This window comes from Nocardia alba NBRC 108234, from assembly GCF_001612665.1.
GTDB classification, from domain to species: Bacteria; Actinomycetota; Actinomycetes; order Mycobacteriales; family Mycobacteriaceae; genus Nocardia; species Nocardia alba.
On sequence record NZ_BDAX01000034.1, the window covers coordinates 57672 to 114938 of the forward strand.

A 57267-nucleotide genomic window follows, 5' to 3' on the forward strand; every position below is an offset into this window, starting at 1 on the left:
GAACCGTCTCGCAGCGCTGCGAGCAGGACGCTCGCGGCGAATCCGAACGCCGGTGACGGCGTTGTTCTGGCGGATCTGCCTGCTCAACGGCGTGATCTTCACCCTCGGCACGCTGATCCTGGCCTTCTCCCCCGCCACAGTGTCGGCCCGGCTGCGCCTGACCGAGGTGCCGGTGCTGGTGATCGGTCTCGCGGTGATCCTCACCGCGAACGCGGTGGCACTGCGCACCTCACTGGCACCGCTCGACGAGCTGGTCGCCTCCATGCGCCGCGTCGATCCGCCCCGGCGCGCGGTCCGCCTCGAGCGCGGCGCGAGCGGCGACTTCCATCAGCTGATCGAGACCTTCAACGCGATGCTCGACCGGCTCGAGGCCGAACGCTCGGTCGCCGGTGGGACCGCGCTGGCCGCCCAGGAAGGTGAACGGCGGCGCATCGCCCGCGAACTGCACGACGAGATCGGCCAGAGCCTGACCGTGGCGCTACTACGACTCAAACGCGTCGTCGACCGGGCACCCGCCGAACTACGCGAGGAGGTCGAAGCGGCGCAGGAGACGGTGCGCGGTTGTCTGGACGAGGTCCGCGGGATCGCCTCGCGACTACGCCCCGATGTGCTCGAAGAACTCGGCCTGCACAGCGCGATCACAGCGCTGTGTCACGAATTCGGCCGCACGGCGGGCATTTCCGTGCGTCGCGAGGTCGACCCGGCGATCAGCCGCCTCGACCCCGATATCGAACTCGTCTGCTATCGGATCGCGCAGGAGAGCTTGACGAACGTGTTGCGGCACGCCGGCGCCGACGAGGTGACCCTGCTGATCGCGGCACGCGAGGACACCGTGATCCTGGAGGTCACCGACAACGGTCGCGGCGGCGCGGTCGAAGACGGCGCGGGCATCCGCGGCATGCGCGAACGGGCCATGCTGATCGAGGCGACCCTGACCATCACCTCCCCGACCGCGGGCGGTACCTCGGTCGTGCTGGTCGTTCCGGTCCGGGTCCGCGACGAGGTGCCGGCATGACCGTCGCCGCCCGGGCGCCCGAGCCCACCGAAGGGAAACACCGATGAGCGCCCCGACCCGAATTCTGCTGGCCGACGATCACGCGCTGGTGCGCAGCGGCTTGCGGATGATCCTGGACAACGAACCGGACCTGCTCGTGGTCGCCGAGGCCGCCAACGGGTTCGACGCGGTGAGCGCCCTCGCCGACGACAACATCGACCTGGTGATCCTCGATATCGCCATGCCCCGGATGACCGGCATCCAGGCCGCCCGCGAGATCACCAGGAACAACCATCCGGTCCGCATTCTCATGCTCTCGATGTACGACAACGAGCAATACTTCTTCGAATCGCTCAAGGCGGGCGCCTCCGGCTACGTGCTCAAATCGGTGGCCGACCGCGATCTCATCGAGGCGTGCCGGGCCACGATGCGCGGGGAGTCCTTCCTCTATCCGGGCGCGGTGACCGCGCTGGTGCGCGACTATCTGCAGCTGGCGCGACAGGGCTCCACCCTGCCCGAAACGATTCTCACCCCGCGCGAGGAGGAAGTGCTCAAGCTGATCGCCGAGGGGAACTCCGCGCGCGAGATCGCCGCCGAGTTGGTGATCAGCGCGAAGACCGTCGACCGGCATCGCGCCAACATCCTGCAGAAACTCGGCCTGCGCGACCGGCTCGACCTGACCAGATACGCCATCCGTGCGGGACTGATCGAGCCGTGAGAACGTCGAAGGGCCCCCGCGCCGAACGAATCACGCGGGGGCCCTCGGTCGCGCGGGGGCCCTCGGTCGTCATTCCGCGTGCGGGTCGACCTGCACACGCTGCTTGCGACCGACCACCAACCGCATCACCGGTTCCACGACGCGGGCGCCGATCGGACCGATGATGGCCATCAACAGCACATACGTCGTGGCCAGCGCGGCGAATTCGTCGGGCACCGCGCCCGCGGCCACCGCGAGGCCCGCGATGACGATCGAGAACTCACCACGCGCGACCAGCGCGGTGCCTGCCCGCGCCCGGCCCAGTTGCGAGGCCCCCGCCTGTTTGGCCGCCCACCACCCGGTGGCGATCTTGGTGGCCGTGGTGACCACCGCCAGCAGCACCGCCCAGCCGAGCACCGGCGGAATACTGGCCGGATCGGTGCTCAACCCGAACAGCACGAAGAACATCGCCGCGAACAGATCGCGCAGCGGTTCGAGGATCTTGGTGGCATCGTGGGCCGTCGAGTCCGAGATCGCGATGCCGAGCAGGAACGCGCCGACCGCCGCCGACACCTGCACCGCCGAGGCGATACCGGCCACCAGCAGCGCCGAACCGAGCAGCTTGAGCAGGAAGATCTCGCGATCCTCGCTCGCTACGATCGCCGAAACGTATCTGCCGTATTTCAGCGCGACGATGAGTACCACGGTCACCGCGACCAGCGCGATGCCCACGGTCGTCATCCCCGCCACGAATCCGACACCGGCCAGTACCGCGGTGAGCACCGGCAGATACACCGCCATCGCCAGATCCTCGAACACCAGGATCGACAGCACTGTCGGCGTCTCCCGGTTCCCGAGGCGGCCCAGGTCGTTGAGCACCTTCGCGACGATCCCGGACGAGGAGATGTAGGTGACACCCGCCATCGCGATCGCGCCCGTCGGCCCGAGGCCGAGCATCAGCGCCACGATCACACCGGGAGTCGCGTTGAGTACCAGGTCGAGCAGACCGGCCGGCCACGATTTGCGCATGCCGGTGACCAATTCACCGGCGGTGTATTCCAAACCGAGCAGCAACAGCAGCAGCACGACGCCGATCTCGCTGGCGATGTGGATGAAGTCCTCCACCTCGTGCAGCTCGATCAGACCGCCGGTGCCGAAGACCAACCCCCCGAGCAGGTAGAGCGGAATGGGTGAGAGGCCGATGCGGGCGGCGATCCGCCCGAGCACCCCCAGCCCGAAGAAAACTGCCCCCAACTGGATCAATGCCAGTGCGGTTCCACTGATCTCCACCGGCTCAGCCGTCGGTGAGAATCGTAGCGGCGGCGTCGAGTCCGACGTTCGTGCCGACCACGACGACCATGTCGCCGTCGGCGAAGACGAACTCCGGTCCGGGCGAGGCCAGCACCTGGCCCGCGCGCAGGACCGCCACGATCGAAGCGCGGGTTCTGGTCCGCAACTCGGTGTCGCCCAGCCGCCGTGCGGCGTAGGGCGAGTTCGGCGGTATCAGCATCGACCGGGTACTCACCCCGTCGAGTTCGCGATGTTCCTCACGCAGTTGCGCGACCAACTGTGGTGCGCCGAGCAGACTCGCCAGCGTGCGCGCTTCGACAGCGGACAGGGGAATCTGGACGGTGGAATCCGGGTCGCCGACCTTCGTGAAGATCAGGTCGGTACCACCGTCGCGGTGGTCGACGATGCCGATCCGGCGGTCCACCTTCGACAGTGAAAACTCTTTGCGGACACCGATTCCCGGCAGGGACGTGACTTCTACATTCATGGGATCACCTAACCTCAGCTAGGGATACCTTACCTGCCCTTTACTATCCGCATGGATTGTCAACCGGCGTCGAGCAGCCGTCCCGCCGCGTCGAGGCCCTCGTCGGTACCGATCACCACGACCAGATCACCGGGGATGAAGGTGAAATCGGTTCCCGGCGACGGCGTCACCTCGCCCGCGCGCACCACCGCGACGACCGAGGCCTTGGTGCGGGTACGCATCTCGGTGTCGCGCAACGGCCGACCGTCGAACGGACTGCCGCGATCGATCGCGAACTGCCTGGTCGACAGCTCGCCCGCACTGTGGGTCTCGCGCGTCTTCTGCACCACCTGCGGTGCGCCGAGCAGGCCGGCCAGCACGCCGATCTCGGTGTCGGACAGGGGAATCGAGGTGGTCGAGTCGTAGTCGCCCGCTCGCGAGACGACCAGGTCGACGGAGCCGTCGCGATGTTCGATCACGCCGATCCGGCGGCGCGCCTCCGCCAGCGGAAAGTCCTTGCACACGCCGATTCCCGGTAAAGGCGTCACATCGATGTTCACGCCCTCACAGTACGACCAGATGGGAATAACACCACCCCCTACCCTGCGCACCGGGCATACCAGCCGAAACCCCGACCTCACGCATAGTTAAGGTTGTCGACTGCCGGACTTCCGGCCACTAGTGGAACGGAGTTCGGGATGGCCGTGTCGGCACCTCGATCACCTCGCGACGACACCTCGGTTCTCGCGGCACTGCGCAGCCCGAAGCGGTTGCGGATCGAAGTGCTCGGCGGCCTGGTGGTCGCGCTCGCGCTGATTCCCGAGGCCATCTCGTTCTCGATCATCGCCGGGGTGGATCCGCGGGTCGGGCTGTTCGCCTCGTTCACGATGGCGGTGACCATCGCGTTCACCGGCGGCAGGCCCGCCATGATCTCGGCGGCGACCGGCGCGGTGGCCCTGGTGATCGCGCCGGTGGTGCGCGAATACGGGATCGACTATCTGATCGCGACCGTGCTGCTGGCCGGGGTGTTCCAGGTGGTGTTGAGCGCGGTCGGCGTGGCCAGGCTGCTGCGGTTCATCCCGCGCAGCGTGATGGTCGGGTTCGTCAACGCGCTGGCCATCTTGATCTTTCTGACGCAGCTGCCGCATCTGATCGCGGTGCCGTGGCTGGTGTATCCGATGCTGGTGGCGAGCCTGGCGATCCTGATCTTGCTGCCCAAACTCACCACCGTGGCGCCCGCGCCGCTCGTCGCGATCGTGGTGCTCACCGCCGTAACGATCGTGTTCTCGCTCGAGGTGCCCGATGTCGGCGACGAGGGCGCGCTGCCGACGAGTCTGCCCGCGCTGGGACTCCCCCAGATGCCGTGGAACCTCGAGACACTGCGGATCATCGCGCCTTTCGCGCTGGCGATGGCGCTGGTCGGGCTGCTCGAATCGTTGATGACGGCCAAGCTCGTCGACGACATCACCGATTCGCATTCGGACAAGACCCGGGAGGGTTGGGGTCAGGGCGTGGCCAATCTCGTCACCGGGTTCTTCGGCGGGATGGGCGGGTGCGCGATGATCGGCCAGACCATGATCAACGTCAAGGTCTCCGGCGCGCGGACCCGGATCTCCACCTTCCTGGCCGGGGTCTTCCTGCTCGGGCTGGTCGTCGGGCTCGGCGGGCTCGTGGCGCGGATCCCGATGGCGGTGCTGGTGGCGGTGATGATCATGGTGGCGGCGGGAACCGTGGATTGGCACTCCCTCGCACCGAAGACATTGCGGCGCATGCCGATCGCCGAGACCACAGTGATGCTGGTGACGGTGGTCGTCACCGTCGCCACGCACAATCTGGCCTACGGCGTGATCGTGGGGGTGCTGGCCGCGATGGTGGCATTCGCGCACCGGGTCGCGCACTTCACCGAGGTCGTGCCGGTCGGCACCACCGACGACACCCGCGTGTACAAGGTGCGCGGCGAGCTGTTCTTCGCCTCCAGCAACGATCTCGTCTACCAGTTCGACTACGTCGACGATCCGGCCAACATCGTGATCGACCTCTCCGACAGCCACATCTGGGATGCCTCCACCGTCGCCGCGCTCGACGCCATCACCACCAAATACGCGAGTAAGGGCAAGAAGGTCGACATCATCGGGCTCAACGCCGCATCCGAAGCGCGGCACGAGCGCCTGTCGAGCCTCGGCGGCGAACAGACCTAGCCGCTCGCGCCCGGCTCCCAGCATGACGATCTCTGGTGAGCACCCGCTGTGGCTTGCGTATTCGGGCAAAGTTGTGTGTTGTTGAACAGTGACCAACTCTTCCGGAGACGCGTATCCACTCACGGACACGATGACCACCACGACGGCGGTACACGACGGCGTCACGGTGCTGACGGTGACCGGCGAGGTCGATCTGGCGACCGCGCCCGCGCTCGATGCCACCATCGAGGCCATCCTGGCCGTGAAACCGGCGACGCTGGTGATCGACCTGACCGCGGTCGGATTCCTGGCGTCGGCGGGCATGGCGACGCTGGTCGCCGCGCATCAGCGGGCAGGCGAGACCACCTCGATCGCGGTCGTGGCGGACGGACCCGCCACCAGCCGTCAGCTGAAGATGACGAGCCTGGACCAGGTGTTCGCCATGCACACCACCCTCGAGGCCGCCCTGGCGTCGTTCACGTCCTGACCTGACACGACGAACGCGCCGCCGCCCGGATCAACTCCGGACGGCGGCGCGCTCGTTGTCAGGGGGCGTCAGTAGAGCGAACGCAGCTGCTCGATCAGCTTCACGCGAGCGGCCGCGTTCTCGGCGATCGGCGTGACGTTGAGCGTGGTCACGCCCGCCTCGGTCATCGCGGCGATGCGCTCCTTCACGAAGCCTTCCGGGCCGATCAGCGACACATCGCGCACCAGCTCGTCGGGCACGGCTTGCGTGGCGGCCTGCTTGTCGCCCGCCAGGTACAGCTCCTGGATGCGGTCGGCGGCCTCGCCGTAGCCGTACTTGGTGGCGAGGGTGTGATAGAAGTTCTTGCCCTTGGCGCCCATGCCGCCGATGTAGAGCGCCAGGTGCGGCTTCACGAACTCGAGCAGCCCGGTGACGTTCTCCCCGATCGCCAGTGCCGGACCGGCGAAGATCTCGAGCTCGCCCAGCGCGGGATCACGCTTGGCCTTGCCCGTGGCGAGCGCCTCGCCCCACACGTCCTTCGCCTTCTCCGGCAGGAAGAAGATGGGCTGCCAGCCGTTGGCGACCTCGGCGGCCAGCTCCACATTCTTCGGGCCGAGCGCGGCCAGCAGCACCGGAATATCCGCGCGCACCGGGTGATTGATCAGCTTGAGCTCTTTGCCGAGGCCGGTGCCGCGCTCGGCGGGCAGCGGGATCTGGTAGTACTTGCCCTGGTAGTTGAGCTTCTCGCGGCGCCACACCGAGCGACAGATCTCGAGGAGTTCGCGCGTACGCCCGATCGGGGCGTCGTAGGCGACGCCGTGGAAGCCCTCGATGACCTGGGGCCCCGAGGCGCCGATGCCGAGGATGAACCGGCCGTCGGAGACGTAGTCCAGGCCCGCCGCGGTCATCGCGGTGAGGCTGGGGGTGCGGGTGTAGAGCTGCAGGATGCCGGAGGCGAGCTGCACCCGCTCGGTGCGGGCGGCCAGGAACCCCAGCGCGCTCACCGCGTCGAACGAGTACGCCTCCGGCACGAAGACGATGTCGAGGCCGGCGCGTTCCAGGTCGGCGACCTCGGCCGCCGTCTCCTTGAAACCGTCCGTGTAGTTGATGCTCAATCCGATCCGCATGGTCCCAACATAGCCCCGGGCAACGCGCCGACCCCGACCGGTCGGTCTGTCGACCCAGGCGCTGGTCGAGCGGGGTGCGTGGGCGGGCACGCGGTAGCGTTGGGAGAAGATTCCACGTAGTTCTCGCCGCATCGAAAGGCCACCCCGTCGTGTCGCAGCCCACCGTGTCGCCGCAGCAGATCGCCCCCTCCTTCGGTTCGGTGACCTTGGAGCACTACCTGTCGGAACTGGCCGCGAAGGTGCCCGCTCCCGGCGGCGGTGCCGTGGCCGCGCTGCACGCCGCGCAGGCCGCCGCGCTGGTGGCGATGGTGGCGCGCTACACCACCCGCGCCAAGGACGCCGAGAACCGGCCGGTGATCGACCGGATCATCGTGGCCGCCGACGCCGCGCTGGCGCGCTCGCTCGTGCTCGCCGATGCCGACGCGGCCGCGTTCACCGCCGTCGGCGCGGCCTACAAACTGCCGAAGGACACCGACGCCGAGCGTGACGCCCGCACCGCCGCGATCAACGCGGCACTCGTCGAGGCCGCGCGGGTGCCCGCCGCCGTGGTCGACGAGGCCGACGAAATCCTGTCGCTGGCCGCCGAACTGCTGCCGATCGGCAACCCGAACGTGGTCACCGATATCGGCGCCGCCGCCGACGCCGCCCGCGCCGCGGCGATGAGCTCGCAGCTCAATATCGAGATCAATGTCGGCTCGCTGCCCGCCGACCTCGGCGACCCCTTCGCCGCCGCGCTGTTGCGCGTGGACACCATCGCCGCCCGCGCCGACGCCCTGCACGGCGACGTGCTGCACGCCGTGCGCGGCTGAGTCAGCGTTGCGCGGTGAGCACGATCTTGCCGCGGACCCGGCCGGATTCACTGCGTCGATGGGCGGCGGCGAGTTCGGTGATCGGCAGGATCTGGGCGATGTCGACGGTCAGCTCCCCGCGGTCGACCGCCGACGCGAGCTCGTCGAGCGCGGCCGTGGTCGGATCGACATGGAGTCGGCGAACGCGCGAATCCGAGTGCGTCGCCGGGCCTTCGGCCGCGACAACCTGTCCGGTCGCGCTCAGGACGGTCAGTGATCGATCCGTGTAGTCGCCGCCGATCAGATCCACCACGAGGTCGACGTCGCGCACGGCGGTGGTGAAATCGGTGGTCCGATAGTCGATCGGTTCGGTGACGCCGAGCTCGCGCAGATAGGTGTGATTGCCCGAGCGCGCGGTAGCGGCGATCCACGCGCCGCGCCGCGCGGCGATCTGCACCGCCAGATGCCCGACACCACCGGCCGCCGCGTGGATCAGGACCCGCTCGCCCCGACGCACCGAGGCCAGTGCCTGCCAGGCGGTGAGCCCGGCGACCGGCAGCGCGGCCGCGTGTACCGGGTCGATCGAGCGGGGAGCGCGCGCCAGTCGATTCTCCTGCGCCACCACGTATTCCGCGTTGGCCCCACCGAACACCATGCCGTACACCGTGTCTCCCGGCGCGAAGCGCGTCACCGCGCCGCCCACCTCCGCCACGACCCCGGACACATCGAGGCCGAGGACCAACGGCGGCTCACCCAGTTGCCGGATCAGGCCGCTGCGCACCTTCCAATCGGCGGCGTTGACGCTGGTCGCCACCACCCGCACCAACACCTCCCCCGGACCCGGTGTCGGCCGCGCCACCTCAGCCCGCTCGAAAACGTCCGGTCCGCCGAAAGATCTCTGCACCATCTGCCACATACCCCCGAGTTTGCGTGCAACAGTGTCCCAGCGGTAGTAGGCACCTTTCGGATACCGTGGTATCCCATGGATACCGTGAGTGACGATCAGCGTTCGGTCGAAGCGTTCCTGCGGGACTGCCCCGCGCGGCAACTGCTCACGGTGCTCGCCGACAAATGGGTCCTGCTGGTGCTCGGCAGCCTGCGCGAGGCGGGCGAGCCGGTGCGTTTCAACGCCTTGCGCAGGCGCCTGGACGGCATCACCCAGAAGGTCCTCACCCGAACGCTGCGTGATCTGGAACGCGACGGACTGGTCCGGCGTGAGGTGTTTCCCACGATGCCGCCCCGGGTGGAGTACAGCATCACCGCGCTCGGGGCCGATCTGGGGCGGATCAGTCAGGCGATGGGCGCCTGGGTGGTCGAACATCACGCGCAGATCACCGCCGCCAGGACCGCATTCGACGCCGCGCGCGCCGCCGAACCGGCCCCGCTGGCGCAACCGGGGCGAGCACCGTCACCGGTCTCGAAGTGAGAACCTTCTTTCGGGGCCTCGACCTGCGCTGACGCAAGACGACACACCGGTGACCCCGGCGGCCGTTACCACTTCGATAGGCCGAGTTGATCATGGCGGCCTAGACTTGGAATCCGCCTACGAGTGAGTGAGGGGTGGCGTTTATGAGGAACGCATTTCGTTTCCTGTTCGTCGCGATCATGGCGGCGGTACTGGCCGCGGCGTGGTCGGGAGCCGCGTCCGCGGATCTGATCGGAGGCCAGCGCACCCAATACGGCGGTGGCACCTACGCCGAGGCGAATCTGTCGACCCATACCTTCACCGTCAGCCAGGGTGGACGAGTTGTGCGGGTGATGCCCGCGTCGATGGGCAAGCCCGGTTTCGAGACACCCACCGGCACCTTCAGCGTGCTCGAGAAGGATCGGTCGGTGGTGTTCGACTCGCGGACCATCGGCATCCCGCTCAGCGATCCAGAGGGCTACATCATCGACGGTGAATACGCCGTGCGACTGACCTGGGGTGGCGTGATGGTGCACTCGGCACCGTGGTCGGTGGACTCGCAGGGCAACGCCAATGTGAGCCACGGTTGCATCAACCTCGCACCCGACGACGCCGCCTGGTACTTCGACAATGTGGGCGTCGGCGATGAGGTCTATATCCACTGGTAAACATTTTCCCTCGTGGCATTCGGCGAACGCGCCGTCAGGGCAGTATCGTGCCCGTAACGAAATCGTTGCGGGACATACCCTGACGGCGACGAGCCTGATGAAGGTGGGGCGATGGATCGACCGGATGCGCACAGACCGATCGGGGCTCGACAGCATGACCCGGGATCGGCCGGTGCTCCACTCGCGGCGGTGACCCCGATCCGGCGGTCCCGTGATATCGGCGCGCCACGGCCCCATCGGCGCAGCGATCAGCCCGCCGGCGGCGCTCGTCATCGGATCGAAGGTGGACCGACGACCCCCGCCGGTATTCCGGTTATCTCCGCGGCTCGTCTGCGCGAGGCCGGATATGACGAGCTCGCTCCGATCGTTCCGGCGGACGCCACTGTCACCGACCGACTCCCCGTGGTCGGCGGCAAATTCGATCCCGGTGCGCGCCACCGCCTCTCGGACACCGCGTTCTCGATCCACGACAACGGGCCCGACACCGACGAACTGCCGATCATCACCGCTCCGGGCCCGGCGTGGGCGAACCTCGAACACCCCACGCCCGGCTACGACGCTCCGGCGACTCGGCATCCGCTTCCCACACCCGAGCACCGCGGCGCGGATACCTTTCCGCCGCGCCCCGCGCCCGATCACCACGGTGCGGACAGCTTCCCGCGCTCCACACCCGATTACCCGGACACCGACACCTTTTCGGCTCTCGCCGTACCCGGCTCCGACGGCACCGACAGCGCGTCGTCGCGTCCCGCGCCCGACTACCACGGTAACGACGAGGTCTTCGCCCGGATGATCGATCGATCCAGGCGACGGCGGGTGCCCAGATGGTTCGCACCGCTGGTCGCCTCGGTGGCGGGCGCCGTGCTCATCGGTGGCACCTACGTCCAGCTCCGCGGGCCCGCACCGACGTCCACGGCGTCGAGCACTGCCCTCGTACCGAGCTCGGTGAGCCCGGTGACGGCCGAGTGCCCCACCGAACAGATCGGCGCCATGGTGCGGGGCAACAACGCGGGCGGCACCGAGTCCGGTATCGCGGCGATCATGGCCTTCCAGTACGCGTACTACGTCGCGCGCTCCGGTGACCAGGCACGAACCCTGGTGGCATCGGGCGCGGTGGCACCGTCGGCAGCGGCCATCCAGGCCGGGATCGACTCCACGCCGGTGGGGACCACGCACTGTGTCGAGATCACCCCGGGCGCCTACGTCGACCAGTACCTGGTCAAAGTCACCGCGTTCCGACCGGATTCAGCGCCGAGCACCTACACACCGCAGCTCGTGGAAACCGCGCAGGTCGGCAGCAAAACGCTGATCACGTCGTTCGGAGCGGCACCCCGCTGACCCGGATCGCGGGCCCCCTCTACACGACGGCCTCGGCACGCACCGGGTTCCAGGCTGATCAGCGGGTGCCCGCGAGACATCGGCCCGGCCGGTAGACGGTCTCGACACACCGTCGCGTCGAGACCGCACAGCATCCGCTCGCGGCCGCGGGAAATCGTACGGCTCGAATCGCGAAAGCTGTTCAGGCGCGGGATTTCTCGGCCGCGACGACCACGTGACGCATGAGCAGCGCGGTGGTCACCGGACCGACGCCACCGGGGACGGGGCTCAGCGCCGCGGCCTTGCCGATGACCGACGTCGCCTCGACATCGCCCACGATCCCCCCGTCGGCGGCCTCGTTGGTGCCCACGTCGATCACCACCGCGCCGTCACCGATGTGCTTGCCGGTGACCAGACCGATCCGGCCCGCCGCGGCGACCACGATATCGGCGGGAGTCGTGACCGCGGCGAGGTCTGCGGTGCGGGAGTGCGCGACGGTGACGGTCGCGTTCTCGGCGAGCAGCAGCTGGGCGAGGGGCTTGCCGACGATGTTGGAGCGGCCGACCACGGTGACCAGTCGGCCCTGCAGCGCGACGCCGTGATGCTTGAGCAGTTCGACGACCGCTTCGGAGGTGGCGGGGACGAAACCGTCCAGGCCGGAGGCGAGCAGGCCCAGCGACAGTGGGCTGACGCCGTCGACGTCCTTGGCCGCGGCGATCGCGGAACTCACGTCGTCGAGGTTCACGCCCGCGGGCAGCGGGGTCTGCAACATGATCGCGTCGGTGGCCGGGTCGGCGCTGCGCGCGCTCAGTTCCGCCCGGATCGTCTCGGCGCTCGCGTCGGCGCCGAGATCGATGCGCTCGCAGGCGATTCCGAGTCGCTCGGCCGCCTTGCGCAACGAGTTCACGTACCAGGCGCTCGCCGGGTCGTCGTTGGCCACGATCAGCGCCAGCGTCGGCGCGGTGCCCGCGGCGGTGAGCGCGGCCGCGCGCTCCTTCGAGTCGGCGTTGATGGCGGCGGCGAGTTCCTTGCCGGTCAGCGAAGCGGTATCCACGATGTGACACCTTATCCGCCGCCGGACCGACGACGCGGCGCCGGGCCGCGACGCGCGCAAGCTGGTCGGGGTCCACCGCGGTCCGAACGGGCGGTCATAGGGTGTCGACAGCTCTGCTCTGCCAGCACGTACCGAATCGTTCGCGCCGAAGGGATATGGGTTGTCGTGAAGGTCTCGAGGCACTGGAAACACCTGGCCGCCGCCGTAGTGGCGGCGGCCGCGCTGACCGGCACCACCGTCGGTCCGGCCGCCGCGGAAGCCGATGTGGCGGCCCTCTACAACTCGGCCCAGCGGCACTTCACCGACGGTGACGACGCCGCGGGACGCGCCGACCTGCGTGCGCTCATCGCCGCCGATCCGCAGGATGTCGACGCGCTCGCGCTGCAGGCGATCTGGTCGCACTACGCGGGCGACGCGGCGGCGGTCGGTGACGCCCTCGCCCGGCTCGGTGGGATCGACGCGGGCATGGCGGCGGGTACCAACCACGTACTGCACGCGGTGACCGCGGCCGCCGCCACCCTGCCCAACCCGCTACCCGCGCTGGTCGGTCCGCAGACCGGCATCGTGGTCCTCGGCTACGGGCTGCTGCCCGACGGCGCGCTGCGGCCCGAGCTGGAGAACCGGCTCTCCGCGGCGTGGTTGCAGGCGATCGCCGCCCCGTTCTCACCGGTCGTCGTGACCGGCGGCAATCCACAGAACGGCATCTCCGAGGCCGAGGCGATGCGGCGCTGGCTGGTGGCGCGAGGGCTGCCGGGCGATCGCGTCCACGTGGAGGATCGGGCCGGGTCGACAGTGCAGAACGCACTGTTCAGCACGCGACTGCTGCGCGATCTCGGCGCGACCAGCGCGGTGGTGGTGACCTCACCGAATCACATCCGGCGCGCGGTCGCCGACTTCATCGTCGCGGGGACGACCGTGGTCGGCGCGATGACCTCGCTCGAACAGCTGGTTTCCCAGTTGCCCCCGCCCCCGCGCAACGCCCAGCGCGGGATCTATCTCGACGCGACCCGCACCTTCGAACTCGATACCGCGCGCTGAGTCGTCGCGCCACCACCGGCAGCATTAATTCGGTTGCCCGGTCAGGAACAATCGGCGCATGAGTGGTTCCGGTTTTCCCGACGTGGTCGTCGAGTTGCGGCGCGCGGGATGTGTGTTCGCCGAAGACGAGGCCGCGCTGTTGATCGAGGCGGCGGGCAGCGACCCTGCGCGTCTGGACGCACTGGTCGGACAGCGGGTTTCGGGTACTCCGCTCGAATACCTGCTCGGCTGGGTGGAATTCCGGGGGCTGCGGGTGGGGGTGCGTCCCGGTGTTTTCGTGCCGCGCCGGCGCACGGCGTTCCTGGTGGATCAGGCGGTCGACGGCGTCGCGCCGGGCACGACGCGGCTCTGCGTGGTCGACCTGTGTTGTGGCTGTGGGGCACTCGGGCTCAGCGCGGCGACCGAGCTCACCGCGCGCGGGTGCGAGGTCGAGCTCGTCGCCGCCGATATCGACCCCGTCGCCGTCGCGTGCGCGCGCGAGAATCTCACGCCGCTGAGCGCACCGGTGTTCGCCGGTGATCTGTTCGACGCGCTACCGGGTGACCTGCGCGGGCGCATCGACCTGTTGCTCGCGAACACACCGTATGTGCCGAGTGCCCGCGTCGCGGATCTGCCGCCGGAGGCGCGCGAGCACGAGCCGCTCACCGCGCTCGACGGTGGCGCGGATGGGCTCGATGTGTTCCGCCGGGTCGCGCAGGGAGCGGCCGTGTGGCTGGCGCCCGGCGGCACGGTCGTGGTGGAAACCGGTGCGGGGCAGATAGATACGGCGTGTTCGGTGCTGTCCGCGCACGGTCTCGAACCTCGCGTCGCGGAGTCCGAGGAGCACTACGCCACGGTGGTTCTCGGCACCCGGGATCCGCGCTGATCGTTCGGCCGCCACCCACCGAGCGAGCGCCCGCGCGGACCTCGCACCGAATGCCTACTTGCGGCCGGTGAACTGATCCATCGAGTGGTACACGCCCACCGCGTTGAGGTACAGGTCGCGCACCTTGATCGGCAGCAGACCGGTGAGCGCCCGGTTCATCCGTGAGGTCCACGGCAGCACCACCAGGGCGCCGCCCTTCTTCATCTCCGACCACGAGGTATCCACGACATCGTGCTGCTCGAGCATCGGTGTGAACAGAATGCCCTTCGCGCCCTCGAACATGCCGGTGTTGATGTAGGTGGGGCAGACCGTGGTGACCTTCACGTGATCGTGGCCCGCCTGCTCGAGCTCTAGGCGTACCGAATCCGACCACCCGAGCGCGGCCCACTTCGACCCCGCGTACACGGCCATGCGCGGGTTGGCGACCAGTCCGGCCGACGACGCGATATTGAGCACACGCGCCTGGCTCGTACCGGCGACCATGCCCGCGAGGAACTCCAGGGTGACATACATCGGGGCCAACGAGTTGATCGCCATCGTCTTGTCGATATCGGCGCGGTTCTCGGTTTCCCAGAAGTAGGTGTTGCCGCGCACGATGCCCGCGTTGTTGACGAGGATGTCGATGCCGCCGACTTCCTTGCGCACCGCCTCGCCCGCCTCGCGGATCGAGTCCTGCGAGGACACATCCACCACGTAGTGGTGCACCTTGCCGCCCGCGGCGGTCAGCTGCGTCGCGGTCTCGCGCAGCGCCAGCTCGTTGATATCCCACAGGACCACCGCGTCGGCGCCTTCGGCAACGGCCTTCTCGGCGAACAACTTTCCGAGTCCCATCGCCGCGCCGGTGATGAGGACCCGCTTGCCTGCGACCGTTTCCAACTTCATTTCGCTACCTACCCCTGCTCGTTCCGCTACTTCTGGCCCACTACTTCTGACGCAGTGTCTTCATGACACCGAAGACCACCGTCATCGTCTTGGCCCACATCTGCTCGGACATGCCGGGCAGCGGGGCGATCGGCAGCAGCCGCTGCACCGCGATGGTCTGGGTGTCGATGTACTTCAGCAGGCCTTCGGGCCCGTGGCGACGCCCCTGACCGGAGATGCCGAGACCACCCGAGGGCGCGTCGACGCTGCCCCAGGCGGCGCTGAAGCCCTCGTTCACATTCACCGAACCGGCCTTGATCCGGGCGGCGATCTCCTTGCCCCGGTTCGCGTCCCGGCTCCACACACTGGCGTTGAGGCCGTAGGCGGTATCGTTGGCCGCCTCGACGGCGGCATCGTCGGAGGCCACCTTGTACACCGAGACGACCGGGCCGAAGGTCTCCTCGCGGTAGACCGTCATGCCGGGCGCCACGTCGGCGAGCACTGTGGGCTCGTAGAAGTACGGGCCCAGATCGGGGCGGGCACGGCCACCGGCGAGTACCTTGGCGCCCTTGGCGACCGCGTCGTCGACGTGCCCGCTGACGGTGTCGAGCTGGCGCTGGAAGGTCAGCGAACCCATGTCCCGGCTGTAGTCGAGTTCCCCGCCGAGCGACATGTTCTTGACGTTGCCGACGAATTCCGCGACGAACTGGTCGTAGACCGTGGCGTCGACGTAGATGCGTTCCATCGACTCGCACAGCTGACCGGCCGACGAGAAGCACGCGCGCACAGCCAGTTTCGCGGCCTTGGAGACGTCGGCGTCGGCCAGCACGAGCAGCGGGTTCTTGCCACCGAGCTCGAGGGAGTAGCCGATCAGGCGCTCACCGGCCTGCTGGGCGATGGTCCGGCCGGTGGCGCTGGAACCGGTGTAGTCGACGTAGTCGGCGCGCGCGATCACCTCGCCACCGATCTCGCGGCCGCGGCCGAGCACCGCCTGCCACAGACCCCGCGGCAGCCCGGCCCGCTCGGCGGCGTCGATGGCCCACAGGGCGGTGAGCGCCGTCTGGTTGTCGGGGCGCGCGATGACCGCGTTGCCCGCGAGCAGGGCGGGCAGCGCGTCGGAGGCCGCCAGGGCCAGGGGGTAGTTCCACGGCGAGATGACCGCGACGACGCCCTTGGGACGGTGGCGCACCTCGACCGAGGTGAGCACCGGCAGCACGCCGCGCGGCTTGCGGTCGGCGAGCAGCTTGGGTGCGACGGTGGCGTAGTAGCGCGCGTTGAGCGCCACGTCGGCGATCTCGTCGAAGGCGTGCGGACGGGACTTGCCGGTCTCGGTCTGCACGATGTCGAGGATGGTGTCCTGCTCGGCGAGCACGATGTCGTGGAAGCGGCGCACGATCTCGGCGCGCTGCTTCACCCCGACCTTGGCCCAGTCGCGCTGCGCGTGCCGGGCGACGGCGAAGGCACGCTCGATGTCGGCGACCGAGGACTGCGGCAGGTCGCCGATCTTGTGGCCGGTCGCCGGGGCGAAGACCGCGACCGACGGCGCGCCGCCGGCGACGCCGCGATCGAACAGGGGCTTGACCAACGCGGTGGGCAGCGCGGTGGGTTCGGCGGTCAGCTCGGGGGCTGTCGTCATTGTCGGCCCTTCTCCTCAACAGGATGGATCGCGCGGAACGGACCACGCACGTTCAGATTATTTACTGAACACTAGTGTTAGATTAATGCTGACGCCCGGGTTCGTGTCAAGCTTTCCCGGTGCGATCACCGACGGTGCGGGAGGTGCGATGACCGAGGAATCGACGGCGGTCCGTCGTGGACGCCCGCCGCAGACCCAGGAGCAAGCCGAGGAGGTCAGGGCCAGGATCGTCGAGGCGACCGCCGCGGTGTTCGCCCGCACCGGCTCGCGCGGGTTGAGCGTCGCCCAGATCATCGAAGAGGCCGGGCTGGCCAGGCCCACGTTCTACCGCTATTTCGGCAATGCGTCCGAGCCGCTGCACGCGGTTCTCGACGCATCCAACGACGGGCTCGTCGGCGGCATCCGCGAGGCGCTCGCGGGCACCGACGAACCGGTCCAGCTGGGCATCCGGCTGATCGACGCGTACGTGGACTGGGCGCGCGGGCACGGCCCGATGCTGCGGCCCCTGTTCGCCGAGCTGCACGATCCCGGCTCGGTCGTCTCGGGCTATCGCGAACGCGCACTCGACGACATTCGCGACCTGGTGCGCAAAACCTTCGGCGAACTCGGACGCCCGATCCCCGCGCCACTGGACCTGGACGCGGCGCTGCACGTGTGCGAGTACATCGTCTACCGGCTCAGCGCGGGCAGCGAGCCGGGCAGCGATCCCGATCCGGCGCTGGCGTCCGAGGCCAGGGTGACCATGATCCGCGTCCTGCTGGTCACCCTCGGCACCCGCGACGATCTCGCCTACGCGATGGAACTACCCGGCCTGTTCGCCGACCCGTAGCGATTCGCGAGTCCACACAGAATCTCCACATGTGGCGCCGCAACCCTCCACACCCGCTCGCTAGGGTTCCCACCATGGACAACAGTGGGGGCGGAACAGGACCGGCGGCCCGCCGGATCCTGGTGGTCGACGACGAGGTGACGATCGCCGAGTCCGTGGCCGCGCGGTTGCGGGCCGAAGGGTTCACCGTCGACCTGGCACACGACGGTCCCGCCGCGGTGGCGGCGGCGCTGGCGACCGAACCCGATCTGGTGGTTCTCGACGTCATGTTGCCCGGGTTCGACGGGCTGGAGGTGTGCCGTCGGATCCAAGCCGAGCGCCACATACCGGTCCTCATGCTCACCGCGCGCACCGACGAGACAGACCAGCTCGTCGGGCTCGGCGTCGGCGCCGACGACTATCTCACCAAGCCGTTCTCGATGCGGGTGCTCGCCGCGCGGGTGCACGCGCTGTTGCGGCGGGTGGATCGGGCCGCCGAGCGTGGGGACTCCAGCATCGTCGTCGGTGATCTGCGGATAGATCTCGCCGAGCGGCGGGTGTGGCGGGGTGACACCGAAGCACGGCTCACCCCACTGGAATTCGACCTGCTGACCCGGCTCGCACAACGTCCGAGGGCGGTGCTGGCCAGGGAGCGCCTGCTCGAGGACATCTGGGACTGGTCCGACGCGGCGGGCACGCGCGCGGTGGATTCGCATGTGAAAGCGTTGCGGCGCAAGCTCGGCGCCGATCTCATCCGCACCGTGCACGGTGTCGGGTACGCCTTGGACGCCCGATGACGGCCCCCGACCGCTCGACGGAGTGGATGGATCGAATCGCCGATGTGCTGCCGCGGCCGTTGGACCGGCTGCGGTCGATCAAGCTCAAGCTGGCCGTCTTGATGTTGTGTTCGGGCGGTGTGGCATTCGGGTACTTCCGGCTGAAGATCGGCTGGCTGCCGCCGCGTACCACAGTGGCCGCGTTCGGGATCGCGTTGCTCACCTCGCAGTTCCTGGCCCACGGCATCACCCGGCCACTGCGCGAGATGACGGCGGCGGCGCGACGAATGGCCCACGGCGACTACAGCTTCCGGGTGCGGGCGTCCTCGCGCGACGAAGTGGGTCAGCTCGCGACCGCCTTCAATCAGATGGCCGCCGACCTGGCGGCTGCCGACCGGCAGCGCCGTGACCTGATCGCCAATGTGTCCCACGAGCTGCGCACGCCGGTGACCGCGCTGCACGCCGTGCTGGAGAACCTGGTCGACGGGGTGAGCGAGCCCGACCCGGCGACGCTGCGCACCGCGCTGGCCCAGACCGAACGGCTCGGCCTGCTCGTCTCGGAACTGCTCGACCTGTCCAGCATCGAAGCGGGCGCCTTCACCCTCGATCGCGAAAACCTCCCGCTGGCACCGCTGTTGGCGGAGGTGATCGCCGAGGCCGAGGTGATGACCGCCGCGCTCGGTCGCGGTGTCCGGTTCACCACCTCGATCGAATCCGCCACCGCGACCGTGTTCGCCGACCGGGCCCGCCTGCACCAGGTGCTGTTCAACCTGGTCGACAACGCCGCCAGGCACGGCCCCTCCGGGGGCGAGGTCCGCATCTCGGCGGCGGCCCGCCCCGAGGGGACCGTGCTCGAGATCCAGGACGACGGCCCCGGCATCCCGGAATCCGAACGCGCCACCGTCTTCGACCGTTTCACCCGTGGTGGCCGCACCGACGGCGGCGGCACGGGTCTGGGCCTGGCCATCGCCCGCTGGGTGATCGACCTGCACGGCGGCACCATCGCCGTCGCCGACCCCGGCTCTCGCATGCGGGTCGTGCTCCCCCCGAACTGATCCACCGACCGACTCACCCTCCCGGCCCCTTCGGTGCCGGGACGACTCCGCACACCTCCAGGAGGGGAAACCCATGTCCGACAAGCCGACACCCGAGCCACCGACGCCGGACCCAGACGCTGCCGAGAGCCGGGACTCCGCCACACCGGCCACCACCGATCCGAGTGGTACAGCGACCGGTTCGCCTATCGCCGCCGCCGTCGCGAGCGAGCCTGCGACGGGTGACACCGCCACGGAATCCGGTACCGCGGAACCCGGCGCCCGCTCGGCGAACGCGGTAGCAACGACGATCGAGTCCGACTTCGGCGGCGCGGGCGCGAGCGAGCCCGGGGTGGGCGGTGGCGCGTCAGGTGCCCGGTCGACCGCGGTGCTCACCGAGACCGCACCCGAGACGACATCGTCTGCCACGCAGGGCTCGGCCGACTCGGCGCCGTTCGCCGCTTTGCTCACCGCGAGCCGCGCCGCCGCCGACTCCGGGCCCGGCGACTCGCGACCGGCCGCCTGGAGCGTGCCGCCGCCCATCCCACGTGTCCCCCCGAACTGGCAGCGGGTGGCGCGCCCACCCGGCGTCCTCCCGGCCGCGGCCATCGCCGGAATCGTCGGCGCCACGGTGATCCCGCTCGACCGTCCCGGCATCGGCTGGCTGATCGCGGGCGCCGCCGTCACCGCGACGTTGTGCGTGGTCGACCATCGGGCCCGTTCGCGGAGTACCTCAGCGCGGAGCGCACCGGCCTCCGGGTCGGCGGGCGACCTCGACAAAGGTTCCACGACAGCGTCCACCACCGTCGACGCCGCCGAACCCGCGCAACCGAAGGCCACGCCCGCCGACACGGGTTCGACGGCGAAGACACCGGTGGGCGCCGGCCTGCGCGCCGACGCGACCGCCGGCAAGACGCCGCCGAACAAGGCTGTTTTCCCCGCTGTTTCGTTCGGCGACCGGGCCTGGTGGGCGGCAGCGGCGATCGTGCTGCTGGGGGTCGGGACGGTTCGGGCGGCGGAATGGCTGTTCGCGCTGTGTGTGATCGCGGCGTGTGTCGCCGGGTCGTTGGCGGTGTCGGGACGACGGACGGTGCGAGGCACCGCACACGACCTGTTCGCGGTGCCGTTGGCGGCGTTCGGGGCGGTGCCGTGGGCATTCTCGGGGTTGCGCGAGTCGCGGTCGGTGGGGACTGCGAGCGTCAGTCGATACGGGATCTCCGTGGCGGCGACAGCGGTGTTGCTGGTGGTGTTCGTGCCGCTGCTCGGTGGGGCCGACGCGACCTTCGCGCGGTTGTTGAACGGGCTCGTTCCGACCGTGGACGGTCCGGCGGCGTGGCGGTGGACCTTCCTGTTCGTGGTCGTCGCGGTGGGCGTGCTGGGGGCGCTGTATCTGCTCGCCGGGCCTCCCGCGGGTGCGGCGGATTCGGCTCGGCCGCAACGACTGTGGGCGCGCGGTGAGTGGATGTTGCCGGTCGGGGCGCTGACCGTGTTGTTCGCGGTGTTCCTCGGCGCGCAGTTCGTCGCGCTGTTCGGTGGCGACGACTACGTGCAGCGCACCGCCGGGCTGACCTACGCCGAATACGCGCGCAGCGGGTTCTGGCAGCTGTCGGCGGTGAGCATTCTGACGCTGGCCGTGATCCTCGCGGTGCTGCACTGGTCGGCACAGGACACCGCTGCCGACCGCCGGTGGCTCCGCGTGCTGCTGAGCGTGGTGAGCGTGCTGGCGCTGGTCATCGTGTGCTCGGCGCTGGGCCGGATGTGGACCTACCAGCAGGCCTACGGATTCACCGTGCTGCGTCTGCTGGTCACCACCTGTGAGCTCTGGGTGGGCCTGGTATACCTGCTCGTGCTGCTCGCCATCGCACGGCTGCGCTGGAGCTGGGTGCCGCGCGCCGCGATCGGCACCGCGCTGGGCACTCTCATCGCCCTGGCGCTGATCAACCCGGAACACCTTGTCGCCGAACGGAATATCGACCGGTGGCACACCAGCGGCCGCCTGGACGCGACCTATCTCAACGATCTGTCCACCGACATCCTGCCCGCCCTCGACCCGCTGCCCGCGCACCTGCGGACCCAGATCGAAACCCCCATCCTCGACGACCTCGACGACGACCACTGGTGGTCGTGGAACTTCTCGCGCAGCTCGGCCCGTTGATCCCGCGCGCGCCTCGCTCACCACGAGCGAGGCGCGCGTCACTTCTCTTGCGGCGCACCGGTTCTGGACAGGCCGCTGGCGCGCAGGACCCGGCGGCCGATCGCGGCGCGGATGGAGTCCTCGGTGCCGATGACGCGGACGTGGGTGCGCGCCCTGGTGATGGCCGTGTAGAGCAGTTCCCTGGTGAGCAGGGTGGATTCGGGTTCGGGCAGGACCACCGACACCGTGTCGTACTGGCTGCCCTGACTGCGATGGATGGTCATGGCGAACACCGTGACCACCGCCGGGAATTGCGTCGGGTGGACCAGATAGGGCTCGCTGCCGCGCTGCAGGGCCGCGCGCAGGGAGCCGTCGGGGCGACGGATGATGACGCCGGTGTCACCGTTGTAGATGCGGGCCTCGTGGTCGTTGGCGGTGACCAGCAGCGGCTGACCGGGGTACCAGACCGCTTGCGGCCCTTCGGGTCCCGCGCCGCCCGCGGCAGCCCATTCGGCGGCCATCCGGTCCCAGCGTTCCACACCGAAGGGCCCCTGCCGGTGGGCACAGAGCAGGCGATGCGACTCGAGCGCGGTCAGTGCGCCGATCGCGTCGCCTGCCTCGGCGGCGGCGGTGACAGCGAGGGCACCGGCCGTGACGTCGGCCCGCACCGCGCGGATGTCGTCGGGGCCGCACAGCGACACATCGTCGCCGCCCGCACGCAGGATCGCCAGCGCAGCATCGGCATCGCCCGCACGCACGGCGATCGCGAGATCGGCGATGTGACCGCCGAATCGCCGCCCCCTGGTCAACCGGACGATCCCGCCCTGCAAGCGCCGCTGCTCGAGCGCCGTCAGCGAATGCGCCTGCGCCACTGCCGGATTCACCGATGATCCCGGCGAGGTTCCGGGCAGCTCGGGCACCGGAGCAGCCGAGTCCCTGCCGACGCGGTCAGCGCCGACATCCGATTCTCGGGTGTGACCGCCTTCGCCCGGCGTCGCAGCGCCTGCCGTGTCACCGAGCACGGACGGGCTCGACCGCCGACCGTCGGCCGCGAGGCCGAGCACCTCGCGAAGCGCCGGGTTGGGCGCGCCGCTGATCGGTCCGGCGACGAGATCGGCCAGCACCGCGCCCGCGTCGACCGAGGCGAGCTGGTCGGGGTCGCCGACGAGCACGAGGCGAGTGTCGGGGCGCAGGGCGGAGAACAGGTGGCTCATCATCGTCAGCGACACCATCGAGGTCTCGTCGACCACGACCACGTCGTAGGGCAGACGGTTGTGCTCGTGGTGGCGGAATCGGGTGGTGCGACCGCGTTGCCAGCCCAGCAGGCGGTGCAGGGTCGAGGCGGTGAGTTCGGGCAGGCCGAGAACCGCGGCTTGTTCGCGCACCGCTTCCTGCAGGCGCGCGGCGGCTTTGCCGGTGGGGGCGGCCAGCGCGATACGCAGGGCCGGCAACTTGGGCGAGGCGGCGCGATGGGCGGTGAGCAGGGCCAGGATACGGGCGATGGTGTGGGTTTTGCCGGTGCCGGGGCCACCGGCGACGACCGTGGTCCAGTGGGTCGCGGCGAGGGCGGCGGCCAGGCGCTGCCGGTCGGGGCCGTCGCCGAGCGGTTCGGCGAAGAGCCGATCCAGTTGTGCGCGAACGAGTTCGGTCTCGACGACGGGATGGTCGGCGCTGCGTTCGGTGAGCACTCGGCGCAGGGTTTGCTCCTGCTGGTAGTACCGGTCCAGGTAGAGCAGCGCGCCACCCTCGGCGTCGGCTTCGACGATGCGCAGCGGACGCAGCGGACCGGACTGCCCACCGCGGATCAACGGACTGCGGCGCAGGGCCGCGAGCACCCGATCGGTGTCGGGCCACGGCAACGTCGCGGGATCGATTCCCGTTGCGCCGTCACGGGTTTCGTCGGCATCGACACCGATCTCGCGCATCCGGGCCAACTCGAGACACACCGATCCCGAGCGCACCGCGCGCACCGTCAGTGCCGCGGCGAACAGCACATCCTCGCTGTCCTCGCGCCCCATCCGGCCCAACCGCACCGCCACGTGCACATCCGCCGCGGACAGGACCCCCGCCTCATTGAATACCCGCAGCAGGCCGGTCCCCCGCTGGGCCACCTGGATCGACGTCACGACTGTCCCGCCAGTAGCTCCGACAGCGCGACGACGAGTTCCGCGCGCGGATGCCAGTCGAAGACACCGTGCCCCGGTGGGGTCGCCGCGCCGATCATGCCGCGCACGAACAGATACCTGGCGCCGCCGAGATGGCGGGCGGGGTCGTACCCGGGCAGTCGCCAGCGCAGATACCGGTGTAGCGCCACGGCATAGAGCAGCGCTTGCAACGGATAGTGCGAGCGGATCATCTCCGCGACCATGTGGTCGCGACGATAGTGCTCGACGGTGAGGTCGCCGGTGCCGAGCCGGTTGGTCTTGTAGTCGACGATGAGATAGCGGAGCTCGCCCGTGGCATCGGGCACCCGCAGCACCGCGTCGATACTGCCGGTGAGAAAGCCGCGCAGCACCGTATCGGGCAGGGCGGCGACATGATCGGCGTAGCAGGCCAGGTCGTCGTCGGCGGGCAGGTGGGTGCGCAGCAGGGCGGCGACGGCGTGCATTCCGGCCGAGCGCGGGCCGGGCGAATCGCCCCCGCCCAGCGGCAGCTCGAATTCCAGTTCGTTGAGCCGGTCCCGGGTCGCGATCGCGGCCAGGGACCCGAAATCGGCTGGGGTACGCAGAACTTCGAGCAGCGCGTGCGAGAGCAGGTCGACGTCGAGTTCGGCCATCGTGTGCTCGACCGCCTCGACACAGCGCCGGTGGACCTCGGCGGCGAGATCGGGCACCGAGGTGTCGACGGTTTCGAGGACACCGTGGACCAGGGTCCCGAACTCGGCGCCGTAGGGCAGCTCGTTCATCAACGACGGGGCGCCCGCGCCGCCGGTGCCCGCGTCGATGGGAGCCTCGGTCGGCTCGTCGTCCGGGCCTGGACCGTCCTCGGGTTCGGCGTCGGCCACGCCCCACGCGTCATGCGCGCCGGCGGTGAGCGCCGAATACGAGGTGCGCCGCCACTGCTGGTCGAGCGCGCGCGTGAACCCCGCGGCCGCCAGCTCCCCGGTCGGCGACTCGGTGCGCACCCGCCGGGGCGCCACATCCTCGGGGCGGTCGACCACGGTCACCGAGATCACCTCCGACGCGGCGGCTGCCCACTCGCAAATGCGTTGCGCCGCAGCGGTATCGGCGGGAATCTCGGCCCGGCGCGGTACCTGCGCCGATCCCGTCCGCCTGCCCAGCATCATCCGGTGCAGCGGCGCGGCGCCGGTGGTCACCGCGGGCGCCCACCACGCGACGACCTGGCACATGGCCCGGGTCAGCGCCACGTACAGCAGCCGCAGCTCCTCCCCCGATTCCTCGGCCTCGCAACGCAACTGGCGTTCGCCGTAGCCGGGGGCCTCCTTGCCGCCGATATCGAGCACCCTGGCGCCGTCCTCGTCGTGGAACAGCAGCGTCGCCGGATACGGATTCTTGGCGCTGTCCCAGGTGAAAGGCAAGTAGACGATCGGGAATTCGAGACCTTTGCTGGCGTGCACGGTGGCGATCTGCACCGCCGCCGCGTCGCGATCGAGTCGGCGACTGCGACCGCTGACACTGCCCGCCTCCGGCTCGCGCACGCGGTCGGCCAGCCAGCGGGTGAGCGCGGTCAGGCCGAGCCCTTCCGCCAGCGCGACCTCGTCGAGCAGCTGCGCGAGATGGCGCAGATCGGTGAGTTCGCGTTCACCGTTCTCGACCGCCAGCAGGCGGGGCGCGAGGTCTGCCTCGGTGGCGAGCTTGTCGAACACGGCGGCGAATCCGGCGCGCGCGAACAAGCGTGCCGCGTCGCGCAATTGGGTGGAGACCCGGCCGACGAGATCCGCACCGCCCGAGTCGATCTCGGCGGCGGTCACGCCCAGGATCGGGGTGCACGCGGCCAGCCGTACCCGGTCGCCGCGATGGGGTTGCTCCAGCGCCCGCAACACCCAGAGCCAATCGGTCGCGGCGACGGTCGCGAAGACACTGGTGCCACCGGCGAGGACGGAGGCGACCCCGACCCGGTCCAAGGCGGCGCGCACCACATCGATCTGCGAGCGGGTGCGCACCAGTACCGCGATATCGCCTGGTCCGATCGGCCTGCGCACCAGTCCGTCGCCGCCATCGGGCGATGAATGATCCTCGCCGCGAACAGGTTTGGCGTCGATGGTCGTGCCGGATTCGAGCAGGGTGACGAGATCGGCGGCCAGGTCGTCGGCAACCTTGACCCGCTGCCTGCCCACCGACGGGAACCCCGATCGATTGCGCGGGCCCGCCCCGGTCCGTGGCAGCACCCGCAGTCGCAGCGGGCTGATCACGTCCGGTTCACCGTGCAGCCGGGTGGACGGCCGGGTCGGCGTGACCGGGTAGACACTGATCTCGGGGTGACCCAGTTCCGCCCCGCCACACAGGTGGTCGATGGCACGCAGCAGTCCGGCGTCGCTGCGCCAGTTGTGGGTGAGCTCGCTGCGTCGATCGGCCAGTGCGACGGCGTCGAGGTAGCTGAGCACCTCGGCGCCACGGAAGGCGTAGATGGCCTGTTTCGGGTCGCCGACCAGGACCAGGGTGGCGTGCTGATGGAAGGCCAGGCGCAGGATGTCCCACTGCAACGGGTCGGTGTCCTGGAACTCGTCGACCAACGCCACCCGGTAGCGCTGCCGGATCCGGGCACGGGCGCGCGGTCCGTGTTCGGGGTCGGCCAGCACCTCGTGCAGCAACACCAGCAGATCGTCGAAATCGCGCAGTCCCGCACGGCGTTTGCGGCGTTGCGTCTCGGCGCGCACCGCACTCGCGAAGGCGACCCGCTCGCCCGCCGCACCGTCGGTGCGCGGCGCGAGGTCGGCGTGGCGGTCGTGGACCGCGGCCAGCGCCATGATGTGCGCGTCGCGCACGGTGAACGGGGCGCGATCGCGGGCGTAGCGGGCCAGATACAGGTCGTCGGCGACGGTGCCGACGAGTTCGTCCACCGATTCGACCAGCCGGGCTCCGGGATCGTGTTCCCCGGCCAGGCCGAGTTCGTCGAGCATCCGCTGGCAGAACGAGTGGGTGGTGGCGATGGTGCCCGCGTCGAAATCGGCCAGGGCGGTGAGCAATCGACGCCGGCGCGCGCGCACGGTGGCGGGGTCGGTGTCGGCCAATGCCCGAACGAGCTCGTCCGGGTGGCGCCGTGCCGCATCGGGCCCGGCGAGCGCGGTCGCCACCGTGACGAAACGGTCCCTGGTGCGCTCACGCAACTCCTGGGTGGCGGCGCGGCTGAACGTGACGAGGAGCAATTCGGTGATCGAGATGCCCGCCTCGGCGACGTAGCGGACCGCGAGCCCCACGATCGCGTGCGTTTTCCCGGTGCCCGCGCTGGCCTCCAGCACCGTGGTGCCCTGGGGCAGCGGACCGGTGGCGTCGAAGGCGGTCGGCGCCGCGACGGTCCCCGTCACGGCTGTCCCTGACTCTCGGCGGCCAGCAGCGGCGCCCACCAGCGGCGCGCGAGAGCGCCGAAGTGGGTACTCTCCGGCTCACCCGCACGGCTGGATTCGGTGGTCAGACCGGCGAATCGGGGTGCGCGGCCCCAGACATAGCGCAGGTAGCGGTCGGTGTGGTCGCCGAATTTGTCCGGCCCGTTGGGGCCGCCGTCGAAAGCGTGTTCGGCAGCGAGCAGGGCGTCGGCGATGCTGTCGCCGCGGAAGCGGCGCTCGGCGTAGGCCGCGGTGGCCGCGGGCGCGCAGGGCAGCGGTTCGCACAGTCCTCGGTCGCGCAACCGGACCAGGTCGCGCAGGATCTCCAGCGCGGCAGGCGCTTCCGGTGCGGTGATCACCGACCTGGCCACCGGTCTGCTCCGGAATTGGCCTCGCCCCGTGCTGATCGCCTGCCACGACCGGTCCTCGGTGGCGGCGAGGGCGAGCAACGACACCCAGGACGCGAGCCGGTGTTTCGGCGCGAGCCGCGAGAAGGTGGTGCGCACCAGCGTTTCCCCGCGCACCTCGGGCACGGTGCCCGCCAGGGTGCGGCCGTTACCGAGGTCGATGGCGATGTCGACGGCGCGCGCCTGTGCCTCGTAGTCGGGCAGCGCGGTGCGCACGAGCGTGTCGACGGTGCCCTCCACCTCGTCGAGCACCCTGGCGCCGAAACCGAAGGGCGGCAGGGTTCCCCGACGCCATTCGGCGGCGCGCAGCCCGGCCGGGTCCGCGCCGGTGAGGCGGGCCGTCAGCATGCGTTCGCCGAGGTCCCATTTGGCCAGGCCGTCGAGTTCGATCGGGAGTTGATCGGCGATGTCCTCGGACTCCTCCGGCACCCGCAGGCCGAGCCGCTGCCACAGGAACGCGCGCACCGGGTGCTCGGCGAACGAGATCAGTTCCGCCAGCGCGACATCGGCGACGGCAGCGGTCGGCAGCGGCGCGGCGAGCAGCGGTGAACGCGGCCGGGACGGGCGCGCGGCGGCACGGGCGCCTGCCAAGGCGACGGCGTCGAAACTGCGTGGCCGCTCGGGGGCGAAGTTGCGGCGATCGAAGGCCTGCAGGGGGTGGCGGACGTGGACGGCGTCCATGACCGCCGGACCGACGTGGGTGGCGAGTACGTCGAGCAGCTCGGCGACGGGCACGGCGGGCGGGCGGGCGGCGCCGGTGACCGGGTCCGCGCCGGTGTGCAGGACCAGCAGCGTGTCCCCCGCCGCCATGATGGCGTCGAGCAGGAGTTGACGGTCTTCGCTGCGCGCATCCCGTTCGCCGACCAGCGGGTCGCGGGCCAGCAGATCGTCACCGTCGACGCTGCCGGGCCGTGGGAACACATCGTCATCGAGGCCGAGCAGCACCACCACCCGGTGCGGCACCGAACGCATCGGCACGAGCGTGCACACGGTGAGTTCGCCGGTGCGGAAGTTCGCCCGGCCGGGGCCACCCGCCAGGCGGCTGGTCAGCAGGACCGCCACGTCGGCCAGGCGCAGCGGGATGGCCCCAGCGTGTTCGGTGGCGGCGACGATCTCGCGACGCGCTTCGGTCCGGATCCAGGCGTGTACGTCGGGCACGTCGGTGAGCAGTTCGACGCACCGCAGCAGCACCGCGGTCCATTCGGCGGCGGGGCGCGGGCCGCGCAGGTCGCGCAGGCAGACCGCGAGTCGGTCGACGAACTCGGCGAAGCGGCCGGCGAGGTCGACATCGTTGGAGTCGACATCGTCGAGCGGCAACGCGAGATCGAGCCAGTCGTCGCCGGATTCGTCGGCGGTGACACCGAGCAGGATGCGGTCGACCGCGGCGTTGAGGGTGTTCTGGGCGAAATCGGCGAGGCCGAACGCCTCGCGCTGGCGCTGTCCGATCCCCCATCGCGCACCCGACTCGGCCGCCCACTCGCGCAGCCGTTCGATATCGTCGTCGTCGAAACCGCAACGACGGCGGACGGTTTCGCTCGCCGCCAGGTCGAGCACCTGCGTCACGGTGACGCGACCGTCGGCCAGTTCGAGCAGTTCGATCACCACCGCCAGCATCGGGTTGGTGACCGCCCGCCCGCGATCGGCGAGCCGCACCCGCAGCTGATGCGCCGGGTGCTCACCCTCGACCGGTAGGTCGACCCCGGATCCGCGCTGCCCGAACGCCGCCCGCACCAGCGGCGCGAAGGCCTCCACGTCCGGGCACATGATCAGCACATCGCGTGGCTCGAGCGTCGGATCCGCCGCGAACGTGCGCAGCAGCAGATCCCGCAGTACTTCGACCTGGCGCGCCGGGCCGTGACACGCGTGGACCTCGACGCTTCCGTCCGGCACCGCGCCCACCTCGGGGGCCCGGTCCGTGCGGACAGCGCTCTGCACAGCGCCGAGCAGGGTGGGTGCTGTCGTGTCGTCGCCGAGGTGAATATCGCTGTCCAACAAGGGGATCAGACGCTGCTCCAGTTCCCGCACATCCCTGGCCAGCCCCGCGAGCAAAGGGTGCGAAACGAGCTGCGCGGTGTGGTCGTCCGCGCGTGGGCGAACGGGGTCGTCGTTCGCCCGGCGGTCGGCGCAGACCGGACCGCTCCGCACGTCCGGCGCGCTGTCGCCCCCGGTGACCAGTGCGTCGCCCTCGCCCCCGGTTCCCCGTTCAGCGCCCCCGCTCCCGGTTTCCCGTTCAGCGCCCCCGCCCGAGGTTTCCTGTGCAGCACCCTCGCCCCCGGTGACTCGTGCGGCGAGGCGACTGTCACCGGGTGCTGACACTTCGGTCGACTCGCCGCCGACGGCTACCCGACCGAGCGCGGCCCACATCGCCGGGCTCGGGTGCGCCGACCAGAGGTGGACGTCGCGGTGAGCGGCGAGCGCGTGGATGACGGCCAACTGGTCGGCGGGTAGCCGGGTGAGCCCGAACAGGGAGAGCCGGTCGGGCAGGTCGATCGAGGCGGGTTCGGCGCGCAGGCGGGCGCAGGCGTCGGCGAGCCGTTCGGCGGGGCTCGGGGCGCCCACCGAGGTTCGCAGGGCGCGCCACAGCAGCGGTTGCCACGCGAGGTCGTCGGGCACCGGTCCGCCCGCGCCGTCGGTATCCGCGCCGACCGCCCAGTCGAGCAGGACCTGTGGACGTTGCGCGGCATAGGAGTCGAACAGGGCCGCGAGATGGGCGGCCGTGGAGTAGCGCCTGCCGAGGCGGTGCTCGGTATCGGGCAGGCCGAGATGCCGGGCGAGCACAGCCGCCCACGGCTGGTCGACGACCACGTCGATCACCCGCAGCAGCGCCCACACCAGCCGCTGACCGGTCCACGGATCGTCGGCGGGCGCGACCCCGCTCGCACCGGCGAGCACCTCGGCGACCAGCGCGGCGGGCGCGGGAAACGCGATATTCGCGGCGACACCGTCGCGGGCTGTGGCGTCGCCGACCCCGAGCACCCCCGACAGCCGTTGCGCCAACCAGCGCTCCACCCCTTTGGCCGGAACCGCCACCACTTCCGTGGCGAAGGGATCGGCGGGAATCTCGCCCAGCAGTCGCCCGAGTCCATCGGCCAGCGCGTCGGCGCGTTCGGCGCGATGGAGGTGCAACGGCATCCGTTGTTTATACGCCCAGCGACCGATCCGCAATCGCGCGGCCCCGCGACCACCACTGCACCGGGTTAGTGAAATACGCCACACCGCAAGATGTCCCGGCCACGCCTGCGGCGCCCTCGACACCGAGCGTGGGATCGTGGCGGTTCGGGTGGGACAGTACGGCCGCGGGCGAAAGGCTGGTTTCGTTTCATGATCGCGCAGGTGTTAGCCCTGGTTCCCGGTGGCGGCTTCATCGTCCGTCGCGTCGGCGCACGCTGGGAGCTGATCAATTCCCGCCGTTACGGGCCTGATCAGGTGCTGCATTCGTGGCCGCTGGACCGGCACGGCGAAGCGTTCGAGCACTGCCATCGCCTCAACGGCTGCACCATCGCCACCCCACACGCCGCGCATCACTGACCGCAATTCGACTGTGCCGCAACAACCCTGGGCCACAACCACGGTGTGTCTCGGCCGCGTTGTGACGCCAGGCGCCGGATTTTCGGGTGAAGTAGTGCATTGCGGCGTCGGGTGTGCGAGTGTGGTCCATCGTGCGTGACCGTTCTCCCTCCACCCGTGTCGTTTCCCGAGTCGCAGCAACTGCCTGCCTGCTCGCCGCCGCCGCCGTCCTCACTCCGGGCGTCCCTGTTCTCGTCGGTCCGGCTCATGCCGCGCCGCCCGCGCTGACCCAGGTATCGATACCTGGCTTCGACGCCGACCTGAGCTCCCGCATCGCGCGGGCCGACGCCTATCTAGCCGGTCGCCCCGGCGTGCTCGGCTACGTGCTGCGCGATCGCAAGACCGGCGGCGTCTACACCAACGAGCACGCCGAGAACCAGGTCTGGACCGCGTCCACGATCAAGCTGGCCATCGCCGCCGACCTGCTCAACCGGGCCCGCGTCGGCGCCATCGGCCTGTCCCCCGAAGACCGCTTCAATCTCGAAGCGATGCTGGCCACCTCCAACGACCACGCCGCCGATGTGCTGTGGCACAAGTACATCGGCTTCGACCGGATGGCCTACAACAACGCGTTCCGCGGCTACGGCATGGTCAGCCTGATCCCGCAGCCGACCACCACCGCGCTGTTCCCGGATTGGTCGTTCCAGAAGTGCACGGCCGCCGACCTCGATCGGCTGATGAACACCATCCTCGACACCATGCATCCCGACGATCTCGCCTACCTGCTCGATCGGATGCGCTCGGTCGACTCCAACCAGCACTGGGGTGTGTGGGGTGCGGGCGCGTCGATGCGGCCCGGCCTGAAGAACGGCTGGTCGGCCGAGGCCGACGGCTGGGTGGTGAACTCGGTCGGCGTCGCGGGAGCCGGTGAGCGGTACACGCTGTCGATCATGAACGCGCTCGGTGGCGCGGGCGGGTACACCGAGGGCGCCGAGACCGACACCAAGCTGGCGCAGATTCTTCTCGCCGGTCGCTGACGCGCGCATCCCGTATCGTCGATCTTGTCGTTCGATGAGACACCGCATCACACGCCGCGATCCGGTTCTTGTTGCGACGTCACAACCGGAGCCGACTACGGTTAACCCTGTTACCACCACCGCGGGGCCCACCCCAGTCTGTCGAGGAGCGCGACGATGAGCACTGAGTCTGCCGAGAAGCGGTCTGCCGGGAAACGGCACCACGTAGTGGTGATCGGTTCCGGGTTCGGTGGTTTGTTCGGTACCCGGCATCTGCGCAGAGCCGATGTCGACGTCACGCTCATCTCCAAGACGTCGACCCACCTGTTCCAGCCGCTGCTCTACCAGGTGGCCACCGGCATCCTCTCGACCGGCGAGATCGCCCCGGCGACGCGCCTGGTGCTGCGCAAACAGAAGAACGCGCAGGTATTGCTCGGTGACGTCATCGACGTGGACCTGGCGAACAAGAAGGTCACCTCGCGACTACTCAATCGCGACACCGAGACCACCTACGACAGCCTGATCGTCGCCACCGGCGCCCAGCAGTCGTACTTCGGCAACGACCACTTCGCCACCTACGCGCCCGGGATGAAGACCATCGACGACGCGCTCGAGTTGCGCGCGCGCATCCTCGGGTCCTTCGAACAGGCGGAACTGGCGACCACCCAGGAGGAGCGCGACCGGCTGATGACGTTCATCGTGGTCGGCGCGGGCCCGACCGGGGTGGAGCTGGCCGGGCAGATCGCCGAACTCGCCGACCGCACCCTCGACGGCACCTTCCGCACCATCGATCCCCGCGACGCCCGCGTCATCCTGCTCGAAGGCGCGGGCTCGGTGCTCGGTCCGATGGGGCCCAAGCTGGGCGCCAAGGCGGCCAAGCGGCTCGAGAAGATGGGCGTGGAGATCCAGCTCAACGCCATGGTGACCGATGTCGACGCGCACGGCGTGATCGTCAAGGACGCCGACGGCAGCACCCGCCGCATCGAGGCCGTGTGCAAGGTGTGGTCGGCGGGCGTGCAGGCCAGCCCGCTGGGCAAGATGATCGCCGAGCGGTCCGACGGCACCGAGGTCGACCGGGCGGGGCGCGTCATCGTGGAGCCCGACCTCACCGTCAAGGGTCATCCGAACGTGTTCGTCGTCGGCGATCTGATGTCGGTGCCCGGCGTGCCGGGCCAGGCACAGGGCGCGATCCAGGGTTCGACGTACGCGGCCAAGGCGATCAAGGCCGGGCTGCACGGTCAGGCGCCCGAGGAACGCAAGCCGTTCAAGTACTTCAACAAGGGGTCGATGGCCACGATCTCGCGGTTCGACGCCGTCTGCCAGATCGGCAAGCTCGAGTTCAGCGGGTTCCTGGCCTGGCTCGCCTGGCTGGCGCTGCATCTGTATTACCTGGTCGGTTACCGCAGCCGGATCGTCACGGTGATCGGCTGGTTCGTGTCGTTCCTCGGCCGCAACCGCGGTCAGATGGCGGCGACCGAGCAGTGGATCTTCGCGCGGCTGGCGATCGAGGAGGTCAACGCCGATCAGGCGGAGGCCAGGGAACTCGCGGCCGATGTGGGCGCGCCGCCGGCCTCCGCCGAACCGCTCACCGCGCAACAGCGCAAGATCGGCTGACCCAGATTCCAGCGAAAGGCCGGGTGGTTCTCCCGAGCCACCCGGCCTTTTCGCGTGCCGGTCATCTTTCGGCGTACCGATCTCGCGGGATTTCGGGTGTTATCCCGGCACCAGCGCGCGCAGCCGGCTGCTCGTGCGGGTGGCGAGGGAACCACCCGCTGCCAGTGGCAGCCGAACCTCGTCCACCGTGCCCGACCACGCGGGACGGTGGTCCGGGTAGACCAGTTCGCTGTCGAGCGAGCGCGCGGCGCTGAGCCGATCGTCGGTCGAGGACCCCGCGCCGAGTTGCAGCCGGTGCCGCAGCAACGGCACCGCGCCGAGCTCGGCCAGCAGGTCACCGCGCCATCCACCGTCGTCCTCGCCGCTGCGGCCCACCTGCACCCGTTCCCGCAGCCGCAGCCGCGCATCCGGCGCTATCTGGACCGTGGTCACCACATGATGGTGCGCGCCGCCCGCCACGATCGTGGGTTCGGGATCGAAATCCAGTTCGGCGCCTTCGCCGATGTCGAAACGCCAGTGCGCGGTCGATACCACGGTGTCGGTGCCCGGTAGCGCGATCGTGGCCGCCACTGAACGCACCACCAGCCGCGCGCCGGCGCGCACGACGATGGTGATGTCGAGTTCGTCTCCGCCGAGCGGGGTCGCCGCGGTGCCGATCAGATGCACGGTGTCGGGACCGGTGTGCCGCCCGGCCAGGCCGCCGACCGCGTCGATGCGGGGCAACCGCCCCGGGGTGGCGACGATGCTCAGTTCAGTGCGCAACGCCGGTGGCCGCGTCCTGCTCGGCGGTGACCCGCAACTGCTCGCGCACCCAGGCCAGCACGGGGGTGGCCGCCGGGTCGTCGGTCAGCGAGACCAGCGCGGTGGGGCGGCCGTCGCGGACCTTGGCGGCGTCGCGTTCCATCACGCCCAGATCGGCGCCGACCAGCGGGGCGAGATCGGTCTTGTTCACCACGAGCAGGTCGGAGAAGGTGACGCCGGGGCCGCCCTTGCGCGGCACCTTGTCGCCGCCCGCCACGTCGACGACGAAGATCTGCACGTCGATCAGACCGGAGGAGAAGGTGGCCGTGAGGTTGTCGCCGCCGGATTCCACCAGGATCAGATCCAGCGGCGGGTTGGCCGCGACGAGATCGTCGATGGCGTCGAGGTTGGCGGTGATGTCGTCGCGGATGGCGGTGTGCGGGCAGCCGCCGGTCTGCACGGCGGTGATCCGCTCGTCGGGCAGCACGGCGTGGCGGCGCAGGAAGTCCGCGTCCTCGGTGGTGTAGATGTCGTTGGTCAGCACCGCGAGGGACAGTTCGTCGCGCAACTGCCTGCACAGGGCGGCGACCAGCGCGGTCTTGCCGGAGCCGACGGGGCCGCCGATCCCGATACGCAGGGCCTCGCCGGCGACGCGGGCACGCTTGGGCCGGTCGTGGCTGTGATCGTGCGGTTCGCCATCGATCAGGTGGGGAGGCATGGGGACTCCATTCTTCTCGGGATCACGTGGGGGTCAGGACGCGAACAACGGCATGTCGCGGTGCAGGTGGCGTTCGGCGAGCGCGTCCTGGAGCGGGTCGGACAGGGCGGCGAGGCCGATGGCGGCCTCGGCGGCGATCCGGTCGCACAGTGGCGCCAGGCGCAGGGTGCTCGCGGCGATGGCGGCGGGATCGAGGGCGAGCAGGCGTTGCGCGGCGGTGGCGGCACCGGTGAGCGTGGTGTACACCACGACACCCGCCAGCTGTTCGGTGCTCGCGCCGCTCGCGGCGCCGACCACGCCGAACACCGTCGACAGATGGGGGCGCGAGCCCACCGCGGCCCAATCATGGTGTGGCCACAGCTGTTTGGCCAGCCGGAGCAGCCCACGGCCTTGCGCGCGCGAGGCCGCCCGCGCGGCGGGCGACGGCGTGCGGGCGTCCGCTTCGAGCTCGGCGCGTTCGGGCGTGAGCGCCCCGCCGCACACCGCGGCCCCCAGCGATGCCGTGACCAGTCCCGAGGTGGAGATCCGGCGCCGCAGATACAGCTCCACGCTCGCGTTGTCGCGCAGCAGCCCCGACGACACGGCTTCCTCGACGCCGCCGGAATGCACGTGTCCACCGATGGGTAGGCGCGAGTCGGCCAGGGCGAGCAATGTCGCCAGGCCCGCCGCACCCTCGTTTCGCATCCGACGATCCTATGCAACAAAGCCGACCGTCCGCCCGGTGAGGCCGACCAGCGCGGCCCACCGTGGCGGCGCTCACCCCGGCCGACGGTCGCGCCCGCCGATCGGCTGATGGTCCGGGCGCACGGCGATTCAGCGAACCTCGGCGGTCGCCGTCGCGGACCGGGTCGAGCGCCAGGCCACCACGGCCATCGCGATCAGCAGCAGCGCGCCGCCCGCGGTCGCGATGTGCATTCCGGTGACGAAGGATTCGCGGGCCGCGTGGATCAGCCCCGCGTCACCGCCGGATTCCAGGAGGGTGTCGCCCAGGGTCTCGCCGAAGTCGCCGCCGGAGCGGAACACCAACGCGGCCACCGAACCGAGCAGCGCCAAACCCAGCGCGTTGCCGAGTTCGAAACTCGTTTCCGAGATCCCCACCGCCGAACCCGCCCGCTCGGCGGGCACCGCCGAGACCGCCACATCCGACACCAGGGTGAACGAGAAGCCGTACCCGATTCCCGCGATCACCGAGCCCGCGAGGTACCAGCCCAGCCCACCGTCGACCCCGACGCCGAGCAGCATCAGGTTGCCGATCGCCGACAGCATGAGCGCGAGCGTGAACGTCGCGCGCACGCCCAGCCGTAGCCCCAGCCGCGCGCCGCTCATCGAGCACACGAACACCGCGATCGCCATCGGAACGCCGAGCAGCGCGGCGGCCAGCGGGTCACGACCGGTGACCGACTGCAGGTAGACGCTGGTGAGGTAGCTCAGCGCGGCCAGTGACATCATGCCCGCCATGCTGGCCCCGATCGCCACCCGGAACAGCGGCCGGGTGAACAACGACAGATCCAGCAGCGGTTGCGCGAGCTGACGCTGCCTGCGCACGAACAGCACGAGCAGTCCGACGCCGATCATGGCGATCACCAGCGACACCGCGTCCAGGCCTTCGGCGGCGAGGTGTTTGATCCCGTAGATCAACGGCAGGATGCCGCCGATCGACAGGGCGACGCTGGGCAGATCGATCGGACCGAGGTCGACGGAGCGGTGTTCGGGCAGCAGGATCGGGCCGAAGATCAGCAGAATCGCCAGCACCGGAATGTTGATCAGGAACACCGAGCCCCACCAGAAGTGGTGCAGCAGGACACCGCCGATGATCGGCCCGACCGCCGAGCCACCGGCGAAGAACGCGGTCCAGATGCCGATCGCGGTGGCCCGTTGCCGGGTATCGGGGAACAGGGTGGAGATCAGCGCCAGGCTCGACGGCAGCAACGTCGCACCACCGATGCCCATCAGCACGCGGGCCGCGATGAGAATCGACGCGGTCGGCGCGAACGCGGCGAGCACCGAGGCGACACCGAAGATCGCGGCGCCGACGAGCAGGATATTGCGCCGGCCGATCCGGTCACCGAGGTTGCCCATGGTGATGAGCAGACCCGCGAGCATGAACCCGTAGATGTCGAGGATCCAGAGTTGTTGCGACGCGGTGGGATCCAGGTCGGCCGTGAGGGTCGGCATGGCAAGGAAGAGCACCGAGATGTCCATCGACACCAGCAGCACCGGCAGCAGCAGCACGCCCAGTCCGAGCCATGCGCGGCGTCCACCGGCGATTGCGGTGGGCACCGCCGGTTCCAGCTTCGTCATTCCGACATCCTTCCGAGATTGTGCGTACGCCGTACGCAGGGACTGGGTACAGTGTACGCATGAAGGTTGTATTACGACAGCGAGTCATGGGATGACCGAGGCGAAGCTCACCCGCACCGCGATCGTCGACGCCGCGATCTCCCTCGCCGACGCCGACGGACTCGACGCGGTGTCGATGCGCCGCATCGCCGATCGCCTCGAGGTGGGCACCATGTCGCTGTACCGGCACGTGGCGAACAAGGACGAACTCATCGCGGCCATGACCGACGAGATCGCGGCCAGGCACCCCTACCCCGATCCGGCCGGCCGCGGGTGGACGTGGCGCGACCGGGTGCGCATCGCCGCGGAGGTCGATTGGGAGCTCTACCAGCGCCATCCGTGGGTACTGCTCACCTTCGCGGTCCCCCGCTACAGCTTCGGCCCGCAGGGCCTGGCCAGCCTGGCCTGGCTGGTCGAGGGCCTGCGCGAACTCGAGGTGAGTACCCGCGAGGCCACCACGATGGGATTCTCGGTCTGGAACTACATCTCCGGCGCCAGCCTGCCGGTGGTCGGTGGCGCGTTGCTCGCCGAGAAGCGCACCGCCACCGACGACACCAATGGCCTGCGTGATCTCCTCGAAGGCAACCCCTCCTTCCCGGTGCCCCCGGCGCTGGCCGACCTCGAAGGCGCCGGGGTGAGCGAGCTGACCTCCGAGGACCTGTTGTTCCTCGGCCTCGAGGCACTCTGTGATGGTTTCGCCGCGCGGGCTGCCCGTCGCGCTTGACCTCGTGAACCCGGGCCGTTCGGCGGTACCCGGGCTATCGACCGTCCAGCGAGCGGGCGTGGGCCGCGCGATCGTCGGCGCGTCCGACGAATGTCGGGCGGCGGGGCGAGTGCCGGTGGTGAAGACTGGACCCATGACCGACGCGCAGCCGTCCGCCGATCGTCGCCTCGCCGCGCAGGCACTGGCCGCGGGCGATCCGACCGGATGGTTCGAACCGCTCTACGCCGAGGCCGCGGCGGGAACCTCGACGGTTCCGTGGGATCGCGACGTCGCCAACCCGCTGCTGGTCGATTGGCTCCGCACCGCCACCCCGTCCAGGGGGACGCGGGCCGTGGTGATCGGCTGCGGATACGGCACCGACGCCGAATTCGTTGCGTCCCAAGGCATCCGAACCACGGCTTTCGACGTGTCGCCCACCGCGATTCGCGGCGCCCGCGCCCGCTTCCCGAACTCCCCGGTCACCTACCGGGTCGCCGATCTCCTCGATCCGCCGCCGTCCTGGCTGCACGCGTTCGACCTGGTCATCGAGTCGATCACCGTCCAATCCCTGCCCTCGGACATTCGCGCCCGCGCCATCACCGGCATCCGCGACCTCCTCGCACCCGACGCGACCCTGCTCGTGATCGCCGACATCGGCACGACGCCCGGCACCACCGGCCCGCCGTGGCCGCTCACCCGCGCCGATATCGACTCGTTCACCACCCCCGACCTGGCCCTGGTCCGGGTGGAAGCCATCCCGCGTCCCGACGTCTCAGGCCTGCGCCGCTGGCGGGCCGAGTTCCACCGTCCGCCGCGAGCCGTCGACTGACGCCTGGGCCTGCCTGGCCGACCCGCGACCGCCACGGTGCCAGAATGGAGCACGATCACGCTCGGCAGGGACTCGCAACCACCACGGAGGCGGACATGCAGGCTGTTGTCATCGATGAATTCGGCGAACCGAAGGATGTGCTCACCGCACAGCAGGCGCCCACCCCCGAACCCGGACCGGGTGAGGTACGGATCGCGATGTCGCTGTCGCCGATCCACAATCACGATCTGGCGATCATCCGCGGTGTCTACGGCTATCGGCCGCCGCTGCCCGCGATTCCCGGAACCGAAGCGGTCGGCGTCGTCGAGGCGACCGGTCCCGATGTCGACGCGCTCGGGGTCGGTCAGCGGGTGGCGATCGCGGGCGTGCGGGGGGCCTGGGCGGATTCCTTCGTCGCCCGCGCCGCGCAGGCGGTGCCGATGCCGGATTCGGTGCCCGACGAGACCGCCTGCCAACTGCTCGCCATGCCGCTCAGCGCCCTGATGCTGCTCGACGATCTGCGAGTGCGGTCGGGCGAGTGGATCGTGGTGAACGCCGCCAACGGCGCGGTGGGTCGACTGGTGAACCTGTTCGCGAAGGAACGCGGGGTGCGGGTGCTGAGCCTGGTCCGCGGCCAGTCGTCGGTGCGGGCGCTGGAGCAGCTCGGCTACGGTCCCGTGCTCGACACCGAATCGGTGGGCTGGCTCGCCGCGGGGGCCGACATCACCGGCGGCGAACCGATCGTGCGCGCCGTCGACCAGGTCAGCGGTCCGGCCGCGGGCGATCTGATGGCGCTGCTCGCCCCGCGCGGTGAACTGATCTCCTTCGGCGCGCTGTCGGGCAAACCACTGATCATCGACACCGGTGCTGTGATCTTCAAACAGGCTGTGGTGAAAGGCTTCTGGGGCCAGCAGCGCAGTGCCGACATCGACCGCGCCGACTACGTGCGCTTGATCACCGAACTCGTCACCCTCGCCGCCGACGGCACCTTGCGCCTGGACATCCAGGCCGATTTCGCGCTCGCGCGGGCCGCCGAGGCCGCGGTGGTCTCCGAAACTCCCGGCCGCAACGGCAAAGTGGTCCTGCACGCGGGCGCTCGCTGATCACCGTGCCGGGCGGGCCCGCGGTCGCTCGCCCGGCCGGACTCTTTCCAGACCCCCAACAGCAGGCGAAATTTCCGCGATGAGCTGTTCCCGCGCGCCGTCAGCGGGCAGGATTCGCCACGGGAGGAGCGGCGACGCCGCACCGCCGCCGAGCAGAGGACTGAGCCGATGACCGCAGCACAGGCCCCCAATCCCGACTTCGCACAGCTGATTCCCAGCGTGGTGCTGTCCATGCCCGCCGCCGCGCACCTGGGCTTCCACTTCAGCCGGGTCGAGCCCGGCGATGTCGAGATCGTGCAACCGCACCGGCGCGAGCTCACCCAGCACGACGGCTATTTCCAGGGTGGTGTCCTCGGCTCGCTCGCCGACTTCGCCGCCGGTTCGGCCGCGGGCACGCTGCTGCCCGCCGGCTGGGTGAACATGACCATCGACTACACCGTGAAGATCCTCGCGCCCGCCAAGGGCCCGGATGTGGTCGCCCGCGGCCGGGTGCTCAAGCCCGGCGCGCTGCTCACGATCGCCGCCGCCGACGTGTTCTCGGTGGACGACTCCGGCGAAACCCTGTGCGCCACAGCATTGGTGACGATGCGCAACGTTCGCCTCGCGGCGTCCTGAGCACCGGGCGGAGTGAGCTCATGCCGATCATCACGCTAGACGGTGTCCCGATCGCCTATACCGACACCGGCGCCCCCGCGGGCAGACCCGACGCCGCCACCGTGGTCTTCGGCCACGGATTGTTGTTCGGTGGCTGGATGTTTCGCGCCCAGCTCGAGTCCCTGCAACACGACTACCGGTGCGTCACCCTCGACTGGCGCGGTCAGGGCGAGACCCCGCCCACGGCCGACGGCTATGACATGGACACCCTCGCCGCCGACGCGGTCGGGCTGATCCGCGCACTCGACGCGGGCCCCGTGCACTGGGTGGGGCTGTCCATGGGCGGCTTCGTCGGCCAACGCCTGGCCGCCAGGCACGGCGAACTGCTGCGCTCGCTCACCCTGCTCGACACCAGCGCGCACGCCGAGGATCCCGCCAAGATCGGCGAGTACCACCGGCTGGCCCTGGCACTGCGCTGGTTCGGCATCCGTCCCATCGCAGGCCGGGTGGCCCCGCACATGTTCGGTCCCACGTTTCGGGCGTCCGGCACCGGCAGGGACGTCGTGCGCGAATGGTCACGTCGGCTGACCCGGATCGACCGGATCGGCACGCGCGACGCGGTCCACGGCGTCACCGAACGAGGCGCCGTCGACCACGAACTCCCGGCGATCACCGTCCCCACCCAGATCGTCGTCGGCGAGGACGATATCGCCACCCCGCCCCCGCATGCGCGCCACATCGCCTCGCGCATCCCACACGCCCAGCTCCACACGATCCCCGCGTGCGGACACTCGAGCTCGCTCGAACAACCGGAGGCCGTCACCGCACTCCTTCGTGCCTTCCTCGCATCGGTCGAGTCGAGCACCGCTCCGACGGAGCCACAACCCACCTGATCGCGAATTCACTATCCGCACAGGGTGTTACACGCTGACGCTACCCACGGTCGATGCGCGTCGCGCCCGACGCGAGTACCGTCGATTCGATGGCCGACCGCACCGCTCCCGCCCCCGTCGAGTCCATCGGCGCCGAGTTCTTCGACGATCCGCACGCGCGATACCGCCGATGGCGGGCCGAGGGTCCCGTGCACCGGGTTCGCTTCCCCGACGATGTCGTGCGCTGGGTGATCGTCGGCTACGCCGAGGCCAGAATCGCGCTCGCCGACCCGCGTTTGCGCAAGGATGCCGGTCAGCTCGACGCGATCCTGCACGCCAAGCGCGGCACCACGGCGACGGACCCGAATATCGTGGCGCTGCTGACCCACATGCTCGGCACCGACCCGCCCGCGCACACCCGCCTGCGCAAGCTCGTGAACAAGGCCTTCACCAGCCGTCAGGTCGCGCTGCTGCGACCACGCATCGAACAGATCACCGCGACGCTGCTGGACGCGATAGGTGATCGCGATGAGGTCGACCTGATGCGCGATTTCGCCAATCCCCTGCCGGTGACGGTGATCTGCGAGCTGCTCGGTGTTCCGTTCGAGGATCGGGCAGACTTCCAGGCCTGGACCAAGACCCTGGTCACCGTGGTGGGCGAGGGTGAGCACGACGAGCGCCCCACCGCGTCGGCCGCGATGGTCGGCTATCTCGCGAAGCTGGTGCGCGCCAAGCAGTCCGAGCCCGCCGAGGATCTGCTGTCGGAGCTGGTCCTCGCCGACGACGAGGGCGATCGGCTCACCGATCAGGAACTGGTGTCGATGGCGTTCCTGCTGCTGGTCGCGGGCCACGAGACCACGGTGAATCTCATCGGCAACGGCGTACTGGCCCTGCTGCGCGATCCCGAACAGTGGCGGGCCCTGCGCGAGGACCCTACCGGAGTACCCGCCGCGATCGAGGAATTCCTGCGCTTCGACGGCCCCGTCGACATGGCGACCGCCCGCTACACTGCGGAACCGATCACGTTGGGCAACACCGAGATTCCCGCGGGCGAGATCGTCTACGTCGCCCTTTCGGCCGCCAACCGCGACCCCGCCCGCTTCGAAGCCCCCGACACCCTCGCCACCGACACCCCCACCCCGGGGCACCTCGCCTTCGGCCACGGCATCCACTTCTGTGTCGGCGCCCCCTTGGCCCGCGTCGAAGCCCAGATCGCCTTCACCGCGCTGCTGGCCCGCTTCCCTGACCTCGCCCTGTCCCCCACCGCCGACCTCCACTGGCAAACCAGCACCCTCATCCGCGGTCTACTCGAACTCCCGGTCCGGTTGCGCTGACAGCCGCAGCGGTATGTCATCGAGAACAGCGCCGATGACGCCTCGTCCGCGCGAGCCCTGACCGAACGCCCTGCGTAACTCAGCGCCCCGGCGATGCGGCCGCCGAGCACCCGATCGCGGGGCACCATCGGCGGTGCGGTTCGTGGGTCGGTGGGGTCGAGACGATTGGACCGATCGACGTTCACTATCGCCCCGGCGATGAGACCGTCATCGGCTCGACACTGGGCGCATGGCACGACTGCAGATCGAAGCGGTGTCGAAGAAGTTCGATGCCGAGTACGCGGTGCGCGAGGTGAGTCTCGACATCGCCGATGGTGAGTTCATGGTGTTGCTGGGGCCAAGTGGCTGCGGCAAGTCCACGTTGTTGCGGATGATCGCGGGGCTGGAGGAGCCGAGCTCGGGGCGGATTCTGGTGGGCGACGTCGATGTGACCGACGCGGCGCCGCAGCGGCGGGATCTGGCGATGGTGTTCCAGAGCTACGCGCTGTATCCGCATCTTTCGGTGGCGCGCAACATCGGGTTCCCGTTGCGGGCCCGGCGCAGACCCAAGGCGGAGATCGCGCAGCGGGTCGCCGAGGTGTCGGCGACGCTGGAGATCTCCGCGCTGCTCGAGCGTCGCCCGGTCGCACTCTCCGGCGGACAGCGACAGCGAGTCGCGCTGGCGCGCGCCATGGTTCGTGATCCCGGCGCGTTCCTGATGGACGAACCGCTGTCGAACCTGGACGCGAAACTGCGCAGCGCGACCCGCGCCGAACTGATCGCCCTGCACGACCGACTCGGCGCGACGTTCCTCTACGTCACCCACGACCAGGTCGAGGCGATGACGATGGCCACGCGCATCGCGCTGCTCAACGAAGGCCGCATCGAACAGTGCGGGACCCCCGAGGAGCTCTACGACCACCCGCGCTCGACCTTCGTCGCCGGCTTCCTCGGCTCGCCGCCGATGAACCTGTTCCCCGCCGTCGTCACCGCGAGCGACGGCCATATGACGGTGATGGCCGACGGCATCGACGCCGCGCTGGACATCGCCGAGGATTCCGGGGACGCCACCGCCGTCGTCGCCGGAATCCGCCCGGAACGCCTGCGGATCGACGACACCTCGACCGATGTGCGCGGACGCGTGCGGATGGTCGAGAACCTCGGCAGCGAGGAACTCGTGCACCTCGAGTCCGGGCTGTGCATCCGCGCGCCACGTCCGGCCGGTGTCCGGGCGGGCGAGGACATCGCCTGCCGCGTCGACCCCGCCGACATCCACCTGTTCGACCCCGACACCGGCCTGCGCCTGACCTGGCAGCCAACCCGATCCGACGCGGAACCGGCCATGGACGCGGCCGCGATCTCCGTCCCCTGATTTCGGCACCACCCCGATGAGAAGGAAACAACCACGATGAAACGCACACTGCCCGCGCTGGGCGTGGTGTTCACCGCCGCTCTCGCGCTCACCGGCTGTGGCCTCGGCACCACCGGGTCCACCGACGCCACCAGCACCGCGCAGATCCCCGAACTGGCTGCCGACCAACAGGTTTCGATCGTCTTCGAGTCCTACAGCTACGGGGTGGCGGGCGCCTGGACCGACACCTTCAACGCCCTGATCGCCGACTTCAGCGCCAAGCACCCCAACATCAAGGTCACCGCGCAGAAGCCGCAGGGCAACAGCCCCAACCCGGCCACCGACACCGTCTCCAGCATCCAGAACCAGATGGTGGCCGGCACCCCGCCCGATGTCGCCCAGCTCGGCTTCTCCGACCTCGACTTCACCATCAACCAGCTCAAGGCCAAGCCGCTGGACCAACTTCTCGGCGCGCCCGCGGTGCAGCAGAACTTCGACGGCGCCCGCCACGCCTACGCCCCCCGCGCGCGCACGCTCGACGACTGGAAAGGCCACACCTACGGCGTTCCGTTCGTCTTCTCCACACCTGTGCTGTACCTGAACGCGTCGCTGTTCACCGAGGCCGGACTCGACCCCGCCAAGCCGCCCACCACCTGGGAGGAGGTCACCACCGCCGCGAAGACGATCGCCGAGCGCACCGGGAAGGGCGGGGTGTACATCGACTGCCTGACCAAGACCGCCAAGGACTGGTGCTTCCAGTCGCTGGTGCGTTCCAACGGCGGCCGCGTGATCTCCGAAGACCGCAACACCCTCACCTTCGCCGACGCGCCCGCCGTCGAGGTCACCAAGATGGCGCAGAACCTCGTGACCAACGGCAGCATGCCCAAGCTCAATCAGAAGCAGGGCTACGAGGCGTTCGGTCGCGGCGAGATCGGCATGATGCTCGAGACCAGCGCGCTGCAGAGCGTGTTCGTCACCGGGTCCAAGGGCAAATGGGACCTGCGTTCGGCGCCGATGCCCGGCTTCGGCACCAAGCCCGCCGTCCCGACCAATTCCGGTGCGGGCCTGCACATCCTGTCCAACGATCCCGCCAAGCAGCGGGCCGCGTGGGAGCTGATCAAGCACCTCACCAGCGAGGATTCCTACAAGAAGATCGCGCAGAACATCGGCTACCTGCCGCTGCGGACCGGTCTGCTCGAGGAAGCGGGCGGGCTCAAGGACTGGGCCGACCAGAACCCCCTGCTGCGCCCGAACGTCGCGCAGCTGGCGAACATGGAGCCGTGGGTGTCCATGCCGGGCAACAACTATCTGCAGATGCGCGACGGCATGATGGACGCCGTCGAAGCCGTCGTGTTCCAGGGCGCCGACCCGCAGTCGACGCTCACCGCCGCCCGCACCGCGGGCACCGAACTCATGCCCAAGTCATGAGCGCGCTGACGATCGTCCAGATCACCGACACCCACCTGCGGGCCGAGGGCGAACTGCTCCACGGCGTCGACACCGCCGCCAACCTGACCGCGGTGCTCGACCGGGTGCGCGAATTCGGGCAGCACGTGGACCTCATGATCTTCTCCGGTGATCTCAGCGACAACGGGTCGCCGGAGGCCTACCGGCGGTTGCGGGCCGCGGTCGAGCCCGTCGCGGCCGAGCTCGGCGCCCAGATCGTCTACGCGATGGGCAATCACGACGAACGCACCGCCTTCGGCGTCGAGTTGCTCGGTCGCGACACCGTGGACCCGGATCTGCCGCACGACCAGTGCGTCGAGGTCGCCGGCCTGCGGATCATCGTGCTGGACAGCACCACGCCGTTGCAGCACGACGGCAAGCTCGAGCCGGAGCAGCTGAGCTGGCTGGCCGAACAGCTGCGCACCCCCGCCCCGCACGGCACCGTGCTGGTGGTGCACCATCCGCCGCTGCGTTCCCCGCTGGCCACCCTCGACTTCCTCCGGCTCAAGGACGCCGAGCAGCTGGCCGAGGTCGTGGCGGGCACCGATGTCCGGATGATCCTGTGCGGACACAACCACCTCACCGGCGCGTCGGCGCTGGCCGGGATTCCGGTGTGGATCGGTCCCGCGACGGCCTACCGGCTGGACGCGATGGCGCCGGCGGGCAGGCACCGCGGGTTCTCCGGTTTCGGCTACAGCCGCATCGACGTATTGGCGTCGACGGTGCTGGCCACCGCGATCGACGCCACACCGGCACCGAAGGTCTATGACCGGCCGGAGTCGGAGATGCTCGAGCAGATCGCGGCGATCGTCGCCGCACGGGCGGCGGTGCGGTAGATGTTCGTCATCGATGCGCCGGCGTCGCCGATACCGCCAGTCGCGGCGACGCCGGTGCGCCGGCGTCTCACCCGCCGTCGCGCGGCACGGTTCGTCGCGCCGTACCTCTACCTGAGTCCGGCGCTGTTCCTGCTGGTCGTGTGGACCTATCAACCGCTGGTACAGGCCCTGCAACTGTCCACCTACTCGTGGAACCTGCTGCCGACCGCCCCGATGACACCGGTCGGCACCGCGAATTACGAACGGCTGCTCGATCTTCCGGCGTTCTGGGGCGCGCTCGGTCGCACCGGGACCCTGATCCTGGGCCTGTTGCCGTTCACGGTGGTCGTGCCCGTCGTGATCGCGATGGCGAGCAGGCGGGTCACCGGTCGGGCGCGCACGATCTACCAGGCACTGGTGTTCGCGCCGTTCCTGGTGGCGCCGGTCGCGGCGGCGGCGGTGTGGCGCTGGTTGCTGCATCCGGGAACGGGTTTCCTCGCCCAGGTGACCGGTTCCGGCCGCAACTGGGTGTACGAGGCCTCGACCGCGCAGGGGGTGATCATCGCCATCACCGCCTGGCACCTGATCGGCTTCGCGGTGCTGGTGGTGTGGGCGGGTCTGGCCGGAATCAGTGGCGACTACGACGAAGCGGCCAGGGTCGACGGCGCCTCGCCCGGGCAGATCCGGCGCTGGATCACGCTGCCGCTGCTCTCGCCCACCGTGCTGTTCCTCATCCTCACGACCGTGTTGCTCAGTCCCACACTGACATTCCCGCTCATCGACTCGATGACCCAGGGCGGTCCCGCGCAGGCCACCACCAATATCTACTACCTGCTCTGGGACTACGCCTTCCACAGCTTCGACGCCGGTCTGAGCGCCGCGGCCGGTGTGCTGCTGTTCTTCGGCTTCGGTCTGGTGGCCGCACTGCTGGTCTGGATCTCGGAAAAGGTTGCTGTCCATGACGATTGACCGACTGCGTGGGGTGGGCAGCCATCTGCTGCTCGCCGCCACGGCGCTGGTGTGCGTGTTCCCGATCTACTGGCTGTTCGCGACCTCGCTGCGCCGACCCGAGGACGTCACCTCGCTGTCCCCGATCCCGTGGCCCCTGTCGACCGCCAACTACCTCGACGCGGCGCAGAAGGTCGACATCGTCGGCCTGATCGCCAATACGTTCTTCGTCGCGGTGCTCTCGGCGGCAGGCCAGCTCCTCATCGCGTTGCTGGCCTCCTACGCGTTCGCCATCTACACCTTCCCGCTGCAGAAGCTGCTGTATCTGGCGTTCGTCGGGGTGTGGCTGGTGCCGTTCCAGGTCACGATGCTGCCCAACTACATCCTGCTCAACCAGCTGGGCCTGATCAACACCCTGATCGGGGTCGTGCTGCCGACGCTGTGCTCGGCGCTGGCGGTGCTGCTGTTGCGCCAGCACATGTCGGCGTTCCCGAAGGAGCTCATCGCCGCCGCGAAGATCGATGGACGTTCGTCGTGGTCGATCCTGTGGACCGTGGTGGTGCCGAACCTGCGACCCGCGCTCGCCGCGCTGGGCATCCTGCTGTTCATCAACGCGTGGAACGAATACTTCTGGCCCGCGGTCGTGCTGCGTCAGTCCAACTCGGTGCTCCAGCTCGGGCTGCGCAGTTTCATGGGCTCCGAGGGCGATCAGTGGGGGCCGATGATGGCGCTGGCCGGGCTGGCCTGCCTCCCGGTGCTGCTGCTGTATCTGGTGTTGCAGCGCCACATCGTCAACGCGTTCGTGCGGTCGGGATTGAAATGAACGACGACTTCAGGCCGTCAATACCGGATCGTCGGCCCGGTCAGGTGCCGTGGACGCGAGGCAATCCAGAAAAATCGCCACCGCCGGATTCTGTTCGTCGGCCCGCCACACCACATGCAGATCCAGGGTCGGGACGGGATCGACGAGTTTCACTGCCACCGGGTCGGTGTCCGTGGACCCCATATTCGCCGACACCGCCCGGGGCAGCGACGCGAATCCGACCAGCGGGCGCACCGAGACAATGTGGGCCGTGGCGCCCGGATCGTCGGCGGTCTGCGTGACATTGAGCGAGATCCGGGTCTGCGCGGCCGAGCGCAGGATCGCGTCGTACATCGCCGGACACTGATCGCGGGCGAACAGCACGCAGTCCTGATCGCGCAGTTCGGCGAACGACACGTGCGAGCGATGGGCCCATCGGTGCTGCCGGCCGACCACCGCCACCAGCGGAATCCGGTGCAGCAGCCGGCGATACCGGAAGTCGGCGGTGCTGGGATGGCCGTAGACCATGGCCAGGTCGAGGGATCCGTCGGCCAGGGCGGCCAGCTGCGGCCCGGTTCGCTTCTCCCACAACGACACCGCGATGCCGGGGTGGTGATCGGTGAGCTGGGCCAACGCGTCGGGCAGGATGTGCTTGCTGGCGGGCAGGTTGTAGCCGATGTTGAGGCTGCCCGCCCGACCGGCGGCGGTCGCCTTCGCCGCCTGGGCGGCCCGGTCGAGCTGGGCGATGATCTGGCGGGCCTGCAGCTCGAACTCCCGGCCCGCGGGGGTCAGCCGCACCTCGTGGGAATTACGGGCGACCAGTTGCACTTCCAGGGACTTCTCCAGCTTCTGCAGCTGGGCGCTGAGGCTGGGCTGGGTCAGATGCAGGCGCTGGGCCGCACGCCCGAAGTGCAATTCCTCGGCGAGCGCGATGAACGAGACGAGATGACGGAATTCCATACTGGCGGCTCCTCGAGTCGAACACTCCCACGCTAGCGGCAGCGAACAACGCCCCGATGAATCGACGGCGCCCGGCAATGACACGGCGCATTGCCGGGCGGTGAAGATCAGGAATTCGGACCGTTCACCACGGCGTAGGCGAAGCCGTCCCAGCCTTTCGCGCCGACGGTCTGGATGACGGTCGCGTCGAGACTCGGCTCGGCGGCGAGCAGTTCGATCACCTCGCGGCTCGCCCTGGCGTTGGGATCCTCGGTCTGCTCGTCGGCCACCACGCCCGCGCGCACCACATTGTCGACGATGATCACCGAGCCGGGACGGGTCAGGCGCAGCGCCCACTGCACGTAGTGGGAGTTGTTCACCTTGTCGGCGTCGATGAAGACCAGGTCGAACGGTTCGGTCTGATCCTCGGCGACACCGGGCAGCGTATCGAGGGCCGCGCCCACCACGATCTCGACGCGCTCGCCCACCCCGGCGCGGTCGAGGTTCTCGCGGGCGACCTTGGCGTGGCGGGGTTCGAATTCGAGGGTGACCACGAGGCCGCCGTCACCGACCGCGCGCGCCAGCCACTCGGTGCTGTATCCGCCGAGGGTGCCGATCTCGAGGACCCGGCGCGCTTTCGCTGTGCGGGCCAACAGGTTCAGCAGTTTGCCCTGAGGCGGGGAGACGTCGATGGCGGGCAGCCCCGCGTCGGCGTTGGCGGCGAGTGCGGGCACTCCCTCGTCACCGACGAGGGTGGTGACGAGGTAGTTGTCGACATCGGCCCAATCGTTGGTCGTCATAGTCGCAGTCTGCCACCGCGCACCCGATTGCGCGTCGAGCCGCTACTTCGCGGTCTCGACCTCGGTGACGCCCTTGATGATCTTCACCGCGCTCTGCGCCAGCATCTTGGTATCGATCAACGCCTGCGCCAGTTTGATCAGCATCTGCGAGACCGTCGCGGTGGCCAGCGAGATATCCAACAGGGCCCGGGCGATCAGCGCGGGGGTCGCGGTGCCCGCGGAGGCGATCAGCAGCGCGGTCATCTCGGCGAGCATACCGGCGAGATTGCTCAGGATCTCGACCACGATCTCCCGCACCGTCTCGACGATGCCCTTCATCGCCGTGTTGCACTCCGACAGCACCTCGGCGACGGCCGCCTTCTCGGCGATCTGGCCCGTGAGCTCGGTCGCCGTGGCCACGTACGCCTGCGCGGCCTCGCCCGCCCATTCACCGATTCCGGTGTCGAGCGCGGCGGCCCACTCCTGCGCGGTGGTGGTCAGACTCTCGGCGATCGCCTTCCACGAATCCGAATACGCCTGGACCATATCCGGGCTGCCGGTGATCGATTCCAGCGACTTGCGCATCGGTTCGACGTGTTCGAGCATCCAGCTCATCAGTTGCGCGCCGAGGAAATTGAACGGGTCGAACTTCGCCAGGGTGGAGGTGCCCTTGATCGCCTTGGCGAACATCGACCCCGCTGACGCCCAATCCCCCGCGGTACCCGCCGCTTTGGAGATCGCGTCGACCTTGGTCATGATCGCGCCGTCGCCGGTCATCGCGTTGTAGAGGCCGAGCCCGTTCTCCCAGGTATCCCCGGCGAGCGTGCCTTTCATGATGCCGCCGTCGGGTTCCTCCCCACCCGTCGGCTTGCCCACGTTGCTGAGCAGGAAGTTGTCTTCCTGGTAGTAGGTGTCGCGATAGTCGACGCCGTCGGAGAGCAGCGCGTTGTCCGGTGCTTCGCCGTCGTCGAAGGTACTCACCATGCCGGGCAGCACGGTGTGCTCGTTGAGGAACGTGCCCGCCGCGTTGGGTCCGTCTGCCATGGTCAGACGCTCCTTTCGATCTCGGCGGTCTTGCCGGACAGATCGCCCGCCCTGGTGGTGTCACATGTTTCGAAGGTGTCGGCGGCGGTGCGGAGTTTGCCCGGCATCTCCGAGGCCAGGGTGTCGAGCAGCGTGAGCGCCTCGGTGATGTCGTCATGGAGCGCGTTGAGGGTGATCACCGCGTACGGCTTCACCAGCAGGCCGTAGCCGTCGTCGGCGTGGGCGAGATAGTTCGCCGCCTCGAGCGCCTTGGCGACCCCGCCGGACACACCGTCCACCGAACAGGCCTGCGACCTGATCGCCTCCAGATTCACATTCACCAGACTGGTCACGCAGAATCCCTCCTCCGGCGAACTCGGTCGAGTCCGCAGCTCTCGAACTAGTTGGACGCGCCCCGACCCCGTTCGGTTCCCTCGAATGTGTGCCGGGTTGTAGCGGTGGCTACTGCAACCAGGATTTGCGCTGGTAGAACATGTCCTCATCGGAGGGCTCATCAGGTGCGACAACCCGGTTGCGGTCGGGTTTGCGGGTGGCGGGAGCGTCGGGCTCGGCGGGCCACGGTGTCGCGGGGGCGGGCGGAGCGGCAGGCGGCGCCGACGGTGGGACGGTCGCCGACGAGGTCGGGTCGAGATCGGGGAACCGCTCGCTGTACTGGCCGACGATGGCCTCGCCCGCCTCGTCGGTGCCGACCGTGTCGTGCACCAGGCCGGTGACCTGGTCACGCAGGCGCGCCTGCGCTCGATGCGTGCAGGCCATCAGCTCCGTGGCCACGGCGGTGGGATCCATGCCCCGCACGGCGGCGGCCAAGGTGATCGCGGTGGTCGAACCGTTGGCGTCCACGGTGACACTGATCCGGCCGTCGGCCGACGTGTCGGTGACGCTCACCGCAGTCATCTTGGCGTGCAGCTCCTGGTAGCGCTGCGCCTTCTGCTCGAGGTCCTCCGCCCAGCGCGACAGCTCCGTGGCGGCATTGTTCAGATCGTCCATGCTCGTGTTCCCCTCCCGCCGGGTCCCCGGCGCTGTGCGGCGAAAGGCGTGCCGCAGCCCGCCCCGCTCGGATCGCGCCGAGCCTAGTGGACGCGGCCACCACAGCGTTCATCAGCCTGCGGCGAACGCCGAGCTGACGCCCGCTCACCCGGCGGCGGGTCAGAAGAGGAAGTAGCGCTGGGCCATCGGGAGTTCGGTGGCCGGTTCCTCGGCCCAGACCTCGCCGTCGACGCGGACGGTGAAGGTGTCGGGGTCGACTTCGATGCGGGGCATGGCGTCGTTGTGGGGCATGTCGGCCTTGGTAACGCGGCGGGCGTTCTTGACCGGCACCAACTTTCGGCGCACGTTCAACCGATTCGCGAGGCCGTCGTCGATGGCCTGTTCGGAGACGAAGTGCAGGGAGGTGGCCGCCGCGGCCGGGGCAGCGGCGCCGAACATCGGGCGCGGGAGCACGGGCTGCGGGGTGGGGATGGAGGCGTTGGCGTCGCCCATCGCGGCCCAGGCGATCATGCCGCCCTTGAGGACAGCGTGCGGGCGGACCCCGAAGAAGGCCGGTTCCCACAGCACCAGGTCGGCGAGTTTGCCGACTTCGATCGAGCCGATCTCGTCGTCGAGTCCGTGCGAGATCGCCGGGCAGATCGTGTATTTGGCGATGTAGCGCTGCACGCGGGCGTTGTCGGCCGCACCGTCGCCCACCAGGGCGCCGCGGCGGCGCTTCATCACGTGCGCGGTCTGCCAGGTGCGCATCACCACCTCACCGATACGGCCCATCGCCTGGGAGTCCGAGCCGATCATGGAGATCGCGCCCAGGTCGTGCAGGAGGTCTTCGGCGGCGATGGTGGACGGCCGGATCCGTGATTCGGCGAAGGCCAGATCCTCGGGGATGGACGGGCTCAGGTGATGGCACACCATCAGCATGTCGAGGTGCTCGTCGAGGGTGTTCACGGTGTGCGGCCGGGTGGGGTTGGTGGAACTGGGCAGCACATTGAGATGGGAAGCGACAGTGATGATGTCGGGCGCGTGACCGCCGCCCGCGCCCTCGGTGTGGTAGGCGTGGATGCCGCGTCCCGCGATGGCGGCGAGGGTGTCCTCGACGAAACCGGCCTCGTTCAGGGTGTCGGAGTGCAGCGCCACCTGCACCCCCGCCGCGTCGGCGACGGTGAGGCAGGCATCGATCGCGGCCGGAGTGGAGCCCCAGTCCTCGTGCAGCTTGAAACCCGATGCGCCGCCGCGCAATTGCTCCCACATCGATTCGTGGCTGACCGTGTTGCCCTTGCCGAGCAGCACGATGTTCATCGGCCAGTGGTCGAGGGATTCCAGCATCCGGGCCAGATGCCAGGAGCCCGGTGTGACGGTGGTGGCCTTGGAGCCCTCGGCGGGGCCGGTGCCGCCGCCGATGAGCGTGGTGATGCCGCCGCCGAGCGCCTCGTCCAGCAACTGCGGGCAGATGAAGTGGACGTGGCAGTCGATGGCGCCCGCCGTGAGAATGCGGCCGTTGCCCGCGATGATCTCGGTCGACGGGCCGACGACCAGGTCCGGGTGCACGCCCGACATCGTGTCGGGGTTACCGGCCTTGCCGATGCCGCAGATCCGGCCGTCGCGGATGCCCACGTCGGCCTTGATGATGCCCCAGTGGTCGATGATGACGACACCGGTGATGACGGTGTCGGGGGCGCCGTCGGCGCGCGTGGCGCGCGACTGTCCCATCGACTCGCGCAGTACCTTGCCGCCGCCGAACACCGCCTCCTCACCGGCGAGCCCCGGTCCGCCACTGCGGTCTTCGGTGATCTCGATGAGCAGGTCGGTGTCGGCCAGGCGAATGCGGTCGCCGGTGGTCGGCCCGAACAATTGGGCGTAGCGGGCGCGGCTCAGTTCGCTCATCGACTCTCTCCCGGATGTCGCGGCGCAGTGCCCGCCGCGCGATGGTCTTCGGTCACCTCAGGCATCCAGCCGGCCCGGCGGATTCGGGCTGATGCCGTGGACCTCGCGGGTGCCGCCGATCGGCACCAGCGAAATACGCTGCGGCAGACCGGGTTCGAAACGCACGGCGGTGCCCGCCGGTATGTCGAGCCGGTGCCCGTGGGCGGCCTCGCGGTCGAACTCCAGCGCGGCGTTGGACTGTGGGAAATGCACGTGGCTGCCCACCTGGACCGGGCGATCACCGGTGTTGACCACCTCGAGTTCCACGCGGACCGCCCCCGCGTTCAGTTCGATCGTGCCCTCGGCACAGAGATATTCGCCGGGAATCATGGTCTCGCCTATCCGATCGGGTGGTGCACGGTGACGAGCTTGGTGCCATCGGGAAACGTCGCCTCGACCTGCACGTCGTGAATCATCTCGGGCACCCCGTCCATCACATCCTCGCGGGTGAGCACCGACCGCCCCGACGACATCAATTCCGCGACGGTCCGACCGTCGCGCGCTCCCTCGAGCACGTGGTCGGTGATCATCGCGATCGACTCCGGATGGTTCAGCTTCAACCCCCGCGCCTGCCTGCGGCGCGCCAGCTCGGCCGCGTAGCTCAGCAGCAGCCGTTCCTGCTCGTGCGGCGACAGGCGCATACGTTCTCTCCTCGGCGAGTCGTGGTCGGTGAGCGACATTCTGGCACGTCCTGCGCCCGCGTGGCGACCGCCGTCGAACACGACCGGGCACGACCCCGAGGTGGTTAACGAGATGTTAACGAAGGGCTCGCACTCGGTCTCGAAGCCGCCTCGTCACCGGCCAGGCAGCTGCCGCGCCGTCTCCACGGGGCCCACGCCCGCGCGAAATCCGTTGGAGTGCGTCATCGTGCGCCCGTACCGTCACAGTCATGAACGAATGGACCGGCCTACTCAACGTGGTCGACGTCGAAGCCACCTGCTGGGTCGGCGACCCACCGGCCGGGCAGACCAACGAGATCATCGAGATCGGGATCACCGTGGTCGATCTCGCAACCCGAACGCGGGTGAGCAAACACGGGATCATCGTGCGCCCGACCCGTTCCACGGTGAGCGATTTCTGCACCGAGCTCACCACCCTCACCCAGGAGCAGGTGGATCGGGGTGTCGAGTTCGGTGAGGCGTGCCGCCTGCTGGAAACCGAGTTCGCGGCAGGTACGCGGCCGTGGGCGAGCTGGGGCGACTACGACCGCAAGCAGTTCCGCGCCCAGTGCGCGGCGACCGGCGTCGAGTACCCCTTCGGCCCCGAGCACACCAATGCCAAACAGGTGTTCGCCGAGTCCTACGACCTGCGTCGACGACCGGGCATGGACCACGCGCTCCGCATCGCCGAGATCCCCCTGGAGGGCACACACCACCGTGGCGACGACGACGCGTGGAACATCGGCGCGCTGGTCGTGGATGTCCTCGGCCGTGGCGCATGGCAGGTCACCACCGTCGACTGAGTCTCGCGCTCCGCGACGACTGCCGCCGCCCTTTCTGAAACGCACTGGCGCCGTACAGTTTCCGCGACCGCGCCGATCGACTCGTCATCAGCCCAGGCAAGCCGACGATGACGAAATGATTCCGGGCCACAGGCTCCCGGGTGGGGTCAAGCTGCGAGGTTCTGCAGGCGGACCTGGCCCCGGGCGACGGTGCGGCCGTCGGCGTCGGTGATGACGACGACCCAGAGTTGCTGGCTGCGGCCACGGTGGATCGGGGTGGCCTCGCCGGTGAGGACACCGTCGCGGACCGCGCGCAGGAAGTCGGTGTTGTTGTTGACGCCGACGACCGAACCACGCGCGCCGAACCAGATGCCGCCGCCGACGCTGGCGAGGGTTTCGATGATGGTGCAGTAGACGCCGCCGTTCTGGATGCCGGCGGGCTGGTGGAGTTCGGGGCGCACCGTCCATTCACCGCGCACCCGGTCGGGGCCGACCTCGGTGTAGCGCAGGCCGATGAAGTCGGTGAAGGTGCCTTCGCTGGCTTTGGTCATCAACTCAGGGGTGATGCCGACCAGGGACGTTTCGCTCATACTGTCCGGTTTACACCATCCAAAACGGTGGGCGGCAGGCGGTAAGACGTAGCGGCGGGCTCCGTCTCGAAAACGGAGCCCGCCGCGGCAGGATGGCGGAGTCGACCGCAGCCCTCGGGACCACCGGCTCATCCGTACGCCGAGTTCAGAGTAGGTCAGGCTTACCTAACTCGTCAAGTGTCCGTGAATTCGTCTCATTAATGTCTCATAATTCGTCTCATAATTAGTCTTTGAGATACCGATAGACGGTGGCCCGCGAGACGCCGAGCGCGGCGGCGATCTCCGCGGCGCCGCGGTGCTCGATCCGGCTCATCCGGCGCGCGGTGGCGACACCCTCGCTGTCGAGCAGCGCGGGTCGTCCGCGTTGCACCGCAACGGCATGCACCTCGTCCGGATACAGCAGGTCCACCCCCGCCAGCACCTCCGCCCGCAGGGCGGAGGGCGATTCGTCGGCGAACAGCACCACCGGGTCACTGAGCACACCCAATGCCTGCACGGCGCGCACCCGATCCGACAGCGTGGGGTCCGGACCTGCCACCAGTACGTTCGCCGCCACGACCAGGTCGCGGAACCGCTCGAAGATGCTGCCGGACGCGGCGAGCGCGAGATCGTTGACATTGAGGCGCAACAGATACCGATGCTCGAGATAGACGTCGAGGATGCCTTCGAGCGCCTGCCTGCGCGCCCGTCGCGGATCGGGATCGACCGCCGCGGCGACGGCGTCGGCGAGAGCGACGAGCAGCGGCTCGGCGAGGCCGGCGAGGATGTCGTACTTGCTCGGAAAATGGTAGAGGACACCGGCTTTGGAGATGCCGAGCTGATCGGCGATCGCCCGCACCGTCGTGCGGTGATAGCCGTGGGCGCTGAACAGATCCATCGCGACGGCGAGGATGCGCTCCCTGGTTCCGGCCGCTGCGTTATCACTCATCGACGCATTCTATTCCTTGACTGACCGCCGGTCAGAGGCCTAAGTTGGGAACTGACCAACGGTCAGTCACTGAGGAGTCGTTATGTCGACCAGTCCCCGCGTTCTCATCTCCGGCGCCAGCATCGCCGGGCCCACTCTCGCCTACTGGCTCGCCCGCCAGGGTTTCCGGCTTACCGTCGTCGAACAAGCTCCGGCGCTGCGCACGGGCGGCAACGGCGTCGACCTGCGTGGCGCGGCGGTCGGCATCGCCGAAGCCATGGGGGTGCTGCCCGCGCTGCGCGACCTCGCCACCGATATCCGGGCACTCACCTTCGTCGATGCCGAGGGACGACAGGTCGCGGGCATGCCGACCAGCACTTTCGACCGGATCGGCGATATCGAGGTGATGCGCGGCGACCTCGCCCGTGTGCTCTACGACGCCACCACCAACGACGTCG

General features: G+C 69.4%; 54 protein-coding genes and 1 pseudogene (2 of these 55 running past the window's edge). 30 read left to right on the top strand and 25 right to left on the bottom strand.

Annotated elements, in window-relative coordinates; genetic code table 11:
- Both NA12_RS28945 and NA12_RS28950 read left to right on the top strand, forming a co-directional pair.
- A protein-coding gene (locus tag NA12_RS28945; protein WP_067458484.1) for a sensor histidine kinase crosses the window boundary here: on the top strand, positions 1–1015 show its 3' portion. Its footprint begins 2 nt before the window's first position; 1015 of the gene's 1017 nt are visible here — the last part of the coding sequence; the start codon is cut by the window's left edge — 1 of its three bases falls inside, at position 1; its stop codon occupies positions 1013–1015.
- A 43-nt stretch (positions 1016–1058) separates the two neighbouring features.
- Complete coding sequence (locus NA12_RS28950) at positions 1059–1712, top strand: response regulator (protein WP_067458487.1); 654 nt, start codon at positions 1059–1061, stop codon at positions 1710–1712.
- Positions 1713–1781: 69 nt separating this feature from the next.
- Here NA12_RS28950 and NA12_RS28955 read toward each other — a convergent pair whose 3' ends face one another.
- The 3 genes from NA12_RS28955 to NA12_RS28965 are packed head-to-tail and all read right to left on the bottom strand — an operon-like array spanning position 1782 to position 4007.
- Positions 1782–2975 (bottom strand): cation:proton antiporter, encoded by a 1194-nt coding sequence (locus NA12_RS28955; RefSeq protein WP_132370107.1) that lies wholly within the window; start codon positions 2973–2975, stop codon positions 1782–1784.
- A 10-nt stretch (positions 2976–2985) separates the two neighbouring features.
- Positions 2986–3468, bottom strand: coding sequence for a cation:proton antiporter regulatory subunit (locus NA12_RS28960; protein ID WP_067458493.1), 483 nt, complete (start codon positions 3466–3468; stop codon positions 2986–2988).
- A gap of 59 nt (positions 3469–3527) precedes the next feature.
- Positions 3528–4007 (bottom strand): cation:proton antiporter regulatory subunit, encoded by a 480-nt coding sequence (locus NA12_RS28965; RefSeq protein ID WP_067458503.1) that lies wholly within the window; start codon positions 4005–4007, stop codon positions 3528–3530.
- Between the two features lie 138 nt (positions 4008–4145).
- Here NA12_RS28965 and NA12_RS28970 point away from each other — a divergent pair, with 138 nt between their 5' ends.
- Positions 4146–5645 (top strand): SulP family inorganic anion transporter, encoded by a 1500-nt coding sequence (locus tag NA12_RS28970; protein WP_067458506.1) that lies wholly within the window; start codon positions 4146–4148, stop codon positions 5643–5645.
- Between the two features lie 130 nt (positions 5646–5775).
- Positions 5776–6111 carry an STAS domain-containing protein gene (locus tag NA12_RS28975; RefSeq protein ID WP_067458510.1) on the top strand — a complete coding sequence of 112 codons (336 nt, stop codon included), beginning with the start codon at positions 5776–5778 and terminating at the stop codon, positions 6109–6111.
- Positions 6112–6179: 68 nt separating this feature from the next.
- On the opposite strand, the gene NA12_RS28980 is transcribed toward NA12_RS28975, so the two are convergent.
- Entirely contained in the window at positions 6180–7217 is a 1038-nt protein-coding gene (locus tag NA12_RS28980; RefSeq protein ID WP_067458513.1) for an LLM class F420-dependent oxidoreductase, read from the bottom strand.
- A 149-nt stretch (positions 7218–7366) separates the two neighbouring features.
- Here NA12_RS28980 and NA12_RS28985 point away from each other — a divergent pair, with 149 nt between their 5' ends.
- Positions 7367–8026, top strand: a complete 660-nt coding sequence (locus tag NA12_RS28985) for a cyclodeaminase/cyclohydrolase family protein (RefSeq protein ID WP_084473188.1) — start codon at positions 7367–7369, stop codon at positions 8024–8026.
- Position 8027: 1 nt separating this feature from the next.
- Here NA12_RS28985 and NA12_RS28990 read toward each other — a convergent pair whose 3' ends face one another.
- The gene (locus NA12_RS28990; protein WP_307188364.1) at positions 8028–8912 is read right to left on the bottom strand and encodes an NADP-dependent oxidoreductase; all 885 of its coding nucleotides are present in this window, start codon (positions 8910–8912) and stop codon (positions 8028–8030) included.
- Between the two features lie 75 nt (positions 8913–8987).
- Here NA12_RS28990 and NA12_RS28995 point away from each other — a divergent pair, with 75 nt between their 5' ends.
- From NA12_RS28995 to NA12_RS29005, 3 genes and pseudogenes are all read left to right on the top strand, one after another.
- Positions 8988–9431 carry a winged helix-turn-helix transcriptional regulator gene (locus NA12_RS28995; RefSeq protein WP_067458519.1) on the top strand — a complete coding sequence of 148 codons (444 nt, stop codon included), beginning with the start codon at positions 8988–8990 and terminating at the stop codon, positions 9429–9431.
- Positions 9432–9706: 275 nt separating this feature from the next.
- Positions 9707–10078: pseudogene (locus NA12_RS29000) on the top strand (L,D-transpeptidase); the annotation flags it as partial.
- A 189-nt stretch (positions 10079–10267) separates the two neighbouring features.
- Positions 10268–11416, top strand: coding sequence for a DUF8176 domain-containing protein (locus NA12_RS29005; protein ID WP_067458525.1), 1149 nt, complete (start codon positions 10268–10270; stop codon positions 11414–11416).
- A 181-nt stretch (positions 11417–11597) separates the two neighbouring features.
- Here the strand turns inward: NA12_RS29005 and NA12_RS29010 are convergent, their stop codons facing one another.
- Positions 11598–12449, bottom strand: a complete 852-nt coding sequence (locus NA12_RS29010; RefSeq protein WP_067458529.1) for a bifunctional 5,10-methylenetetrahydrofolate dehydrogenase/5,10-methenyltetrahydrofolate cyclohydrolase — start codon at positions 12447–12449, stop codon at positions 11598–11600.
- A 165-nt stretch (positions 12450–12614) separates the two neighbouring features.
- Here NA12_RS29010 and NA12_RS29015 point away from each other — a divergent pair, with 165 nt between their 5' ends.
- Positions 12615–13487: a YdcF family protein gene (locus NA12_RS29015; RefSeq protein ID WP_084473189.1), complete on the top strand. Its 873-nt coding sequence runs from the start codon at positions 12615–12617 to the stop codon at positions 13485–13487.
- A gap of 58 nt (positions 13488–13545) precedes the next feature.
- Complete coding sequence (locus NA12_RS29020) at positions 13546–14352, top strand: putative protein N(5)-glutamine methyltransferase (protein WP_067458532.1); 807 nt, start codon at positions 13546–13548, stop codon at positions 14350–14352.
- Between the two features lie 54 nt (positions 14353–14406).
- Here NA12_RS29020 and NA12_RS29025 read toward each other — a convergent pair whose 3' ends face one another.
- Together NA12_RS29025 and NA12_RS29030 are read right to left on the bottom strand one after the other, a co-directional pair.
- Positions 14407–15234, bottom strand: coding sequence for an SDR family NAD(P)-dependent oxidoreductase (locus tag NA12_RS29025; protein ID WP_067458535.1), 828 nt, complete (start codon positions 15232–15234; stop codon positions 14407–14409).
- 40 nt (positions 15235–15274) lie between these two features.
- Positions 15275–16849 (bottom strand): succinic semialdehyde dehydrogenase, encoded by a 1575-nt coding sequence (locus tag NA12_RS29030; protein WP_067458538.1) that lies wholly within the window; start codon positions 16847–16849, stop codon positions 15275–15277.
- A gap of 148 nt (positions 16850–16997) precedes the next feature.
- Here NA12_RS29030 and NA12_RS29035 point away from each other — a divergent pair, with 148 nt between their 5' ends.
- The 4 genes from NA12_RS29035 to NA12_RS34470 all read left to right on the top strand — a co-directional run bounded on the left by NA12_RS29035 (position 16998) and on the right by NA12_RS34470 (position 21622).
- Entirely contained in the window at positions 16998–17678 is a 681-nt protein-coding gene (locus NA12_RS29035) for a TetR/AcrR family transcriptional regulator (protein ID WP_067458541.1), read from the top strand.
- Between the two features lie 74 nt (positions 17679–17752).
- Positions 17753–18454 (top strand): response regulator, encoded by a 702-nt coding sequence (locus NA12_RS29040; RefSeq protein WP_174551143.1) that lies wholly within the window; start codon positions 17753–17755, stop codon positions 18452–18454.
- Positions 18451–19488: a HAMP domain-containing sensor histidine kinase gene (locus NA12_RS29045; protein WP_067458544.1), complete on the top strand. Its 1038-nt coding sequence runs from the start codon at positions 18451–18453 to the stop codon at positions 19486–19488. Before NA12_RS29040 ends, NA12_RS29045 begins: the two co-directional genes overlap by 4 nt.
- Positions 19489–19561: 73 nt before the next feature.
- A complete protein-coding gene (locus tag NA12_RS34470) occupies positions 19562–21622 on the top strand; it encodes a DUF4153 domain-containing protein (protein ID WP_207905634.1) in 2061 nt (686 codons plus the stop codon).
- A 38-nt stretch (positions 21623–21660) separates the two neighbouring features.
- Here the strand turns inward: NA12_RS34470 and NA12_RS29055 are convergent, their stop codons facing one another.
- Genes NA12_RS29055 through recC form a run of 3 tightly spaced genes read right to left on the bottom strand, consistent with a single transcriptional unit; the run spans position 21661 to position 30643 of the window.
- The gene (locus NA12_RS29055; protein ID WP_067458547.1) at positions 21661–23727 is read right to left on the bottom strand and encodes an AAA family ATPase; all 2067 of its coding nucleotides are present in this window, start codon (positions 23725–23727) and stop codon (positions 21661–21663) included.
- The gene (locus NA12_RS29060; RefSeq protein WP_243654988.1) at positions 23724–27086 is read right to left on the bottom strand and encodes a UvrD-helicase domain-containing protein; all 3363 of its coding nucleotides are present in this window, start codon (positions 27084–27086) and stop codon (positions 23724–23726) included. The genes NA12_RS29055 and NA12_RS29060 overlap by 4 nt, the downstream gene beginning before the upstream one ends.
- Complete coding sequence (gene recC / locus NA12_RS29065) at positions 27083–30643, bottom strand: exodeoxyribonuclease V subunit gamma (RefSeq protein ID WP_067458554.1); 3561 nt, start codon at positions 30641–30643, stop codon at positions 27083–27085. The genes NA12_RS29060 and recC overlap by 4 nt, the downstream gene beginning before the upstream one ends.
- 189 nt (positions 30644–30832) lie before the next feature.
- Between recC and NA12_RS29070 the strand changes: the two genes are divergently transcribed.
- The 3 genes from NA12_RS29070 to NA12_RS29080 all read left to right on the top strand — a co-directional run bounded on the left by NA12_RS29070 (position 30833) and on the right by NA12_RS29080 (position 33648).
- Positions 30833–31039, top strand: a complete 207-nt coding sequence (locus tag NA12_RS29070) for a hypothetical protein (protein ID WP_067458557.1) — start codon at positions 30833–30835, stop codon at positions 31037–31039.
- 131 nt (positions 31040–31170) lie between these two features.
- Positions 31171–32055: a serine hydrolase gene (locus tag NA12_RS29075; protein ID WP_243654987.1), complete on the top strand. Its 885-nt coding sequence runs from the start codon at positions 31171–31173 to the stop codon at positions 32053–32055.
- Positions 32056–32211: 156 nt separating this feature from the next.
- Positions 32212–33648, top strand: a complete 1437-nt coding sequence (locus tag NA12_RS29080) for an NAD(P)/FAD-dependent oxidoreductase (protein ID WP_067458559.1) — start codon at positions 32212–32214, stop codon at positions 33646–33648.
- A 99-nt stretch (positions 33649–33747) separates the two neighbouring features.
- Here NA12_RS29080 and NA12_RS29085 read toward each other — a convergent pair whose 3' ends face one another.
- The 4 genes from NA12_RS29085 to NA12_RS29100 form a co-directional block, all read right to left on the bottom strand.
- The gene (locus NA12_RS29085; RefSeq protein WP_067458561.1) at positions 33748–34410 is read right to left on the bottom strand and encodes an urease accessory protein UreD; all 663 of its coding nucleotides are present in this window, start codon (positions 34408–34410) and stop codon (positions 33748–33750) included.
- Entirely contained in the window at positions 34400–35107 is a 708-nt protein-coding gene (gene ureG / locus NA12_RS29090) for an urease accessory protein UreG (RefSeq protein WP_067458563.1), read from the bottom strand. Before ureG ends, NA12_RS29085 begins: the two co-directional genes overlap by 11 nt.
- A 33-nt stretch (positions 35108–35140) precedes the next feature.
- Complete coding sequence (locus NA12_RS29095; RefSeq protein ID WP_067458566.1) at positions 35141–35791, bottom strand: urease accessory protein UreF; 651 nt, start codon at positions 35789–35791, stop codon at positions 35141–35143.
- Positions 35792–35920: 129 nt separating this feature from the next.
- On the bottom strand, positions 35921–37408 hold the full coding sequence (locus NA12_RS29100) for an MFS transporter (RefSeq protein ID WP_067458569.1): 1488 nt from the start codon (positions 37406–37408) through the stop codon (positions 35921–35923).
- A 91-nt stretch (positions 37409–37499) separates the two neighbouring features.
- Between NA12_RS29100 and NA12_RS29105 the strand changes: the two genes are divergently transcribed.
- From NA12_RS29105 to NA12_RS29155, 11 genes are all read left to right on the top strand, one after another.
- Complete coding sequence (locus tag NA12_RS29105) at positions 37500–38171, top strand: TetR/AcrR family transcriptional regulator (RefSeq protein ID WP_067458572.1); 672 nt, start codon at positions 37500–37502, stop codon at positions 38169–38171.
- Between the two features lie 133 nt (positions 38172–38304).
- Positions 38305–38979 carry a class I SAM-dependent methyltransferase gene (locus tag NA12_RS29110; RefSeq protein WP_067458687.1) on the top strand — a complete coding sequence of 225 codons (675 nt, stop codon included), beginning with the start codon at positions 38305–38307 and terminating at the stop codon, positions 38977–38979.
- Positions 38980–39074: 95 nt separating this feature from the next.
- Positions 39075–40061 (top strand): zinc-binding dehydrogenase, encoded by a 987-nt coding sequence (locus NA12_RS29115; protein WP_067458690.1) that lies wholly within the window; start codon positions 39075–39077, stop codon positions 40059–40061.
- Between the two features lie 168 nt (positions 40062–40229).
- Positions 40230–40676 (top strand): PaaI family thioesterase, encoded by a 447-nt coding sequence (locus tag NA12_RS29120; RefSeq protein WP_067458576.1) that lies wholly within the window; start codon positions 40230–40232, stop codon positions 40674–40676.
- A gap of 20 nt (positions 40677–40696) precedes the next feature.
- Positions 40697–41548, top strand: coding sequence for an alpha/beta fold hydrolase (locus NA12_RS29125; protein ID WP_067458579.1), 852 nt, complete (start codon positions 40697–40699; stop codon positions 41546–41548).
- 53 nt (positions 41549–41601) lie between these two features.
- Entirely contained in the window at positions 41602–42861 is a 1260-nt protein-coding gene (locus tag NA12_RS29130; protein ID WP_243654986.1) for a cytochrome P450 family protein, read from the top strand.
- A 229-nt stretch (positions 42862–43090) separates the two neighbouring features.
- Positions 43091–44212 (top strand): ABC transporter ATP-binding protein, encoded by a 1122-nt coding sequence (locus NA12_RS29135; RefSeq protein ID WP_067458582.1) that lies wholly within the window; start codon positions 43091–43093, stop codon positions 44210–44212.
- Between the two features lie 36 nt (positions 44213–44248).
- Positions 44249–45619 (top strand): ABC transporter substrate-binding protein, encoded by a 1371-nt coding sequence (locus tag NA12_RS29140; RefSeq protein ID WP_067458585.1) that lies wholly within the window; start codon positions 44249–44251, stop codon positions 45617–45619.
- Positions 45616–46473, top strand: coding sequence for a metallophosphoesterase (locus NA12_RS29145; RefSeq protein ID WP_067458588.1), 858 nt, complete (start codon positions 45616–45618; stop codon positions 46471–46473). Before NA12_RS29140 ends, NA12_RS29145 begins: the two co-directional genes overlap by 4 nt.
- Positions 46474–47421 carry a carbohydrate ABC transporter permease gene (locus NA12_RS29150; protein ID WP_067458591.1) on the top strand — a complete coding sequence of 316 codons (948 nt, stop codon included), beginning with the start codon at positions 46474–46476 and terminating at the stop codon, positions 47419–47421. It abuts the gene before it with no gap.
- Positions 47411–48223, top strand: coding sequence for a carbohydrate ABC transporter permease (locus tag NA12_RS29155; protein WP_067458594.1), 813 nt, complete (start codon positions 47411–47413; stop codon positions 48221–48223). Before NA12_RS29150 ends, NA12_RS29155 begins: the two co-directional genes overlap by 11 nt.
- A gap of 9 nt (positions 48224–48232) precedes the next feature.
- Here NA12_RS29155 and NA12_RS29160 read toward each other — a convergent pair whose 3' ends face one another.
- The 8 genes from NA12_RS29160 to NA12_RS29195 all read right to left on the bottom strand — a co-directional run bounded on the left by NA12_RS29160 (position 48233) and on the right by NA12_RS29195 (position 54512).
- Positions 48233–49162: a LysR family transcriptional regulator gene (locus tag NA12_RS29160; RefSeq protein ID WP_067458597.1), complete on the bottom strand. Its 930-nt coding sequence runs from the start codon at positions 49160–49162 to the stop codon at positions 48233–48235.
- A gap of 107 nt (positions 49163–49269) precedes the next feature.
- Complete coding sequence (locus NA12_RS29165) at positions 49270–49941, bottom strand: O-methyltransferase (protein ID WP_067458600.1); 672 nt, start codon at positions 49939–49941, stop codon at positions 49270–49272.
- A gap of 42 nt (positions 49942–49983) precedes the next feature.
- Positions 49984–50964 (bottom strand): WXG100 family type VII secretion target, encoded by a 981-nt coding sequence (locus NA12_RS29170; protein WP_067458603.1) that lies wholly within the window; start codon positions 50962–50964, stop codon positions 49984–49986.
- Between the two features lie 2 nt (positions 50965–50966).
- Positions 50967–51296 carry a type VII secretion target gene (locus tag NA12_RS29175; RefSeq protein WP_067458606.1) on the bottom strand — a complete coding sequence of 110 codons (330 nt, stop codon included), beginning with the start codon at positions 51294–51296 and terminating at the stop codon, positions 50967–50969.
- 109 nt (positions 51297–51405) lie between these two features.
- Positions 51406–51951 carry a YbaB/EbfC family nucleoid-associated protein gene (locus NA12_RS29180; RefSeq protein ID WP_067458609.1) on the bottom strand — a complete coding sequence of 182 codons (546 nt, stop codon included), beginning with the start codon at positions 51949–51951 and terminating at the stop codon, positions 51406–51408.
- 159 nt (positions 51952–52110) lie between these two features.
- The gene (locus NA12_RS29185; protein WP_067458612.1) at positions 52111–53832 is read right to left on the bottom strand and encodes an urease subunit alpha; all 1722 of its coding nucleotides are present in this window, start codon (positions 53830–53832) and stop codon (positions 52111–52113) included.
- A gap of 57 nt (positions 53833–53889) precedes the next feature.
- Positions 53890–54201, bottom strand: coding sequence for an urease subunit beta (locus tag NA12_RS29190; RefSeq protein WP_067458615.1), 312 nt, complete (start codon positions 54199–54201; stop codon positions 53890–53892).
- 8 nt (positions 54202–54209) lie between these two features.
- The gene (locus NA12_RS29195) at positions 54210–54512 is read right to left on the bottom strand and encodes an urease subunit gamma (RefSeq protein ID WP_067458696.1); all 303 of its coding nucleotides are present in this window, start codon (positions 54510–54512) and stop codon (positions 54210–54212) included.
- A gap of 248 nt (positions 54513–54760) precedes the next feature.
- On the opposite strand from NA12_RS29195, the gene NA12_RS29200 reads away from it, so the two are divergent.
- Entirely contained in the window at positions 54761–55333 is a 573-nt protein-coding gene (locus NA12_RS29200) for a 3'-5' exonuclease (protein ID WP_067458619.1), read from the top strand.
- A gap of 146 nt (positions 55334–55479) precedes the next feature.
- Here NA12_RS29200 and NA12_RS29205 read toward each other — a convergent pair whose 3' ends face one another.
- Together NA12_RS29205 and NA12_RS29210 are read right to left on the bottom strand one after the other, a co-directional pair.
- Complete coding sequence (locus NA12_RS29205; protein WP_067458699.1) at positions 55480–55863, bottom strand: PaaI family thioesterase; 384 nt, start codon at positions 55861–55863, stop codon at positions 55480–55482.
- A gap of 262 nt (positions 55864–56125) precedes the next feature.
- The gene (locus NA12_RS29210) at positions 56126–56830 is read right to left on the bottom strand and encodes a TetR family transcriptional regulator (RefSeq protein ID WP_067458622.1); all 705 of its coding nucleotides are present in this window, start codon (positions 56828–56830) and stop codon (positions 56126–56128) included.
- Positions 56831–56912: 82 nt separating this feature from the next.
- Between NA12_RS29210 and NA12_RS29215 the strand changes: the two genes are divergently transcribed.
- Positions 56913–57267: the beginning of an FAD-dependent monooxygenase gene (locus NA12_RS29215; RefSeq protein ID WP_067458626.1), read on the top strand. The gene runs 836 nt beyond the window's last position; 355 of the gene's 1191 nt are visible here — the first part of the coding sequence; it begins with the start codon at positions 56913–56915; its stop codon lies off the right edge, out of view.

Coding starts and splice junctions, on each gene's coding strand:
- NA12_RS28950 (WP_067458487.1), top strand. CDS start 1,059: ATGAGCGCCCCGACCCGAATTCTGCTGGCCGACGATCACGCGCTGGTG.
- NA12_RS28960 (WP_067458493.1), bottom strand. CDS start 3,468: ATGAATGTAGAAGTCACGTCCCTGCCGGGAATCGGTGTCCGCAAAGAG.
- NA12_RS28970 (WP_067458506.1), top strand. CDS start 4,146: ATGGCCGTGTCGGCACCTCGATCACCTCGCGACGACACCTCGGTTCTC.
- NA12_RS28975 (WP_067458510.1), top strand. CDS start 5,776: ATGACCACCACGACGGCGGTACACGACGGCGTCACGGTGCTGACGGTG.
- NA12_RS28980 (WP_067458513.1), bottom strand. CDS start 7,217: ATGCGGATCGGATTGAGCATCAACTACACGGACGGTTTCAAGGAGACG.
- NA12_RS28990 (WP_307188364.1), bottom strand. CDS start 8,912: ATGGTGCAGAGATCTTTCGGCGGACCGGACGTTTTCGAGCGGGCTGAG.
- NA12_RS28995 (WP_067458519.1), top strand. CDS start 8,988: ATGGATACCGTGAGTGACGATCAGCGTTCGGTCGAAGCGTTCCTGCGG.
- NA12_RS29020 (WP_067458532.1), top strand. CDS start 13,546: ATGAGTGGTTCCGGTTTTCCCGACGTGGTCGTCGAGTTGCGGCGCGCG.
- NA12_RS29025 (WP_067458535.1), bottom strand. CDS start 15,234: ATGAAGTTGGAAACGGTCGCAGGCAAGCGGGTCCTCATCACCGGCGCG.
- NA12_RS29030 (WP_067458538.1), bottom strand. CDS start 16,849: ATGACGACAGCCCCCGAGCTGACCGCCGAACCCACCGCGCTGCCCACC.
- NA12_RS29035 (WP_067458541.1), top strand. CDS start 16,998: ATGACCGAGGAATCGACGGCGGTCCGTCGTGGACGCCCGCCGCAGACC.
- NA12_RS29040 (WP_174551143.1), top strand. CDS start 17,753: ATGGACAACAGTGGGGGCGGAACAGGACCGGCGGCCCGCCGGATCCTG.
- NA12_RS29045 (WP_067458544.1), top strand. CDS start 18,451: ATGACGGCCCCCGACCGCTCGACGGAGTGGATGGATCGAATCGCCGAT.
- NA12_RS34470 (WP_207905634.1), top strand. CDS start 19,562: ATGTCCGACAAGCCGACACCCGAGCCACCGACGCCGGACCCAGACGCT.
- recC (WP_067458554.1), bottom strand. CDS start 30,643: ATGCCGTTGCACCTCCATCGCGCCGAACGCGCCGACGCGCTGGCCGAT.
- NA12_RS29070 (WP_067458557.1), top strand. CDS start 30,833: ATGATCGCGCAGGTGTTAGCCCTGGTTCCCGGTGGCGGCTTCATCGTC.
- NA12_RS29080 (WP_067458559.1), top strand. CDS start 32,212: ATGAGCACTGAGTCTGCCGAGAAGCGGTCTGCCGGGAAACGGCACCAC.
- ureG (WP_067458563.1), bottom strand. CDS start 35,107: ATGCCTCCCCACCTGATCGATGGCGAACCGCACGATCACAGCCACGAC.
- NA12_RS29095 (WP_067458566.1), bottom strand. CDS start 35,791: ATGCGAAACGAGGGTGCGGCGGGCCTGGCGACATTGCTCGCCCTGGCC.
- NA12_RS29100 (WP_067458569.1), bottom strand. CDS start 37,408: ATGACGAAGCTGGAACCGGCGGTGCCCACCGCAATCGCCGGTGGACGC.
- NA12_RS29105 (WP_067458572.1), top strand. CDS start 37,500: ATGACCGAGGCGAAGCTCACCCGCACCGCGATCGTCGACGCCGCGATC.
- NA12_RS29110 (WP_067458687.1), top strand. CDS start 38,305: ATGACCGACGCGCAGCCGTCCGCCGATCGTCGCCTCGCCGCGCAGGCA.
- NA12_RS29115 (WP_067458690.1), top strand. CDS start 39,075: ATGCAGGCTGTTGTCATCGATGAATTCGGCGAACCGAAGGATGTGCTC.
- NA12_RS29120 (WP_067458576.1), top strand. CDS start 40,230: ATGACCGCAGCACAGGCCCCCAATCCCGACTTCGCACAGCTGATTCCC.
- NA12_RS29125 (WP_067458579.1), top strand. CDS start 40,697: ATGCCGATCATCACGCTAGACGGTGTCCCGATCGCCTATACCGACACC.
- NA12_RS29130 (WP_243654986.1), top strand. CDS start 41,602: ATGCGCGTCGCGCCCGACGCGAGTACCGTCGATTCGATGGCCGACCGC.
- NA12_RS29135 (WP_067458582.1), top strand. CDS start 43,091: ATGGCACGACTGCAGATCGAAGCGGTGTCGAAGAAGTTCGATGCCGAG.
- NA12_RS29140 (WP_067458585.1), top strand. CDS start 44,249: ATGAAACGCACACTGCCCGCGCTGGGCGTGGTGTTCACCGCCGCTCTC.
- NA12_RS29145 (WP_067458588.1), top strand. CDS start 45,616: ATGAGCGCGCTGACGATCGTCCAGATCACCGACACCCACCTGCGGGCC.
- NA12_RS29150 (WP_067458591.1), top strand. CDS start 46,474: ATGTTCGTCATCGATGCGCCGGCGTCGCCGATACCGCCAGTCGCGGCG.
- NA12_RS29155 (WP_067458594.1), top strand. CDS start 47,411: ATGACGATTGACCGACTGCGTGGGGTGGGCAGCCATCTGCTGCTCGCC.
- NA12_RS29160 (WP_067458597.1), bottom strand. CDS start 49,162: ATGGAATTCCGTCATCTCGTCTCGTTCATCGCGCTCGCCGAGGAATTG.
- NA12_RS29165 (WP_067458600.1), bottom strand. CDS start 49,941: ATGACGACCAACGATTGGGCCGATGTCGACAACTACCTCGTCACCACC.
- NA12_RS29170 (WP_067458603.1), bottom strand. CDS start 50,964: ATGGCAGACGGACCCAACGCGGCGGGCACGTTCCTCAACGAGCACACC.
- NA12_RS29180 (WP_067458609.1), bottom strand. CDS start 51,951: ATGGACGATCTGAACAATGCCGCCACGGAGCTGTCGCGCTGGGCGGAG.
- NA12_RS29185 (WP_067458612.1), bottom strand. CDS start 53,832: ATGAGCGAACTGAGCCGCGCCCGCTACGCCCAATTGTTCGGGCCGACC.
- NA12_RS29190 (WP_067458615.1), bottom strand. CDS start 54,201: ATGATTCCCGGCGAATATCTCTGTGCCGAGGGCACGATCGAACTGAAC.
- NA12_RS29195 (WP_067458696.1), bottom strand. CDS start 54,512: ATGCGCCTGTCGCCGCACGAGCAGGAACGGCTGCTGCTGAGCTACGCG.
- NA12_RS29200 (WP_067458619.1), top strand. CDS start 54,761: ATGAACGAATGGACCGGCCTACTCAACGTGGTCGACGTCGAAGCCACC.
- NA12_RS29205 (WP_067458699.1), bottom strand. CDS start 55,863: ATGACCAAAGCCAGCGAAGGCACCTTCACCGACTTCATCGGCCTGCGC.
- NA12_RS29210 (WP_067458622.1), bottom strand. CDS start 56,830: ATGAGTGATAACGCAGCGGCCGGAACCAGGGAGCGCATCCTCGCCGTC.